At 68.7% G+C, this 55,593-nt stretch carries 50 protein-coding genes and 1 pseudogene (1 of these 51 only partly in view); 24 read left to right on the top strand and 27 right to left on the bottom strand.

Annotation, left to right across the window (positions count from 1 at the left end; all coding sequences use genetic code 11):
- The 3 genes in view from VV867_RS22900 to VV867_RS22890 are tightly spaced (at most 16 nt apart) and all read right to left on the bottom strand, a layout consistent with a single transcriptional unit that may run on beyond the window.
- Window positions 1–468: the 5' portion of a YggT family protein gene (locus tag VV867_RS22900; RefSeq protein WP_089390951.1), read on the bottom strand. 126 nt of this gene lie to the left of the window's left edge; the window shows 468 of its 594 coding nt (coding positions 1–468); the start codon lies at window positions 466–468; its stop codon lies beyond the left edge, outside the window.
- Between the two features lie 10 nt (window positions 469–478).
- Window positions 479–1,297, bottom strand: coding sequence for a pyrroline-5-carboxylate reductase (gene proC / locus VV867_RS22895; protein ID WP_328567637.1), 819 nt, complete (start codon window positions 1,295–1,297; stop codon window positions 479–481).
- A 16-nt stretch (window positions 1,298–1,313) separates the two neighbouring features.
- A complete protein-coding gene (locus VV867_RS22890; RefSeq protein ID WP_109933003.1) occupies window positions 1,314–2,003 on the bottom strand; it encodes a YggS family pyridoxal phosphate-dependent enzyme in 690 nt (229 codons plus the stop codon).
- 73 nt (window positions 2,004–2,076) lie between these two features.
- On the opposite strand from VV867_RS22890, the gene pilT reads away from it, so the two are divergent.
- The 5 genes from pilT to VV867_RS22865 all read left to right on the top strand — a co-directional run bounded on the left by pilT (window position 2,077) and on the right by VV867_RS22865 (window position 7,740).
- Window positions 2,077–3,111: a type IV pilus twitching motility protein PilT gene (pilT, locus tag VV867_RS22885; RefSeq protein WP_328567636.1), complete on the top strand. Its 1,035-nt coding sequence runs from the start codon at window positions 2,077–2,079 to the stop codon at window positions 3,109–3,111.
- A gap of 102 nt (window positions 3,112–3,213) precedes the next feature.
- On the top strand, window positions 3,214–4,359 hold the full coding sequence (pilU, locus tag VV867_RS22880; RefSeq protein WP_074977840.1) for a type IV pilus ATPase PilU: 1,146 nt from the start codon (window positions 3,214–3,216) through the stop codon (window positions 4,357–4,359).
- A gap of 140 nt (window positions 4,360–4,499) precedes the next feature.
- Window positions 4,500–4,904, top strand: coding sequence for an NINE protein (locus tag VV867_RS22875; protein WP_109937110.1), 405 nt, complete (start codon window positions 4,500–4,502; stop codon window positions 4,902–4,904).
- A 293-nt stretch (window positions 4,905–5,197) separates the two neighbouring features.
- A complete protein-coding gene (locus VV867_RS22870; RefSeq protein ID WP_109937109.1) occupies window positions 5,198–6,571 on the top strand; it encodes a pyridoxal-phosphate dependent enzyme in 1,374 nt (457 codons plus the stop codon).
- Window positions 6,568–7,740 (top strand): cystathionine gamma-synthase, encoded by a 1,173-nt coding sequence (locus VV867_RS22865; protein ID WP_328567635.1) that lies wholly within the window; start codon window positions 6,568–6,570, stop codon window positions 7,738–7,740. The genes VV867_RS22870 and VV867_RS22865 overlap by 4 nt, the downstream gene beginning before the upstream one ends.
- Window positions 7,741–8,091: 351 nt before the next feature.
- On the opposite strand, the gene VV867_RS22860 is transcribed toward VV867_RS22865, so the two are convergent.
- The 7 genes from VV867_RS22860 to gshB form a co-directional block, all read right to left on the bottom strand.
- Window positions 8,092–9,363 (bottom strand): dihydroorotase, encoded by a 1,272-nt coding sequence (locus VV867_RS22860; protein WP_109937107.1) that lies wholly within the window; start codon window positions 9,361–9,363, stop codon window positions 8,092–8,094.
- The gene (locus VV867_RS22855) at window positions 9,360–10,364 is read right to left on the bottom strand and encodes an aspartate carbamoyltransferase catalytic subunit (RefSeq protein WP_089390944.1); all 1,005 of its coding nucleotides are present in this window, start codon (window positions 10,362–10,364) and stop codon (window positions 9,360–9,362) included. Before VV867_RS22855 ends, VV867_RS22860 begins: the two co-directional genes overlap by 4 nt.
- Before the next feature lie 39 nt (window positions 10,365–10,403).
- On the bottom strand, window positions 10,404–10,913 hold the full coding sequence (pyrR, locus tag VV867_RS22850) for a bifunctional pyr operon transcriptional regulator/uracil phosphoribosyltransferase PyrR (RefSeq protein WP_089390943.1): 510 nt from the start codon (window positions 10,911–10,913) through the stop codon (window positions 10,404–10,406).
- Between the two features lie 118 nt (window positions 10,914–11,031).
- On the bottom strand, window positions 11,032–11,460 hold the full coding sequence (ruvX, locus tag VV867_RS22845; protein ID WP_074986425.1) for a Holliday junction resolvase RuvX: 429 nt from the start codon (window positions 11,458–11,460) through the stop codon (window positions 11,032–11,034).
- Window positions 11,460–12,026 (bottom strand): YqgE/AlgH family protein, encoded by a 567-nt coding sequence (locus VV867_RS22840; protein WP_275627905.1) that lies wholly within the window; start codon window positions 12,024–12,026, stop codon window positions 11,460–11,462. Before VV867_RS22840 ends, ruvX begins: the two co-directional genes overlap by 1 nt.
- A gap of 49 nt (window positions 12,027–12,075) precedes the next feature.
- Window positions 12,076–12,969: an energy transducer TonB gene (locus tag VV867_RS22835; protein WP_328567634.1), complete on the bottom strand. Its 894-nt coding sequence runs from the start codon at window positions 12,967–12,969 to the stop codon at window positions 12,076–12,078.
- An 84-nt stretch (window positions 12,970–13,053) separates the two neighbouring features.
- Window positions 13,054–14,025 carry a glutathione synthase gene (gene gshB, locus VV867_RS22830; protein ID WP_109937103.1) on the bottom strand — a complete coding sequence of 324 codons (972 nt, stop codon included), beginning with the start codon at window positions 14,023–14,025 and terminating at the stop codon, window positions 13,054–13,056.
- A 248-nt stretch (window positions 14,026–14,273) separates the two neighbouring features.
- Between gshB and pilG the strand changes: the two genes are divergently transcribed.
- The 10 genes from pilG (at window position 14,274) to VV867_RS22780 (ending at window position 29,713) form a co-directional block, all read left to right on the top strand.
- A complete protein-coding gene (pilG, locus tag VV867_RS22825; protein ID WP_009615249.1) occupies window positions 14,274–14,681 on the top strand; it encodes a twitching motility response regulator PilG in 408 nt (135 codons plus the stop codon).
- A 45-nt stretch (window positions 14,682–14,726) separates the two neighbouring features.
- Window positions 14,727–15,092, top strand: a complete 366-nt coding sequence (gene pilH / locus VV867_RS22820; protein WP_009615257.1) for a twitching motility response regulator PilH — start codon at window positions 14,727–14,729, stop codon at window positions 15,090–15,092.
- 45 nt (window positions 15,093–15,137) lie between these two features.
- Window positions 15,138–15,674, top strand: a complete 537-nt coding sequence (locus VV867_RS22815) for a chemotaxis protein CheW (RefSeq protein WP_089390939.1) — start codon at window positions 15,138–15,140, stop codon at window positions 15,672–15,674.
- Window positions 15,675–15,757: 83 nt separating this feature from the next.
- Complete coding sequence (locus VV867_RS22810; RefSeq protein ID WP_328567633.1) at window positions 15,758–17,806, top strand: methyl-accepting chemotaxis protein; 2,049 nt, start codon at window positions 15,758–15,760, stop codon at window positions 17,804–17,806.
- Window positions 17,807–17,865: 59 nt separating this feature from the next.
- On the top strand, window positions 17,866–18,723 hold the full coding sequence (locus VV867_RS22805; RefSeq protein ID WP_328567632.1) for a protein-glutamate O-methyltransferase: 858 nt from the start codon (window positions 17,866–17,868) through the stop codon (window positions 18,721–18,723).
- 24 nt (window positions 18,724–18,747) lie between these two features.
- On the top strand, window positions 18,748–26,682 hold the full coding sequence (locus tag VV867_RS22800) for a hybrid sensor histidine kinase/response regulator (RefSeq protein WP_328567631.1): 7,935 nt from the start codon (window positions 18,748–18,750) through the stop codon (window positions 26,680–26,682).
- The gene (locus VV867_RS22795; RefSeq protein WP_328567630.1) at window positions 26,675–27,712 is read left to right on the top strand and encodes a chemotaxis protein CheB; all 1,038 of its coding nucleotides are present in this window, start codon (window positions 26,675–26,677) and stop codon (window positions 27,710–27,712) included. The genes VV867_RS22800 and VV867_RS22795 overlap by 8 nt, the downstream gene beginning before the upstream one ends.
- On the top strand, window positions 27,709–28,221 hold the full coding sequence (locus VV867_RS22790) for a chemotaxis protein CheW (RefSeq protein ID WP_275627901.1): 513 nt from the start codon (window positions 27,709–27,711) through the stop codon (window positions 28,219–28,221). Before VV867_RS22795 ends, VV867_RS22790 begins: the two co-directional genes overlap by 4 nt.
- Window positions 28,222–28,230: 9 nt before the next feature.
- The gene (locus tag VV867_RS22785) at window positions 28,231–29,022 is read left to right on the top strand and encodes a helix-turn-helix transcriptional regulator (protein WP_328567629.1); all 792 of its coding nucleotides are present in this window, start codon (window positions 28,231–28,233) and stop codon (window positions 29,020–29,022) included.
- A 79-nt stretch (window positions 29,023–29,101) separates the two neighbouring features.
- Window positions 29,102–29,713 (top strand): LysE family translocator, encoded by a 612-nt coding sequence (locus VV867_RS22780; protein ID WP_328567628.1) that lies wholly within the window; start codon window positions 29,102–29,104, stop codon window positions 29,711–29,713.
- A gap of 262 nt (window positions 29,714–29,975) precedes the next feature.
- Here VV867_RS22780 and VV867_RS22775 read toward each other — a convergent pair whose 3' ends face one another.
- Together VV867_RS22775 and VV867_RS22770 are read right to left on the bottom strand one after the other, a co-directional pair.
- Window positions 29,976–30,695, bottom strand: a complete 720-nt coding sequence (locus VV867_RS22775) for a 16S rRNA (uracil(1498)-N(3))-methyltransferase (protein ID WP_328567627.1) — start codon at window positions 30,693–30,695, stop codon at window positions 29,976–29,978.
- A gap of 118 nt (window positions 30,696–30,813) precedes the next feature.
- A complete protein-coding gene (locus tag VV867_RS22770) occupies window positions 30,814–32,217 on the bottom strand; it encodes an adenosylmethionine--8-amino-7-oxononanoate transaminase (protein WP_109933630.1) in 1,404 nt (467 codons plus the stop codon).
- Between the two features lie 154 nt (window positions 32,218–32,371).
- On the opposite strand from VV867_RS22770, the gene VV867_RS22765 reads away from it, so the two are divergent.
- The 3 genes from VV867_RS22765 (at window position 32,372) to VV867_RS22755 (ending at window position 35,244) form a co-directional block, all read left to right on the top strand.
- Window positions 32,372–33,856: a flavin monoamine oxidase family protein gene (locus VV867_RS22765; RefSeq protein WP_328567626.1), complete on the top strand. Its 1,485-nt coding sequence runs from the start codon at window positions 32,372–32,374 to the stop codon at window positions 33,854–33,856.
- Window positions 33,857–34,085: 229 nt separating this feature from the next.
- Window positions 34,086–34,640 (top strand): cytochrome b, encoded by a 555-nt coding sequence (locus VV867_RS22760; protein WP_089390929.1) that lies wholly within the window; start codon window positions 34,086–34,088, stop codon window positions 34,638–34,640.
- A gap of 28 nt (window positions 34,641–34,668) precedes the next feature.
- Window positions 34,669–35,244 carry a YceI family protein gene (locus VV867_RS22755; protein ID WP_109933632.1) on the top strand — a complete coding sequence of 192 codons (576 nt, stop codon included), beginning with the start codon at window positions 34,669–34,671 and terminating at the stop codon, window positions 35,242–35,244.
- 42 nt (window positions 35,245–35,286) lie between these two features.
- Here VV867_RS22755 and VV867_RS22750 read toward each other — a convergent pair whose 3' ends face one another.
- Window positions 35,287–35,730: a MarR family transcriptional regulator gene (locus tag VV867_RS22750; protein ID WP_089390927.1), complete on the bottom strand. Its 444-nt coding sequence runs from the start codon at window positions 35,728–35,730 to the stop codon at window positions 35,287–35,289.
- Between the two features lie 268 nt (window positions 35,731–35,998).
- Between VV867_RS22750 and mexA the strand changes: the two genes are divergently transcribed.
- Genes mexA through VV867_RS22735 form a run of 3 tightly spaced genes read left to right on the top strand, consistent with a single transcriptional unit; the run spans window position 35,999 to window position 41,756 of the window.
- On the top strand, window positions 35,999–37,147 hold the full coding sequence (gene mexA / locus VV867_RS22745; protein ID WP_109933633.1) for a multidrug efflux RND transporter periplasmic adaptor subunit MexA: 1,149 nt from the start codon (window positions 35,999–36,001) through the stop codon (window positions 37,145–37,147).
- A 15-nt stretch (window positions 37,148–37,162) separates the two neighbouring features.
- The gene (locus VV867_RS22740; RefSeq protein WP_275627897.1) at window positions 37,163–40,306 is read left to right on the top strand and encodes an efflux RND transporter permease subunit; all 3,144 of its coding nucleotides are present in this window, start codon (window positions 37,163–37,165) and stop codon (window positions 40,304–40,306) included.
- 1 nt (window position 40,307) lies between these two features.
- A complete protein-coding gene (locus VV867_RS22735; protein ID WP_328567625.1) occupies window positions 40,308–41,756 on the top strand; it encodes an AdeC/AdeK/OprM family multidrug efflux complex outer membrane factor in 1,449 nt (482 codons plus the stop codon).
- Between the two features lie 492 nt (window positions 41,757–42,248).
- Here VV867_RS22735 and VV867_RS22730 read toward each other — a convergent pair whose 3' ends face one another.
- The 13 genes and pseudogenes from VV867_RS22730 to ubiE form a co-directional block, all read right to left on the bottom strand.
- Window positions 42,249–42,677: a UPF0158 family protein gene (locus VV867_RS22730; RefSeq protein ID WP_328567624.1), complete on the bottom strand. Its 429-nt coding sequence runs from the start codon at window positions 42,675–42,677 to the stop codon at window positions 42,249–42,251.
- A gap of 70 nt (window positions 42,678–42,747) precedes the next feature.
- Window positions 42,748–44,322 carry a methyl-accepting chemotaxis protein gene (locus VV867_RS22725; protein WP_328567623.1) on the bottom strand — a complete coding sequence of 525 codons (1,575 nt, stop codon included), beginning with the start codon at window positions 44,320–44,322 and terminating at the stop codon, window positions 42,748–42,750.
- 219 nt (window positions 44,323–44,541) lie between these two features.
- Entirely contained in the window at window positions 44,542–45,405 is an 864-nt protein-coding gene (locus tag VV867_RS31230; protein WP_425262398.1) for a methyl-accepting chemotaxis protein, read from the bottom strand.
- Window positions 45,397–46,455: pseudogene (locus VV867_RS31225) on the bottom strand (methyl-accepting chemotaxis protein); the annotation flags it as partial. The pseudogene VV867_RS31225 and the gene VV867_RS31230, both read right to left, overlap by 9 nt.
- Before the next feature lie 158 nt (window positions 46,456–46,613).
- Entirely contained in the window at window positions 46,614–47,321 is a 708-nt protein-coding gene (locus tag VV867_RS22715; protein WP_089392876.1) for a 16S rRNA (uracil(1498)-N(3))-methyltransferase, read from the bottom strand.
- A complete protein-coding gene (tatC, locus tag VV867_RS22710) occupies window positions 47,318–48,118 on the bottom strand; it encodes a twin-arginine translocase subunit TatC (protein ID WP_089392877.1) in 801 nt (266 codons plus the stop codon). The genes VV867_RS22715 and tatC overlap by 4 nt, the downstream gene beginning before the upstream one ends.
- Window positions 48,115–48,588: a Sec-independent protein translocase protein TatB gene (gene tatB, locus VV867_RS22705; protein WP_275627892.1), complete on the bottom strand. Its 474-nt coding sequence runs from the start codon at window positions 48,586–48,588 to the stop codon at window positions 48,115–48,117. The genes tatC and tatB overlap by 4 nt, the downstream gene beginning before the upstream one ends.
- 14 nt (window positions 48,589–48,602) lie before the next feature.
- Entirely contained in the window at window positions 48,603–48,845 is a 243-nt protein-coding gene (locus tag VV867_RS22700) for a twin-arginine translocase TatA/TatE family subunit (protein WP_089392879.1), read from the bottom strand.
- Between the two features lie 25 nt (window positions 48,846–48,870).
- Window positions 48,871–49,209: a phosphoribosyl-ATP diphosphatase gene (locus tag VV867_RS22695; RefSeq protein WP_009615404.1), complete on the bottom strand. Its 339-nt coding sequence runs from the start codon at window positions 49,207–49,209 to the stop codon at window positions 48,871–48,873.
- Window positions 49,202–49,606 carry a phosphoribosyl-AMP cyclohydrolase gene (hisI, locus tag VV867_RS22690; RefSeq protein WP_058487683.1) on the bottom strand — a complete coding sequence of 135 codons (405 nt, stop codon included), beginning with the start codon at window positions 49,604–49,606 and terminating at the stop codon, window positions 49,202–49,204. The genes VV867_RS22695 and hisI overlap by 8 nt, the downstream gene beginning before the upstream one ends.
- Window positions 49,607–49,688: 82 nt before the next feature.
- Entirely contained in the window at window positions 49,689–51,287 is a 1,599-nt protein-coding gene (gene ubiB, locus VV867_RS22685) for a ubiquinone biosynthesis regulatory protein kinase UbiB (protein ID WP_109933641.1), read from the bottom strand.
- A complete protein-coding gene (locus VV867_RS22680; RefSeq protein WP_109933642.1) occupies window positions 51,284–51,907 on the bottom strand; it encodes a ubiquinone biosynthesis accessory factor UbiJ in 624 nt (207 codons plus the stop codon). Before VV867_RS22680 ends, ubiB begins: the two co-directional genes overlap by 4 nt.
- A gap of 1 nt (window position 51,908) precedes the next feature.
- A complete protein-coding gene (gene ubiE / locus VV867_RS22675) occupies window positions 51,909–52,691 on the bottom strand; it encodes a bifunctional demethylmenaquinone methyltransferase/2-methoxy-6-polyprenyl-1,4-benzoquinol methylase UbiE (RefSeq protein ID WP_109933643.1) in 783 nt (260 codons plus the stop codon).
- Window positions 52,692–52,821: 130 nt separating this feature from the next.
- Between ubiE and VV867_RS22670 the strand changes: the two genes are divergently transcribed.
- The 3 genes from VV867_RS22670 (at window position 52,822) to VV867_RS22660 (ending at window position 54,717) form a co-directional block, all read left to right on the top strand.
- Entirely contained in the window at window positions 52,822–53,097 is a 276-nt protein-coding gene (locus VV867_RS22670; protein WP_089392884.1) for a polyhydroxyalkanoic acid system family protein, read from the top strand.
- Window positions 53,098–53,396: 299 nt separating this feature from the next.
- Window positions 53,397–53,819 carry a phasin family protein gene (locus VV867_RS22665; RefSeq protein WP_328567621.1) on the top strand — a complete coding sequence of 141 codons (423 nt, stop codon included), beginning with the start codon at window positions 53,397–53,399 and terminating at the stop codon, window positions 53,817–53,819.
- A gap of 10 nt (window positions 53,820–53,829) precedes the next feature.
- Window positions 53,830–54,717, top strand: a complete 888-nt coding sequence (locus tag VV867_RS22660) for a phasin family protein (RefSeq protein WP_328567640.1) — start codon at window positions 53,830–53,832, stop codon at window positions 54,715–54,717.
- A gap of 50 nt (window positions 54,718–54,767) precedes the next feature.
- Here the strand turns inward: VV867_RS22660 and VV867_RS22655 are convergent, their stop codons facing one another.
- Entirely contained in the window at window positions 54,768–55,382 is a 615-nt protein-coding gene (locus VV867_RS22655) for a TetR/AcrR family transcriptional regulator (RefSeq protein ID WP_109934982.1), read from the bottom strand.
- Window positions 55,383–55,593: the final 211 nt, after the last annotated feature.

Genomic DNA, 55,593 nt, shown 5'->3' with positions numbered 1-55,593 from the left:
CGGCAGCAGCTTGCGGAAGGGCGCCAGCAGCGGCTCGCAGATCTGGTTCACCAGCTGGGCGCCGGGGTTGTAGCTGCCCGGGGCGACCCAGGAGAGGATCACGCTGATGATCAGGGCGAAGAAGAACACCTTGAGGAACAGCGAGGTCACCGCGATCACCGACCACACCAGCAACTGCAGAACATAGCCGCCGACGCCGTAGCCCATCAGCGTCAGGGTGACGATCATCAGCACCAGTTGGACCAGGATGGCCAGCACCAGGGACGCCAGGTCGACGCCGCCGAAGCCCGGGACCACCCGGCGCAGCGGGTTCAGCAGCGGCTTGGTGGCGCGCACGATGAACTGGCTGAGCGGGTTGTAGAAGTCGGCGCGCACCAGCTGCAGGATGAAACGCAGCAGGACGATCAGCAGGTAGAGGCTGCCCAGTGTCTGGATGACGTAGATGGCAGCGGTGGAAAGTCCGGTCATTTAAGGCTCCTCATTGCCCCAGTTGTTCGGCCAGTTCGGCGGAACGGTGGTCGGCGGCGGCCAGGGCGCGCTCGACCAGTGCTTCGAATCCATTGCCCTGGAAGGCGTTGATGGCGGCCTCGGTGGTGCCCTTGGGCGAGGTCACGCGGCGGCGCAGCTCGGCCGGGCCGACGTCGCTGCCGGTGGCCATGCGCGCGGCGCCCAGGGCGGTCTGCAGGGTCAGGCGGGTGGCCACCTCGGGGCTCAGGCCGAGCTTCTCGCCGGCGGCGATCATGGCTTCCATCAGCAGGAAGAAGTAGGCCGGGCCGCTGCCGGAGACGGCGGTGACGGCGTCGATCTGCTTCTCTTCGTCCAGCCACAGGGCGATGCCCACCGCCCCCAGCAGCTGTTCGGCCTGCTGGCGCTGGGCCGCGCTGACCTGGGCGGTGGCGTACAGGCCGCTGGCGCCTTCGCCCAGCAGCGCCGGGGTGTTGGGCATGCAGCGTACCAGCAGCTCGCTGCCCAGCCAGCGCGACAGGCTGGCGCAAGGGATGCCGGCGGCGATGGAGACGACCAGTTGGCCGGGTTCGAGCAGCGCGGCCAGCGGCTCGCAGACCTGCTTCATGACCTGCGGCTTGACCGCCAGGACCACCACGTCGGCGCCGGCAATGGCGCTGGCATTGTCCTCGAACACTTCGATGCCATGCTCGGCGGCGATCTTCGCGCGCTGCTCGGCGCCCGGGTCGCTGGCGCGGATGTGGCTGGCGGGCACGCCCTGGGCGCGCAGGCCGCCGATCAGGCTGGCGGCCATGTTGCCGGCGCCGATGAAAGCGATGCGGGTGGTGCTCATGGGTTGCGTTCCTTGATCAAGAATGGGGACCGTAGTCGCGCGCGCCGAACAGCGCGGTGCCGATGCGCACGCAGGTGGCGCCTTCGGCGATGGCGGCTTCGAGGTCGTGGCTCATGCCCATGGACAGGGTGTCCAGGCCGAGGTTCAGGGCAGTCAGGAGTTCGCGCAGGCGGGCGAAGGCGGCGCGCTGGGCGGCGACGTCCTCGGTGGGTTCGGGGATGGCCATCAGCCCGCGCAGCTTCAGGTTCGGCAGGGCGGCCACGGCGGCGGCCAGGGCCGGCAGCTCCTCCGGGGCGCAGCCGGACTTGCTGGCCTCGCCGCTGACGTTCACCTGCAGGCAGACGTTGAGCGGCGGCAACTGCGCCGGGCGCTGCGCGGACAGGCGCTCGGCGACCTTCAGGCGGTCCACCGAGTGCACCCAGTGGAAGTGCTCGGCGATGGGCCGCGTCTTGTTCGACTGGATGGGGCCGATGAAGTGCCAGGTGAGCGCCAGGTCGGCCAGTTCAGCCTGCTTGCCCAGGGCTTCCTGCAGGTAGTTCTCGCCGAAGTCGACGAGGCCGGCGGCATGGGCCTCGCGGATGGCGGCGGCGGGTTTGGTCTTGCTCACCGCCAGCAGCGCAACGCCGCCGGAAGGCCGCCCGCAAGCTTGCTCCGCCTCACGGATACGCTCGCGAACCTTTGCAATATTCTCTGCTATCGTGGACATTACCTGCGCTCTGAGGCCCGGCTGCTGCAAGTTCAGCGGCATTCTACCTGCTTGCATTGGATTGGGGAGTCCCATGGATATTACCGAGTTGCTCGCCTTCAGCGCCAAGCAAGGCGCTTCGGACCTGCACCTCTCGGCCGGCCTGCCGCCGATGATCCGCGTCGACGGCGACGTGCGCCGCATCAACCTGCCGCCGCTGGAGCACAAGCAGGTGCACGCGCTGATCTACGACATCATGAACGACAAGCAGCGCAAGGATTACGAGGAATTCCTGGAAACCGACTTCTCCTTCGAAGTGCCGGGCGTGGCGCGTTTCCGCGTCAACGCCTTCAACCAGAACCGCGGCGCCGGCGCGGTGTTCCGGACCATTCCCTCCAAGGTACTGACCATGGAGGACCTGGGCATGGGCGAAGTGTTCAAGCGTGTTTCCGACGTGCCGCGCGGGCTGGTGCTGGTCACCGGGCCGACCGGCTCGGGCAAGTCCACCTCGCTGGCGGCGATGCTCGACTACCTGAACAACACCAAGTACAGCCACATCCTCACCGTCGAGGACCCGATCGAGTTCGTCCACGAATCGAAGAAGTGCCTGGTCAACCAGCGCGAGGTGCACCGCGACACCCTCGGCTTCAACGAGGCGCTGCGCTCGGCCCTGCGCGAGGACCCGGACATCATCCTGGTCGGCGAGATGCGCGACCTGGAGACCATCCGCCTGGCGCTGACCGCCGCGGAAACCGGCCACCTGGTGTTCGGCACCCTGCACACCACCTCCGCGGCCAAGACCATCGACCGTATCGTCGACGTGTTCCCCGCCGAGGAGAAGGCCATGGTCCGTTCCATGCTCTCCGAATCGCTGCAGGCGGTGATCTCCCAGACCCTGCTGAAGAAGATCGGCGGCGGCCGGGTGGCGGCCCACGAGATCATGATCGGCACCCCGGCGATCCGCAACCTGATCCGCGAGGACAAGGTGGCGCAGATGTACTCGGCCATCCAGACCGGCGGCGCGCTGGGCATGCAGACCCTCGACATGTGCCTGAAGTCCCTGGTGGCCAAGGGCCTGGTGACCCGCGACGCCGCCAAGGAAAAGGCCAAGATCCCGGAAAACTTCTGACCTCCCGGGCCTTGCGCCCGGCCAGGCGGCGCGGCACACGCACGGGCGGCCTGGGCGACAGTCTAATCGCACAGTGCGTGAACGAATCAGGTTGGATCGATCATGGAATTCGAGAAACTGCTGCGGCTGATGGTGGAGAAGGGCGCCTCTGACCTCTTCGTCACCGCCGGCGTGCCCCCGTCGATGAAGGTCAACGGCAAGGTGCTGCCGGTGACCAAGACCCCGCTGTCCCCCGAGCAGACCCGCGAGACGGTGCTGGCGGTGATGAACGAGCAGCAGCGCCGCGACTTCGCCGAGCACCACGAGTGCAACTTCGCCATCAGCGCCCGCGGCATCGGGCGCTTCCGCGTCAGCGCTTTCTACCAGCGCAACCTGGTGGGCATGGTGCTGCGCCGCATCGAGACCAACATCCCGACCATCGAGGACCTCAAGCTGCCGGAGATCCTCAAGAAGCTGGCCATGACCAAGCGCGGCCTGGTGATCTTCGTCGGCGCCACCGGCACCGGCAAGTCCACCTCGCTGGCGGCGATGATCGGCTACCGCAACAAGAACTCCACCGGGCACATCATCTCCATCGAGGACCCGATCGAGTACATCCACCAGCACCAGGGCTGCATCGTCACCCAGCGCGAGGTGGGGCTGGACACCGACACCTTCGAGGTGGCGTTGAAGAACACCCTGCGCCAGGCGCCGGACGTGATCATGATCGGCGAGGTGCGCTCGCGCGAGACCATGGAGCACGCCGTGGCCTTCGCCGAGACCGGCCACCTGTGCCTGGCCACCCTGCACGCCAACAACGCCAACCAGGCGCTGGAGCGGATCATCCACTTCTTCCCGGCCGACCGGCACCAGCAGATCTGGATGGACCTGTCGCTGAACCTCAAGGCCATCGTCGCCCAGCAACTGGTGCCGACGCCGGACGGCAAGGGCCGCCGCGCGGTGATCGAGGTGCTGCTGAACACCCCGCTGGCCGCCGACCTGATCCGCAAGGGCGAGGTGCACGAGCTCAAGCCGCTGATGAAGCGCTCCACCGAGCAGGGCATGCAGACCTTCGACCAGGCGCTGTACCAGCTCTACTCCCAGGGCGAGATCACCTACGAGGACGCCCTGGCCTACGCCGACTCGGCCAACGACCTGCGCCTGATGATCAAGCTCGGCTCGGAAACCGACGCCGACCACCTGTCCAGCATGACCCAGGGCCTGACCCTGGAGCTGAGCGACGACGACCCCAACCGCCGCTTCCGCTGAGCCGCTGCCCCGAAAAGCCCGCCCCAAGGCGGGCTTTTGCCATCCATGGGTTTGTATTCCCCGCGACTTTTCTTACAGTGATGGCAAACCCGCCGCGATTGCGCCGGTCGAATCCAGGAATCCCCGCCAAGGAGCGCTCCATGCCCAACACCCCCGACACCCACAGCAAGGTCATCGGCTACCTGCTGTGGATCTTCGGTTTCACCGGTTCCCACCGCTTCTACTATGGCAAGCCGGTGAGCGGGACCATCTGGTTCTTCACCCTGGGGCTGTTCTTCATCGGCTGGATCATCGACCTGTTCCTGATCCCCTCGATGGACGACGAGGCCGACCTGCGCTACCGCAGCGGCGCCCTGGACTACAACGTCGCCTGGATACTGCTGACCTTCCTCGGCGTGTTCGGCGTGCACCGCATGTACATGGGCAAATGGCTGACCGGCATCCTCTACCTGTTCACCGGCGGCCTGTTCTTCATCGGCGTGCTCTACGACTTCTGGACGCTCAACGCCCAGGTCTCCGAGCGCAACGGCCCGCAGCGGATCTGACCTTGCCCGCTCCTACAAGAAGCCATGCTCACCAGCACCGTAGGAGCGGACCTTGTCCGCGATAGCCGGACGTATCGGCGCGGTTCGCGGATGAGATCCGCTCCTACACCGCCCAGCCACGCCGTTCCCCTGTAGGGGGCGCCCTGCGCGCGATTGCGGGCCGGGCCCACGCCTGCGCACCGGTCTTTTCGTCGTGGCCGCCTGGCGGTCGGGCAGGCGCCGGCCTATGGTCAGGAGGACCATAAAGGCGCGCCGCCGGGCGATCCCCGTGGCGCCGACAAGGAGTGGATGCCATGAGCAACGAACTTCGTCCTGCCGTACTCGACCTGATCGGCAATACCCCGCTGGTGCAGGTCACCCGCTTCGATACCGGCCCCTGCACCCTGTTCCTCAAGCTGGAATCGCAGAACCCCGGCGGCTCGATCAAGGACCGCATCGGCGTGGCCATGATCGAGACCGCCGAGCGCGACGGCCGCCTGAAGCCCGGCGGGACCATCGTCGAGGCCACCGCCGGCAACACCGGCCTGGGCCTGGCCCTGGTGGGCCGCGCCAAGGGTTACCGGGTGGTGCTGGTGGTGCCGGACAAGATGTCCAGCGAGAAGGTGCTGCACCTCAAGGCCATGGGCGCCGAGGTGCACATCACCCGCTCCGACGTCGGCAAGGGCCACCCGGAGTACTACCAGGACGTGGCCGCGCGCTTGGCGCGGGACATCCCCGGGGCCTTCTTCGCCGACCAGTTCAACAACCCGGCCAACCCCCTGGCCCACGAAACCAGCACCGCCCCGGAAATCTGGCAGCAGACCGGCCATGACCTCGACGCCATCGTCGTCGGCGTCGGCTCGGCGGGCACCCTCACCGGGCTGACGCGCTTCTTCCGCCAGGTACAGCCGGACCTGGAGATGGTCCTGGCCGACCCGGTGGGCTCGGTGATGGCCGGCTACGTGCGCGACGGCACCCTGGGCGAGGTGGGTTCCTGGGCGGTGGAAGGCATCGGCGAGGACTTCATTCCCTCCATCGCCGACCTTTCCAGCGTGCGCCACGCCTATTCCATCAGCGACGAGGAAAGCTTCGCCCACGCCCGCGAGCTGCTGCGCGCCGAGGGCATCCCCGGCGGTTCCTCCACCGGCACCCTGCTGGCCGCCGCCTTGCGCTACTGCCGCGAGCAGACGCAGCCCAGGCGCGTGCTCAGCTTCGTCTGCGACACCGGCACACGCTACCTGTCCAAGGTCTACAACGACCAGTGGATGACCGACCAGGGCCTGCTGCAGCGCAAGCGCTACGGCGACCTGCGCGACATCATCGCGCGGCGCTTCGAGGAGGGCCGGGTGATCAGCGTGGGGCCGGACGACACCCTGCTGACGGCCTTCCAGCGCATGCGCCTGGCCGACGTCTCGCAGCTGCCGGTGCTGGCCGACGGCAAGCTGGCCGGGGTCATCGACGAATCCGACATCCTGCTGGGCGTGCACGCCGACGCCAGCCATTTCCGCCAGCCGGTGGCCAGCGCCATGACCACCCGCCTGGAAACCCTGGCCCCGGACGCCAGCCTGGCCGAACTGCAGGCCGAGCTGGACCGCGGCCTGGTCGCCATCATCGCCGACGCCTCGGGCTTCCACGGCCTGATCACCCGTTTCGACTTGCTCAACCACCTCCGGAGAACGCTCCCATGAGCCAGGATTCCCAAGCGCCCCGCGGTTTCGCCACGCGGGTCATCCACGCCGGCCAGGCGCCCGACCCCTCCACTGGCGCGCTGATGCCGCCGATCTACGCCAACTCCACCTACCTGCAGGACAGCCCCGGGGTGCACAAGGGCCTGGACTACGGGCGCTCGCACAACCCCACGCGCTGGGCCCTGGAGCGCTGCGTGGCGGACCTGGAGGGCGGCAGCAGGGCGTTCGCCTTCGCCTCCGGGCTCGCGGCCATCTCGGCGACCCTGGAGCTGCTCGACGCCGGTTCGCACATCGTTTCCGGCAACGACATCTACGGCGGCACCTTCCGCCTGTTCGAGCGCGTGCGGCGGCGCAGCGCCGGGCATGAGTTCAGCTTCGTCGACCTCACCGACACCGGCGCCATCGAGGCCGCGTTGCGCCCGGAAACCCGCATGGTGTGGATCGAGACGCCGAGCAACCCGCTGCTGCGCCTGGCCGACCTGGAGGCCATCGCCCGCCTGTGCCGCAGCCGCGGCATCCTCTGCGTGGCCGACAACACCTTCGCCAGCCCGCGCATCCAGCGCCCGCTGGAGCTGGGCTTCGACGTAGTCGTGCACTCGACGACCAAGTACCTGAACGGCCACTCCGACGTCATCGGCGGCATCGCCGTGGTCGGCGACAATCCCGAGCTGGCCGAGCGTCTGGGCTTCCTGCAGAACGCCGTGGGCGCCATCGCCGGCCCCTTCGATGCCTTCCTCACCCTGCGCGGGGTGAAGACCCTGGCCCTGCGCATGGAGCGGCACTGCGCCAACGCCCTGGAACTGGCCCAGTGGCTGGAACGCCAGCCGCAGGTGGCGCGGGTGCACTACCCGGGCCTGCCCTCGCACCCGCAGCACGAACTGGCCAGGCGGCAGATGAACGGCTTCGGCGGGATGATCTCCATGGACCTGGCCACCGACCTAGCCGGCTCGAAACGCTTCCTGGAGAACGTGCGCATCTTCGCCCTGGCCGAGAGCCTGGGCGGGGTGGAAAGCCTGATCGAGCACCCGGCGATCATGACCCACGCCACCATTCCGCCGGCTACCCGGGCGGAGCTGGGCATCGGGGATGCATTGGTACGGCTGTCGGTGGGGGTGGAGGATGTCGAGGACCTGCGTGCGGATTTGGCGCAGGCGTTGGCGACTATCTAACTAAGGGGGCTTTTCGTAGGAGCGAGCTTGCTCGCGAATGGTGCTTCCCGGCCATGCTGTGCATGAGGTGACCTCCGTTCCCTCTCCCCAGCCCTCTCCCTGAAGGGAGAGGGGGCTTGTCCGTGCCGAGAAAAGGTGTGGTTTCATCCTGACTTCCGTGGAGTAGCCGGCTAACGCCGAAGTATCAACGCACTCCGAACGGTCCCCTCTCCCTTCAGGGAGAGGGTTAGGGAGAGGGCGCTCTAAAGCTCAACACCAAAAGTCCCCTGCAAGCCCCGTTCGCGAGCAAGCTCGCTCCTACAGAAAACGAAAAAGCCCGCCAACTGGCGGGCTTCTTCATGCCTGACAAGCTCAGACCGCGTGAACGATATGCCCATCCACCAGCGTGCAGCGCACCGCGCCCGGCAGGCAGTGGCCGATGAACGGGCTGTTCTGGCCGCGGGAGTACCAGGTCTCGCCGGCCAGGGTCTGGCCCTCGGCCTCGAACAGCACCAGGTCGGCGGCCTCGCCCACGGCGATGCGGCCGGCCGGCAGGCGCAGCGCTGTGGCCGGGCCGCTGGTCAGGCGCGTCAGCAGGGTCGGCAGGTCGAGCAGGCCGTCCTGCACCAGGGTCATGGCCAGCGGCAGCAGCAGCTCGACGCTGCTGATGCCCGGCTCGGTGTCGGCGAAGGGGGCGTTCTTGGCGTCCGCCTCGTGGGGCTGGTGGTGGCTGGCGATGGCCTGCACCACGCCGCTCTTCACCGCCTCGCGCAGGGCGTCGCGGTCCTTGCGCGAGCGCAGCGGCGGCTGCACGTGGTAGAGGCTGGAGAAGTCGGCCAGGGCCTCGTCGGTGAGGATCAGCTGGTACAGCGCCACGTCGGCGGTCACCGGCAGGCCGCGGGCCTGGGCCTGGGCGATCATCTCCACGCCGCGGGCGCTGGTCAGTTGGCTGAAGTGCGCGCGCACGCCGCTCTGTTCCACCAGCAGCAGGTTGCGGGCCAGGGCCACGGTCTCGGCGCTCTCGGGGATGCCGGCCAGGCCGCGGAAGCTGGCGGTGGGGCCGTCGTGGGCCAGTCCGCCCTGGGCCAGTTCGGCATCCTGGGAGGTGAAGATCACCGTTAGGTCGAAGGTCGCCGCGTATTCCAGCGAGCGCAGCAGCACGCGGTTGCTGGCCAGGGGCGCCAGGCCGTTGCTGAAGGCCACGCAGCCAGCGTCGCGCAGGGCGGCCAGTTCGGACAGCTGCTCGCCGGCCAGGCCGCGGGTCAGCGCGCCAATGGGGAAGACCTTGGCATTGCCGGCCTCGCGGGCGCGGTCGAGGATCAGCTCGGCCACCGCCGGGGTGTCCAGCACCGGTTTGGTCTGCGGCGGGCAGCACAGGCTGGTGACGCCGCCGGCGCTGGCGGCGCGGGTTTCGCTTTCGATGTTGCCCTTGCGGCTGTAGCCCGGCTCGCGCAGGGCGACGTTCAGGTCCACCAGGCCGGGCGCGGCGATCAGGCCGGCGGCGTCCAGTTCCTGGGCGGCGTGGAAGTCGGCCGGGGCCTGGCCCAGGGCGATGATCCTGCCGGCTTCGATGTGGACGTCGCAGACCTGGTCCAGGCCGCTGGCTGGGTCGATGACGCGAGCGCCGTGAATGCTGACGGTCATTGCGCGTCCTCCTGTTCCAGCTGGCGTTGGGCGTTCTGCCCGCTCATGGCCATGGACAGCACGGCCATGCGGATGGCGATCCCGTAGGTCACCTGGTTGAGGATCACCGACTGCTCGCCGTCGGCCACCGCGGATTCGATCTCCACGCCGCGGTTGATCGGCCCCGGGTGCATGACGATGGCGCCCGGCCTGGCCAGCCTCAGGCGCTTCTCGGTCAGGCCGTAGAGCTTGAAGAACTCGCCTTCGCTGGGCAGCAGGCCGCCCTGCATGCGCTCGCGCTGCAGGCGCAGCATGATGACCACGTCGACGTCCCTGAGGCCTTCGTTGGCGTCGGTGAACACCTTCACCCCGTAGACTTCCTCCAGGCCGATGGGCAGCAGGGTGCGCGGGGCGATGACGCGGATGTCCGGGCAGCCGAGGGTCTTCAGCGCCAGCATGTTCGAGCGCGCCACCCGCGAGTGCAGGACGTCGCCGACGATGGCCACCGAGAGGTTCTCGAAGCCGCCCTTGTGGCGGCGGATGGTGAGCATGTCGAGCATGCCCTGGGTCGGGTGGCCGTGGCGGCCGTCGCCGCCGTTGATCACCGCCACCCTGGGGCTGACGTGCTCGGCGATGAAGTGCGCCGCGCCGGAGTCGCTGTGGCGCACGACGAACATGTCGGCGGCCATGGCCTCGAGGTTGCGCAGGGTGTCGGTGAGGGTCTCGCCCTTGCTGGTCGAGGAGGTCGACACGTTCAGCGTGATGACGTCGGCGGACAGGCGCTGGGCGGCCAGTTCGAAGGTGGTGCGGGTGCGCGTGGAGTTCTCGAAGAACACGTTGCACACGGTCTTGCCGCGCAGCAGCGGGACCTTCTTCACCGCGCGCGCGCCGACTTCGAGGAAGGAGTCGGCGGTGTCGAGGATTTCGGTCAGCAGCTCGCGGGGCAGGCCGTCGAGCGAGAGGAAGTGGCGCAGCTGGCCCTGGTCGTTGAGCTGCAGCGGGCGCTTGGCGTCTGTCGGCATGGGGCAGGCCCTGAATGGTGGAAAGGGTGGCGCGCGCGTTCAGAGCGCGCTGATGAGGGTGCGCTCGAGGACGAGTGGTGCGGGACCGCGCAATTTTACCCTTTCATTGGGGGCCAGCGACAGGGTCTGGCCGACCACGTCGGGGCGGATCGGCAGTTCGCGGGCGTTCAGGTCCAGCAGGCAGACCAGGGTCACGCTGGCCGGGCGGCCGTAGTCGAACAGCTCGTTGAGCGCGGCGCGGATGGTGCGGCCGCTCATCAGCACGTCGTCGACCAGGACCAGATGCTGGCCGTCGATCTCGAACGGCAGTTCCGACGGACGGACCTGCGGGTGCAGGCCGCTGCGGGTGAAGTCGTCGCGGTAGAAGGACACGTCGAGGATGCCGAGGATCTCCTCGCTGTGCAGTTCCTTGAGCAGGGCCTGGGCGACCCAGATGCCGCCGGTGTGGATGCCGACGAAGCGCGGCGCGTCTATGCCGCGCTCGGCGAGGTGGTTGCGCAGGTCGGTGGCCATGCGCGGCAGGAGTTCGGCGGGGCTGGGCAGGTTCATGACATCTCCTGGATGACTCGTGGCGGTCCAGGCTGGGCCGCCGTGGATTCCTCGGGCGCCCGTGCGGCGGGTACCCGCTCAAGATTAGCGCGTGTGCCGCGGCGGGCACTGCCGCAGGTCAAGCGCCGCCGTGCGCCTCCAGCCAGCCCTCGAGCAGCAGGGCCGCGGCCAGGGCGTCCACCGGGCGTTCGCGGTAGCCGTCGCGCTGGCCCTGGGCCAGGCGCTCGCCCTTGGCGGCGTAGGTGGTCAGGCGCTCGTCGTGGGTGTGCACCGGCAGGTTGTAGCGGCCGTGCAGGCGGCGGGCGAACTTCTCGGCGCGCTCGCTCATCTCGCTGGGCGTGCCGTCCATGTTCAGCGGCAGGCCGACGACGATGGCGTCGGGCTGCCATTCCTTTATCAGCGCCTCGACGCGGTTCCAGTCCGGCACGCCGTTCTGCGCCTTGAGCACGCAGAGTTCGCGGGCCTGGCCGGTGACCGCCTGGCCGACGGCGACGCCGATCTGCTTGGTGCCGTAGTCGAAGCCCAGCAACAGGCGCGGCGCGGCCATCAGGCGTGCCCGGCCTGGGCGGTGAGCAGGCTGAGGTTGATCCCCAGGCGCTGCGCGGCGGCGGCCAGGCGCTGCTCGGCGGGCACGTCGAAGAGCACTTGCAGGTCCGCCGGGCAGGTCAGCCAGGCGTTGTCGGCCAGCTCGGCCTCCAGCTGGCCGGCTTCCCAGCCGGCGTAGCCGAGGGCGATGACGCTCTGCGCGGGGCCGCTGCCGTCGGCGATGGCGAACAGCACGTCCTGGGAGGTGGACAGGTTCAGCTCGCCCAGCTCCAGGGTGGCCTGGAACAGCTGCCCGGCCGGGTGCAGGACGAAGCCGCGGTCGGTCTGCACCGGGCCGCCGCTGTAGACGGTGATGCCCTGGCAGCGCGCCGGCGGCAGGGGCTCGGGGCGCAGCTGCTCGAGCACGTCGCTGAGGTTCAGGCCGCTGGGGCGGTTGATCACCAGGCCCATGGCGCCCTGCTCGTTGTGCTCGACCAGGTAGGTGAGGGTCTGGGCGAAATGGGGATCGGCCATGTGCGGCATGGCGATCAGGAAGTGGTGCTTGAGGTAGGTGGGCGCTGTGTTCATGGCGCTAGTTTCAGGCTTGGGCGCGCGGCCTGCAAGCTGCCCGCAGAGCCTAGCGGCTGGACAGCCGGTCGCCGCGCTCGAAGCGCCAGGTGCGGATGATTTCCAGGCGGTCGATGTCCGCCAGGTCGCCGGTGAAGGGGGCGAAGGGCGCGGCCAGGCGCACGATGCGCTGGGCGGCCTGGTCCAGCAGCGGCTGGCCGGAGGACTCCAGCACCTGCACCTCGTACAGCGAGCCGTCGCGGTTGATCGACACCAGCATCCGCAGGCTGCCGTAGATGCGCTGGCGGCGGGCCTCGTCGGGGTAGTTGAGGTTGCCGATGCGCTCGATCTTCTTGCGCCACTCCTCCTTGTACCAGGCGCCCTTGTCGCGCATGGTCGAGGCGGCGGTCAGGCGGTGGATGCGCGGGCGCTTGGCGTAGGCCTGGCGTTCCTTGGCCAGGTCCGCCTCGAGGCTGGAGATTTCCGCCGACAGCTGGCTGGAGTCGAACTGCGGCGCCGGCTGGGCGACCTGCTCGGCCTTGGGCTTCTGCGGCTTGGCCTGGACCTTCTGCGGCTTCGGCGCCTTGGTGGCCACCGCGGTCTTCGGCGACTCCGCCTCCTTGGCCTGCTTCGGCGTTGGCGGCGGGGCGACCTTCTTCGCCTCGCTGTCCTGGAACGGCGCTTGCTCGGTGGTCTTGGGGACGGCCTTGTGCTCGAGGGTGCCGCTGCCTTCCTGGTTCATCTGCGCCAGATAGTCGGCCTTCTCCGGCTTCTTCTCGCTCTTGAAGGTGGCCAGGGTGATTTCCAGCGTCTTGCTCAACTGGCTCGGGTGCGGCATCGAGAAGCCCACGCCGAGGATCAGCGCCACATGCAGCACCGCCGCCACGAACAGGGTGAAGCCCAGGCGGTCCGCCGGGCGGACGCCGGAGGACGGGAAGGCTTGGGGGGAGGTTGCAGCGTTCATTGCATATCGAGCCGGCCGGGGTGGGCGAAGTCTGCTTTCCCCGGCCGCCGCCTGCAAGCGGCAAGCGTCAAGTTGTCGGTTGCGTCAAACTTGCGCCGCCGCCTGGCGGGCCTTGAGCTTGCCGGCGATGGCGTCCATCAGGCGCTCGCCGATGCGGGTGTCGTAGGCCTTGTCGATCTCGCGAATGCAGGTCGGGCTGGTGACGTTGATCTCGGTGAGGTAGTCGCCGATCACGTCCAGGCCGACGAACAGCAGGCCGCGCTCGCGCAGCTGCGGGCCGACCTGCCCGGCGATCCAGCGGTCGCGCTCGGACAGCGGCTGGGCCACGCCGCGGCCGCCGGCGGCGAGGTTGCCGCGCGTCTCGCCCTGCGCCGGGATGCGTGCCAGGCAGTATTCCACCGGCTCGCCGTCGATCATCAGGATGCGCTTGTCGCCGTCCTTGATCTCCGGGATGTAGCGCTGCGCCATGATCTGCTGCTGGCCGTGCAGGGTCAGGGTCTCGAGGATCACCGAGAGGTTCGGGTCGCCCTCGCGGTGGCGGAAGATCATGGTGCCGCCCATGCCTTCGAGGGGTTTGAGAATGATGTCACGATGTTCGGCGGCGAACTCGCGCAGAATGTCGGCGCGCCGTGTGACCAGTGTCGGCGGCGTGCACTGCGGGAACAGCGTGGCGAAGAACTTCTCGTTGCAGTCGCGCAGGCTCTGCGGCCGGTTCACCACCAGGGCACCGGCGCGCTCGGCCTGTTCCAGCAGGTAGGTGGAATAGATGTACTCGTTGTTGAAGGGCGGGTCCTTGCGCATCAGGATCACGTCCAGCTCGGCGAGCGGCAGGTCGGTCTCCTGGCCCAGCTCGTACCAGCGTTCGGCATCGTCGAAGACCTTCAGGGAGCGGACCTTCGCCCGCGCGGCGTTCGCTTTCTGGTAAAGATCCCGTTGTTCCATATAGAAGAGCGACCAGCCACGGGCCTGGGCCGCCAGCAGCATCGCCAGGGAGCTGTCCTTCTTGAAGTTGATGCTGGCGATGGGGTCCATCACGATGCCCAGGCGTACGCTCATGGGGAAGTCCTCCGAAAGGGGCAGGTGCGGCGACAAACCGCGCCGAAAAGGGCGGAAAAGAGTGCTCAGGGTGGCGCCGGATATGTGCCCGGTCAAGGAAAAAGCCAGCGCATCCGGGGTGTTATGGATGGATGCGGGAGAGTGTGCTAAAAGACTCCGACGATTGGGTCGCAGCCCGAACGGTGGCAGGGCGTCAGCGCACTGAATATAAGACAGTAACGATTCACCGAGATGGTAAAAGGGCGAACATGGAACAGCATTCCGATGGTTTGAAGGTCATGGTCATCGACGATTCCAAGACGATCCGTCGTACCGCCGAAACCTTGCTCAAGAAAGTCGGCTGCGATGTCATCACGGCCATCGATGGCTTCGACGCGCTGGCGAAGATCGCCGACACCCATCCGAACATCATCTTCGTCGACATCATGATGCCGCGTCTGGATGGCTATCAGACCTGCGCCCTGATCAAGAACAACAGCGCCTTCAAATCCACCCCGGTGATCATGCTGTCCTCCAAGGACGGCCTGTTCGACAAGGCCAAGGGTCGTATCGTCGGCTCCGATCAGTACCTCACCAAGCCTTTCAGCAAGGAAGAGCTGCTCGGCGCCATCAAGACCCACGTGCCAGACTTCACCCCGGTGGAGCAAGCTTCCTGATGTCCGGCCCTGCGTGCCGGTGATGCCTTTTCCTGGGGGACCCCAATGGCTCGAATCCTCATTGTTGATGACTCTCCGACCGAGATGTACAAGCTGACCGCGATGCTGGAGAAGCATTCGCACCAGGTGCTCAAGGCCGAGAACGGCGCCGACGGCGTCGCCCTGGCGCGCCAGGAGAAGCCGGACGTGGTCCTGATGGACATCGTCATGCCCGGGCTGAACGGCTTCCAGGCCACCCGCCAGCTGTCCAAGGATCCGGAGACCAGTGCCATCCCGGTCATCATCGTCACCACCAAGGACCAGGAGACCGACAAGGTCTGGGGCAAGCGCCAGGGCGCGCGTGACTACCTGACCAAGCCGGTCGACGAAGAAACGCTGCTCAAGACCATCAATGCGGTACTCGCCGGCTGATGCCCGGCGGGGCCCGAATAACTATTAGAAAAGGCCAGGGCCGGCATGTCTGAAGTCCAGAGTCCCTACCAGCTTCTCGTCGAGATCGACCAGCGCTGCCGTCGCCTGGCTGCCGGCCTGCCGGCGCAGCGCGAGGTCGTGCAGAGCTGGAACGGCATCGGCTTCCGCATGGCTGGGCGCCTGTTCGTGGCGCCCATGGGGGAGGTCGGCGAAGTGCTCCACGAGCCGCGCTACACCCTGCTGCCCGGCGTGCGCGAGTGGGTCCGGGGCGTGGCCAACGTCCGCGGTCGGCTGCTGCCGATCATGGACCTGTGCGGTTTTCTCGGCGCGGAGCTGTCGCCATTGCGCAAGCAGCGCCGCGTGCTGGTGGTGGAACACGGGGAGGTGTTCGCCGGGCTCATCGTCGATGAGGTCCTGGGCATGCAGCACTTCCCGGTGGACGCCTTCAGCGAACAGTTGCCGCCCCTGGAGGCGGCGCTGCAACCCTTTGTTCATGGCGTATTCCATCGAGAGCAGCCCTGGCTGGTATTCAGCCCGCATGCCCTGGCGCAGCACCCGGGCTTCCTCGACGTCGCCAGCTAGTTGAAACCGGTTGGGTCGGGGACTTCCGGCCCGTGTCGTGACATGGAAACCGAAATCGTGGTGGGTCCAGGCGGGGGCCGTATATGAAGAAAATCAAGACAGGCAATCTCTTTTCGGGGGCGCGCAGCAGTTCACTGATCGCGGGGCTGTTCATCGTCCTGATCGTCTCGATCGTGCTGCTGTTCGCCAACTTCGCCTACCTCAACACCCAGTCGAACCACGACAAGCAGTACATCGGCCACGCCGGCGAACTGCGCGTGCTGTCGCAGCGGATCGCCAAGAACGCCACGGAAGCGGCGGCGGGCAAGAGCGAGGCGTTCAAGTCGCTGAAGGACGCCCGCAACGACTTCGAGAAGCGCTGGAACGTGCTGCTCAAGGGTGACGAGAGCACCGGCCTGCCGCCGAGCCCGGCCGACGTCCAGGTGCCGATGGCCGACGTGCAGAAGGACTGGGACCTGCTGCGCAAGAACACCGACTCCATCCTCGCCAGCGAGCAGACCGTGCTCTCGCTGCACCAGGTGGCCGCGACCCTCGCCGAGACCATCCCGCAGCTGCAGGTGACCTACGAGGAAGTGGTGGACATCCTCCTGGAAAGCGGCGCGCCGGCCGACCAGGTCGCCGTGGCCCAGCGCCAGTCGCTGCTCGCCGAACGTATCCTCGGCTCGGTGAACAAGGTGCTCGCCGGCGACGAGAACTCGGTGCAGGCCGCCGACAGCTTCGGCCGCGACGCCAGCCTGTTCGGCCGGGTGCTCAAGGGCATGAAGGAAGGCAACGCGGCGATGAGCATCTCCAAGGTGACCAACGCCGAGGCCGTCGACCGCCTCAACGAGATTTCCGAGCTGTTCGAGTTCGTCTCGGGCTCGGTGGACGAGATCCTCGAGACCTCGCCGGAACTGTTCCAGGTCCGCGAGTCCGCCAACACCATCTTCAGCAGCTCGCAGACCCTGCTGGACAAGGCCTCCAAGCTGGCCGACGGCTTCGAGAACCTGGCCGGCAGCCGTCACCTCAACCAGGTGGCGAGCGTCGCCCTGGCGATCCTCGCCCTCGGCTCGATCATCCTCATCGGCCTGGTGATGGTGCGCGAGACCAACCGCCGGCTGGCCGAGACCGCCGAGAAGAACGAACGCAACCAGGCGGCGATCCTGCGGTTGCTCGACGAGATCGCCGACCTCGCCGACGGTGACCTGACCGTGGCCGCGACCGTGACCGAGGACTTCACCGGTGCCATCGCGGACTCCATCAACTACTCCATCGACCAGCTCCGCGAGCTGGTGGAAACCATCAACCTGACCGCCGTGCAGGTGGCCGCCGCCGCCCAGGAAACCCAGGCCACGGCGATGCACCTGGCCGAGGCTTCCGAGCACCAGGCCCAGGAAATCGCCGGCGCCTCCGCGGCGATCAACGAGATGGCGGTGTCCATCGACCAGGTATCGGCGAACGCCTCCGAGTCCTCGGCGGTAGCGGAACGTTCCGTAGCCATCGCCAACAAGGGCAACGAGGTGGTGCACAACACCATCACCGGCATGGACAACATCCGCGAGCAGATCCAGGACACTTCCAAGCGGATCAAGCGCCTGGGCGAATCGTCCCAGGAGATCGGCGACATCGTCAGCCTGATCAACGACATCGCCGACCAGACCAACATCCTCGCCCTGAACGCCGCGATCCAGGCGTCCATGGCCGGTGACGCGGGCCGCGGCTTCGCCGTGGTGGCGGACGAGGTACAGCGCCTGGCGGAACGTTCCTCCGCCGCGACCAAGCAGATCGAGGCGCTGGTGAAGACCATCCAGACCGACACCAACGAAGCGGTGATCTCCATGGAGCAGACCACCTCCGAAGTGGTCCGCGGTGCCCGCCTGGCGCAGGACGCCGGTGTGGCCCTGGAAGAGATCGAGAAGGTATCCAAGACCCTGGCGGCGCTGATCCAGAACATCTCCAACGCCGCCCGTCAGCAGGCGTCGTCCGCCGGCCACATTTCCAACACCATGAACGTGATCCAGGAGATCACCTCGCAGACCTCCGCCGGTACCACCGCCACTGCGCGCAGCATCGGCAACCTGGCGAAGATGGCGAGCGAGATGCGCAACTCGGTATCCGGCTTCAAGCTGCCGGACCTGGCAGAACGGGCCTGAGCGGAGGTGCGCGGGGCTGAAGGGCACCGCGCACGACAGTCTTGAGCGAGAGGCGCGACATGCAGGCAACTGGCGTCTGGTCGTTGCAGCCGTTGGCCGACATGTCGGCGGCGGAGTTCCGCGACTGGCAGGCTCTGCTGGAAGAACGCACCGGCGTGGTGGTCAACGAACAGCGCCGGACCTTCCTGCAGACCAGCCTGGGCGCGCGCATGCGCGAATTGGGTATCGGCGACTACGCCAGCTACTACCGCCAGGTCACCGATGGCCCGCGGGGCGCGGTGGAGTGGTCGAACCTGCTGGACCGCCTGACCGTCCAGGAAACCCGCTTCTTCCGCCACCTTCCGTCCTTCGAGCTGCTCGCCGGCTACGTCCGCGAGCGCCTGCCGGCGTTGGGGCGGCCGCTTGCGCTGTGGAGCGTGGGCTGTTCCAGCGGCGAGGAGCCGTACTCGCTGGCCATGGTGGTCGCCGAGGCGCTGCGCGAACTGGAGCTGCCGGCGCTGTACGGGGTGAGCGGCACCGACATCAGCCTCAGCGCCCTGGGCAAGGCCCGCGAGGGGCTGTACCCGGCGCGCAAGCTGGCGGATGTCGAGGACGAACTGAAGCAACGCTATTTCCGGGAAGAGGCCGACGGCCGCTACCGGGTACGACCCGAGCTGGCCGAGCGGGTGTGCTGTACGCGATTGAACGTGCTGGACCTGGGGCAGGCGCCCATGTCCGGCCTGGACGTGATCTTCTGTCAGAACCTGTTGATCTACTTCCGCCGCTGGCGGCGCCGGGACATCCTCAACCGCCTGGCCGAGCGCCTGGCGCCGGGTGGGCTGCTGGTGATAGGCGTCGGCGAGGTGGCCGAATGGCAGCACCCGGACCTGGTGCCGGTGGCCGACGAGCGGGTTCTGGCCTTTACCCGGAAGGGATGACACAGACACATGAGTGGAGTGGCTATGGGTGATCGGCACGATTATGTCGCCCTGGAATGGGTGAAAGGCGAGATCGCCGAAACCCTCAAGCAGGCGCGGCAAGCCCTGGAGGCGTTCGTCGAGAACCCGCAGGACCCCACGCGCATGGGTTTCTGCCTGGCCCACGTCCACCAGGTGCGGGGCACCCTGCAGATGGTGGAGTTCTATGGCGCCGCCCTGCTCGCCGAGGAAATGGAGCAGCTCACCCAGGCGCTGATCGACCAGCGCGTGCCCAGCCAGGGCGAGGCCCTGGAAGTGCTGATGCAGGCCATCCTGCAGCTGCCGGTGTACCTCGACCGCATCCAGAGCGCCCGCCGCGACCTGCCGATGGTGGTGCTGCCGCTGCTCAACGACCTGCGCGCCGCCCGCGGCGAGAAGCTGCTCTCGGAAACCAGCCTGTTCGCCCCCGACCTGTCCGGTGGCAAGCCGCTGCTGCCCCACGATGCCCTGGCGCGCCTGCGCACCTCCGAACTGCCGGTGCTGCTGCGCAAGCTGCGGCAGATGCTGCAGGTGGCGCTGGTCGGGGTGATCCGCAACCAGGACCTGCCGACCAACCTGGGCTACATGGCGCGGGTCTTCGCCCGCCTCGAATCGCTGTGCCGGGAGGCCCCGCTGGGCCGCCTGTGGACCATCGCCTCGGCCATGGTCGAGGGCCTGGCCAACGGCAGCATCGCCAACGGCACCACGGTGCGCAACCTGCTGCGCCAGGTCGACCGCGAGTTCAAGCGCCTGGTCGAGGAGGGCGCCGACGGCATGAACCAGGCGGCGCCCGACGAACTGATTAAGAACCTGCTGTTCTACGTGGCCAAGGCCTCCGACCAGTCGCCCAAGGTGCGCGAGGTCAAGGACGAGTACCGCCTGGACGAGGCGCTGCCCGGCGCCGCCGTGGTGGACGAGGAACGTGCCCGCCTGGCCGGCCCCGACCGCGACGCCATGCGCTCGGTGGTCGGCGCCCTGTGCGAGGAGCTGGTGCGGGTCAAGGACAGCCTCGACCTCTTCGTGCGCAGCGACCGCTCCGCGGTGGCGGACCTGCAGGCCCTGGTGACGCCGCTCAAGCAGATCGCCGACACCCTGGCGGTGCTCGGCTTCGGCCAGCCGCGCCGGGTGATCCTCGACCAGCTCGAAGTGGTCGGCGCCCTGGCCGACGGGCGCCGCGAGCCCAGCGACGCCACCCTGATGGACGTCGCCGGCGCGTTGCTCTACGTCGAGGCCACCCTGGCCGGCATGGCCGGGCCCAGCGAGGAACACGGCGACGAGGAGAGCCGCCTGCCGACCACCGACGTGGCGCAGATCCACCAGGTGGTGATCAAGGAGGCGCGCAACGGCCTGGAGCTGGCCAAGGACGCCATCATCGAGTTCATCGCCTCGCAGTGGAACCACGAGCACCTGGCGCGGGTGCCGGAATTGCTGACCCAGGTCCGCGGTGGCCTGGAAATGATCGACCAGGGCCGCGCGGCGCGGCTGCTGGAAGCCTGCAACCGCTACATCCAGGAACAGCTGCTGGCGCGTCAGGCGGTGCCGGACTGGCACAGCCTGGACACCCTGGCCGACGCCATCACCGGTGTGGAGTACTACCTCGAACGCCTCTCCGAGGACCAGGGCAGCTCCGGCGAGCTGATCCTCGACGTCGCCGAGGAGAGCCTGGATCAGCTGGGCTACCCGCTCAAGCCGCGGCCTTCCATCCTGGATGCGCCCACGCCCACGCCCACGCCCGCCGCCCCGGCGGACGAGGCGCTGGCGGAAATCGACCTGCTGGCGAGCAGCGCCGCCGCCGACGTGTTGGCGGAGCAGGGCGTCGTCGACGAACTACAGGCGCCGAACGACATAGTGCCCGAGGCCGCGCAGGCCTTCGCCGCCGAGCCCGGCTGGGAGCCAGCCAATGCCGGCGATCTCGCCCAAGCCGGCGACGAACTTTCCTGGGACCTGCCGGCCACCGAGGAAGCGGCGCCGATCCGCGAGGACGTCGAGTCGCCGTTGCTGGTCTCCGACGACAACTGGACCCTGGCCGGGCCCGAGACCCCGGCGCTCGACGATGCCGGCGTCGACTTCAGCCTGGACGCGCCGCTGGAATCGCCCGCCGAGCCGGTGGAGCCGAGCTGGTCGCTGGACGAGAGCCTGTCCCTGGACAGCCTGGAGCCGCTGACCGGCTCCGAAGTGGCGCCCGCAGCCCCGGGCCTGGCGGCCGCCGGCGATTCCTGGACCCTCGACGACCTGACGAGCCTGGATGCCGCTGCGAGCCCCGCTGCCGCGGAAGGCGAAATCCAGTGGACGCTGGACGAAGATACCCCCTCTACCTCCGACACCTCGTGGAGCCTGGAGGACCTGCCGGCCCTGGATGCCGGCGCCGAGCCGGAAACCATCCTGCCGGCGTCGGCCGGCGAACTCGAATGGGACCTCTCGTTCGACGCCCCGCAACCCGGCGACGCCGCACCGAGCCTGGGCGAGTGGAGCCTGGAGCCCCTCGCCGACGAGCCACCGGCGGCCGAGGAACTGCCCACGCTGGAGCTGGACGCCCCGCTCGATGCGCTTGAGCCGCTGGCGGAAGCGCTACCCGAGCTATCCTCCCCGGACCTCGACGAGGCCCCGGCCGTCGCCCAGCCCAGTGCCGCCGACCAGGCCTGGGAAGACCTGGACATGGCCGCGCTGGACCTGCCCGAGGTCGAACTGCCGACGCCGCCGGCCGAGCCCGCGGCCGAACCGGAGATGGCCAGGCCGCTGTCCCTGGCCGAGGTGATGGCCACCCCGGCCCAGGCGATCAACCCGCCGGCCCGCGAGGTGCCGCCCAGCCTGCTGCCGCCGCCGGCCGACGAGGAGCCGGTGGACGAGGAACTGCGCGAGGTCTTCATCGAGGAGGCCGGCGAGGTCCTGGAGACCATCAACGAATACCTGCCGCGCTGGCAGGCCGACACCGACGACCGCGAGGCGCTGACCGAGATCCGCCGCGCCTTCCATACCCTCAAGGGCAGCGGGCGCATGGTCCGGGCGCTGGTGGTCGGCGAACTGGCCTGGTCCATCGAGAACCTGCTCAACCGCGTGCTCGACCGCAGCATCGCGGCCAGCGCGCCGGTGCTGCAGGTGGTGGGCGACGTGGTGGCCCTGATGCCGGCGCTGGTGGACGAGTTCGCCGCCAGCGTGCAGCGCCAGCGCGATGACGTCGACCAGCTCGCCGCCACCGCCCACGCCCTGGCCAAGGGCGAGCCGGTGCCGCCGCCGGAAGGCGGGGAAACCCCGGCGGCCGAGGCGGCGCTGGAGCCCGCGCTCGAAGCCGCGGCCCTGGACGAAGGGCTCGACCCGCAACTGCTGGAAATCTTCCGCAACGAGGCCGAGACCCACCTGGAAACCCTCGGCGGCTTCCTCGCCGACTGCGACCGCGAGTTGCCCCAGCCAGTCACCGACGACCTGCAGCGTGCCCTGCACACCCTCAAGGGCAGCGCGCACATGGCCGGCATCCTGCCGATCGCGGAAATCGCCACGCCGCTGGAGCGGCTGGTGAAGGAGTTCAAGACCAACCTGCTGCAGGTCGACCTGCGCGAGGCCGAGCTGCTGCGCGAGGCCGGGCGCCTGCTCAGGGTCGGCCTGCAACAACTGGACGCCGGCCGCCCGCTGGCGCGCATCGACGGCGGCGACGAGCTGCTGCGGCGCATCGCCCAGGTCCAGCAGGAGCGCCTGGAGGCCGCGGAGGCCAAGCGCCGCGGCGAAAGCGGCGAGAGCGCTGGCGATCCGCAGATGCTCGGCCTGTTCCTCGCCGAGGGCATGAACATCCTGCTGGACGCCGAGGACCTGCTCGGCCGCTGGCGCGAACACCCCCACGAAGGCCAGGAACTGGGCGCCCTGCACGACGAGCTGGCGACTCTGGCCAACGGCGCGCAGCAGGCCGAGCTGCCGCAGATGGCCGAGCTGTGCGACGCGCTGTTGACCGTCTACGGCGCGGTGCAGCAGGGCCGGCTGGCGGTGGACGACGACTTCTTCGGTGCCGCCGAGGACGCCCACGAGGCACTGATCGGCATGATGGACCAGGTGGCCGCCGCGTTGCAGGTCAGCGCCTGCCCGCAGCAGGTCGAGGCCCTGCACCGCCTGCTCGAAGCGCCGGCCCAGGCCGACGAGGATCCTGCGCCGGCGCAGCCGGAGGCCGACGGTGAGAGCGATTTCATCGACCTCGACCAGCTCACCGCCGACGACTTCCCGCTGGAAGACGAGGAACTGCTGCTCGACCGTCCCACCGCCCCGGAAGACCTGCCCGAAGGCCTGCAATGGCCGGCGGCGCCGCTCGCCGGGGCGCCGGAGCCCGCGCCCGCCGAGCCGGAGGCCGTGCGCACGTCCGGCATAGCGCCGACGCTGGACGAGGAAATGGTGGCGATCTTCCTCGAAGAGGCCGTGGACATCCTCGACAGCGCCGGCCAGGCCCTGGCCCAGTGGGCCCAGGCCCCGGACGTTCCGGCCCCGCTGTCCACCCTGCAGCGCGACCTGCACACCCTCAAGGGTGGCGCGCGCATGGCCGAGATCCGCGAGATCGGCGATCTTTCCCATGAACTGGAGTCGCTCTACGAAGGCCTGCTCGATGGCCGCTTCCAGGCCAACCCCGGTCTTGCCGGGCTGCTCCAGGCCTGCCACGACTGCCTGGCGCAGCAGCTCGACCAGTTGCAGGCCGGGCAGCCGCTGACCGACCCCGACGACCTGATCCAGCGCATCCGCGCCTTCCGCCAGAACCCCGAAACGGCTTTGACCGCCACGCCGGCCGAGCAGCAGCCTGACGCCGAAGCCGAAGCCGAAGCCGAAGCCGAAGCCGAAGCCGAAGCCGAAGCCGAAGCCGAAGCCGAAGCCGAAGCCGAAGCCGAAGCCGAAGCCGAAGCCGAACCGCTGCTGGACGAGCCGCCGCTGCCGGTCGTGGACGGGATCGCAGCCGAGTCGGAGCCCAAACCCGAGCCGGAAAGCGAAAGCGCGGCGCCCGGGGCGGCCGATCCGGTGCTGGAGGAGATCGACCTCGCCACCTTCCTCCACGAGGCGGAAAGCGACCCGAGCGCCCAGGCCCTGGAACAGGCCGACGACACCGAACCCGTGGCTGAGCCGGCGTTCGAGCCGCTGGAAGTGCACGACCAGGAACTGGTGGACATCTTCCTCGAGGAAGGCTTCGACATCCTGGAAAGCGCGGCCGGCGCGCTGCAGCGCTGGATGGGCAACGTCGACAACGGCGTCGAGCTCGAGGCCCTGCAGCGTGACCTGCATACCCTCAAGGGCGGCGCGCGCATGGCCGAGATCCGCCCCGTCGGCGACCTCGCCCACGAACTGGAATACCTCTACGAAGGCCTCTGCGGCGGGCGCCTGCGCGCCAGCGACGGACTCTTCGCGCTGCTCCAGCGCTGCCACGACCGCCTGGCGGAAATGCTCGAGGCGGTGCAGGGCCGGCGGCCGGTGCCCGAGGGCGAGTCGCTGATCGCGGCGATCCGCGATTTCCGCGCCAACCCCGACGAACAGCTGAGCATGCCCAGCAGCGTCAGCCTGCAGCCGCTGGCCTCGACCCTGCTGGGCGGCGACGAGCCGGCGGCGGACATCATCGACATCTTCCTGGAAGAAGCCGACGACCTGCTCGAAGGCATGGAGCACGCCCTGGGCCGCTGGGACGCCGATGGCGACCACGGCGCCCTCGACGAGCTGCTGCGCATCCTCCACACCCTCAAGGGCGGCGCTAGGCTGGCCGGGCAGAACGCCCTCGGCGACCTCGCCCACGACCTCGAGGAGCACCTCACCGAAGCCCAGCGTCAGGGCGCGCCCTGGCCGGACAGCCTGCTGCTCGACGTGCAGTCGGGCTTCGACGGCCTGCAGAACGAAGTGGACCACCTGCGCCAGCAGGTCGGCGAGGCCGATGCCGCCGCGGAAAGCGCCGCAGCCGTCACGCCGCCGCCCGCCAGCGAGCCGGAGCCGGCCGAGCCGCCGCTGCCGGTCCTGGCCGCCGGCGCCATCATGGCCGTCGCCGAGCCGCCGCGCAGCGAGGCGCCCAAGGTGCTGCCCTTCGTCCAGCGCGCCCAGGAAGCCGCGCAGCAGGCCGCCGCGCGGCGCGCCCCGCAGGAGCTGGTGAAGGTCCCGGCGCCGCTGCTGGAGAACCTGGTCAACCTGGCCGGCGAAACCTCCATCTTCCGTGGCCGCGTCGAGCAACAGGTGAGCGACGTCGGCTCCACCCTCACGGAGATGGACGCCACCATCGAGCGGGTGCGCGACCAGCTGCGCCGCCTCGACACCGAGACCCAGGCGCAGATTCTCTCGCGCCACCAGGCCGACGCCGAGCGTGCCGGCTACGAGGACTTCGACCCGCTGGAAATGGACCGCTACTCGCAACTGCAGCAGCTGTCCCGCGCGCTGTTCGAGTCCGCGTCCGACCTGTTCGACCTCAAGGAAACCCTGGCCGCGAAGAACCGCGACGCCGAGACCCTGCTGCTGCAGCAGGCGCGGGTGAACACCGAGCTGCAGGAAGGCCTGATGCGCACCCGCATGGTGCCCTTCGACCGCCTGGTGCCGCGCCTGCGGCGGATCGTCCGGCAGGTCGCCGGCGAACTGGGCAAGCAGGTGGAGTTCATCGTCGGCAACGCCGAAGGGGAAATGGACCGCACCGTGCTGGAGCGCATAGTCGCGCCCCTGGAGCACATGCTGCGCAACGCCGTCGACCACGGCATCGAATCCGCCGACGCGCGCCGCGCCGCCGGCAAGCCGGAGGCCGGCAGCATCCGCCTGGAGCTGGGCCGCGAGGGTGGCGACATCCTCCTCAGCCTGGCCGACGACGGTGGCGGCATCCGCCTCGACGCGGTGCGCCGCAAGGCCGTCGAGCGCGGGCTGATGGCGGCCGATGCCGAGCTTTCCGACCATGAGGTGCTGCAGTTCATCCTCGAGGCCGGTTTCAGCACCGCCGAGAAGCTCACGCAGATTTCCGGGCGCGGCGTCGGCCTGGACGTGGTCAACGCCGAGGTCAAGCAGCTCGGCGGCTCCATGAGCATCCAGTCGGAGCCGGGCAGGGGCACCCGCTTCGCCATCCGCCTGCCCTTCACCGTGTCGGTGAACCGCGCGCTCATGGTGCTTTCCGGCGAGGACCTGTACGCCGTGCCGCTGAACACCATCGAGGGCATCGTCCGCGTCTCGCCCTACGAGCTGGAGGCCCTCTACGAGGAAGGCGGCAGGCAGGGCCATGCGCCGCACTTCGAATATGCCGGCCAGGACTACGAGCTGAAGTACCTGGGCGACCTGCTGAACAACGGCCAGCAGCCCAAGCTGGTGGGCCAGTCGCTGCCGCTGCCGGTGATCCTGGTGCGCTCCGCGGAACATGCCGTGGCGGTGCAGGTGGATGCCCTGGCCGGCTCCCGCGAGATCGTGGTGAAGAGCCTGGGCGCGCAGTTCGCCGGGGTCAGCGGCATTTCCGGCGCGACCATCCTCGGCGACGGCCGCGTGGTGGTGATCCTCGACCTGCTGGCGACCATCCGCGCCCGCCTGGCCAGCCTCGCCCTGCATGCCCAGCCGCGCCGCGCGCTGCCCAGCGCGCCGCAGGCGGACAGCGAGCAGCAGCGCCCGACCCTGGTCATGGTGGTGGACGACTCGGTCACCGTGCGCAAGGTCACCAGCCGCCTGCTGGAGCGCAACGGCATGAACGTGCTGACCGCCAAGGACGGTGTCGACGCCATCGCCCAGCTGCAGGAACACAAGCCCGACATCATGCTGCTGGACATCGAGATGCCGCGCATGGACGGCTTCGAGGTGGCCACCCTGGTGCGTCACGACGAACGCCTGAAGGACCTGCCGATCATCATGATCACCTCGCGTACCGGCGAGAAGCACCGCGAGCGGGCCCTGGCCATCGGCGTCAACCGCTACCTGGGCAAGCCCTACCAGGAATCCGAGCTGCTCGACAGCATCCAGGCACTGGTGAATGCCCATGCCTGAGCAGAGTGGCGCAAGGATCGCGATCATCGCCGACACCTCGCTGCAGCGCCACGTGCTGCAGCAGGCCCTGGCCGGGCATGGCTACCAGGTGGTGCTCAACGCCGACCCGGGGCGCCTGGACGAGGCCCAGCTGGCCGCCTGCGAGACCGACCTGTGGCTGGTCGACCTGGCCCAGCAGGAAGACACGCCGCTGCTGGACAACCTGCTGGAACAGGCGCAGGTGCCGGTGCTGTTCGGCGAGGGCCATGCCCCCGAGCGGCTTTCCGAGCACTACCCGCGCTGGGAACGGCGCCTGGTGGGCAAGCTGCGGCGCCTGGTGGGCGACCCCAGCGCCAACGTCGGCCAGAGCCTGGAGGCGCTGCTGAGCGAGGCCCAGCGGCCCAGCCGCATCGCCCTGCCCGACGGGCTGGCGGCTTCGCCGCTGCAGGTGGGCGAGCCGGCGCGCCAGGTCTGGCTGCTGGCCGCGTCCCTGGGCGGCCCGGCGGCGGTCAAGGCGTTCCTCGATGCGCTGCCGGGCGGCCTGCCGCTGGCCTTCCTCTATGCCCAGCACATCGCCCCCTCGTTCGAGCAGAGCCTGCCGCAGGCGGTGGGGCGGCATAGCCAGTGGCGCGTCAACCTCGCCCGCGACGCCGACTGGCTGCGCTGCGGCGAAGTGGTCGTGGTGCCGGTGCAGCACGAGCTGGGTTTCGCCGACGACGGCCGGATGCGCCTGGGCCAGCGGGCCTGGCCGGAGCCCTACAGCCCGTCCATCGACCAGATGATGCTCAACCTCGCCCAGCAGTTCGGCAGCCGCTGCGGGGTGATAGTCTTCAGCGGCATGTGCAGCGACGGCAGCGCCGCGGCGGCCTACGTGCGCCGCCAGGGCGCCGAGATCTGGACGCAGCGCGCGGACGGCTGCGCCTGCTCGAGCATGCCCGACAGCCTGCGCGAGGGCGGCTACAGTACCTTCTCGGCCGACCCGCGCGAGCTCGCCGCGGCGCTGGTCGAACACCTGGCCGCGCAGTGTGCGGCCACTGGAGTGGAGTCATGAGTGATCTTTCCCTGCCGCAGGAAGCCCCTGTGAACGGCACCCCGGCCAACCTCGGCGACGACGAGGCACCCGCCAGCCTGACCGGGCTGCTGGTGCCCCTGGCCGACCGCACCCTGCTGCTGCCCAACGTGGCCGTGGCCGAACTGATCGCCTACCGCGCGCCCCAGGCGCAGCCGGGCCTGCCGGCCTGGTACCTGGGCCAGGTGGCCTGGCGCGACCTGCGCCTGCCGCTGCTGTCCTTCGAGGCGGCGTCCGGCGGCTCGGCCCAGGCCGGCCCGGGGGCGCGGGTCATCGTCCTCAACGCCCTGGGCGGCCGCCCCCACGTGAAGTTCCTGGCGCTGCTGGCCCAGGGCATCCCGCGTTCGCTCAAGGTCGGCCCCGAGCTGCCTCGCGCAGAAGCCGAACTGGCACCGCTGGAGCTGGCGGCGGTGAGCGTCGGCGACGAGCTGGTGCGCATCCCCGACCTGGTGGCGCTGGAGCAGAAGCTCGCCGATGCCGGGCTGATCTGAGGCCCGGCCATGCCGCTGCGTCACGCCTGGCTGGGCGACGGCTTCGAAGTGGCCAGCGCGGCCCTGAGCGGGCACCGCTTCGACAAGCACAGCCACGACGAATTCGTCATCAGCGCCAACCTCTGCGGCAGCGAGGACATCTGGCTGGACGGCCGCAGCCTCCAGGCCAGTGCCGGCGACATCACCCTCTACAACCCGGGGCAGATCCAGGGCGGCGGCGGCGCCGACGGCCAGCCCTGGCGCTTCGTCAGCCTCTACCTGCCGGAAGCCGTGCTGGCCGCGAGCCTCGGCCTGCAACGCCTGGCCTTCGAGCGGCCGCTGCTGGCGCACCCGCAGCTGGCGGTGGAGCTGGCCCGTGCGGTGGAGCTGGCCCTGTCCGGCGACGCCTTCCTGCGCGAGCGCGGCGAGGAGTGCCTGACCCTGGTGCTGGCCGAGCTGGCGCGGCACGCGGGGACCCGGCCGCCGGAGACGGCGGCCCTTGGCCGGCGCCCGGTGGAGCGCCTGCAGGAACTGCTCGCCGCCAACCTCGCCGAACCCTTGAGCCTGGAAGCCATGGCGGAGCAGGTGCAGGTCTCCAGGTTCCACCTGCTGCGGGCCTTCAAGCAGCACACCGGGATGAGCCCGCGGCAGTGGGCCATGCAGCTGCGCACCCGGCGCGCCCTGGCGCTGCTGCGGGCGGGCGTCGCCGTGGGCGATACCGCCCATGCCCTGGGCTTCGCCGACCAGAGCCACCTGACCCGCCACTTCCGCAGCGCCTACGGCGTCAGCCCCGGCCGCTACCAGCGCACGCTGCGCGGCTGAAGCAGCGCAATCCGGTTCAAGTTTTTCCGCCATCGCCCGGGGAGAATGGGCGCATTCCCGCTTTCCGGAGTACCGCCCCATGCTCGCCATCTTTCTCGCCGCCCTGCTGTTCGGCTTCGCCTTCAATGTCTCGCCCGGGGCGGTGTTCAGCGAAACCCTGCGCCGCGGCCTGACCGGCGGCTTCCGCCCGGCGCTGCTGGTACAGCTCGGTTCGCTGATCGGCGACGCGGTCTGGGCATTGCTGGGGTTGACCGGCCTGGCCCTGCTGCTGGCCCACGAACAGGTGCGCGTGCCCCTGACGCTGGCCTGCTCGGCCTACCTGGCCTGGCTCGGCATCCAGGGCCTGCGCGACGCCTGGCGCCCGCCGCTGGATGACCTGGAGGCGGCCACCAGCGCCGGCAACGCCTTCGCCTCCGGGGCGGCCATCTCGCTGTCCAACCCGAAGAACGTGGTCTACTGGGGCGCGCTGGGCAGCGCCCTGGCCGGCATCGTCGAAGGCGCCCCGAGCCAGTCGCAGTCGCTGGTGTTCTTCGCCGGCTTCATGCTCTCGTCGCTGATCTGGTGCTTCCTCTGCGCCGGCCTGGTGGACTGGCTGCGGCGCAACACCTCGCTGTTCTGGCACCGCGTCAGCTACGCCGGCTGCGGCGTGCTGCTGCTCGGCCTGGCCGGCCTGGCGCTGAGGGGGCTCTGAGGCGTGCAGGCGCGCGCCCTGCGCGCGAATCGCGGACGGAGTCCGCTCCTACAGGTCGCCGTGAGGCATGGCATTCCCCCGTTTCCTCGATAGCCGGGCGTTCCGGCGCGATTCGCGGATGAGATCCGCTCCGCCGCTCCACCCGCGCCATTCCCCTGTAGGAGCGCGCCCTGCGCGCGAATCGCGGGCAGGGCCCGCTCCTACACGGTTCGCAACGGCGGATAAGGTTTCAGGAATGTACCGGTGGTTGCCCGGCGAGGCCTCAGAAATCGCCCCACAGCTGCTGCGCCACGCTCAGCGCCACCACCGGCGCGGTCTCGGTGCGCAGCACCCGTGGGCCCAGGCGCGCGGCGTGGAAGCCGGCGGTCTTGGCCTGTTCCACCTCGGCGTCGCTGAGGCCGCCTTCCGGGCCGATGAGGAAGGCCAGGCTGCCCGGGCGGGCGTGGCTGGCCAGGGGCTCGGCCACCGGGTGCAGCACCAGCTTGAGGTCGGCCTTGGCGGCTTGCAGCCACTCGGCGAGGCCGACGGGCGTGTCTATCTGCGGCAGCACCGAGCGGCCGCACTGTTCGCAGGCGCTGATGGCGATCTGGCGCCAGTGGGCGGTGCGCTTGTCGGCGCGCTCGTCCTTCAGGCGTACCTCGCAGCGTTCGCTGACGATCGGGGTGATGCGCGCGGCGCCCAGCTCGGTGGCCTTCTGGATCGCCCAGTCCATGCGCTCGCCGCGCGACAGGCCCTGGCCCAGGTGCAGCCGCAGCGGCGACTCGGCCAGGCCGGCGAAGCTTTCGCGCAGCTCCACGCGCACGTTCTTCTTGCCCACCTCCACCAGCTCGCCGAGGAACTCCTGGCCGGAGCCATCGAACAGTTGCACGGCGTCGCCGGCGGCATGCCGCAGTACACGGCCGATGTAGTGGGCCTGGGTCTCGGGCAGCTCATGCTGGCCGAGGGAGAGGGGGGCGTCGATGAAGAAGCGGGAAAGGCGCATAGGGGCAGCTGCAAGCGGCAAGTGGAAAGCTGCAAGCATAAAGCTTCCCGCTGCGGGGTCGAAGCTTTTGCCCTTGCTTGCAGCTTGTGGCTTGCTGCTCGCGGCTGGCGACCAGCCCTCAACCCGGATCGCGATGGTCCGGGAAACGCTGGCTGACCGCCACGCTCACCGAGCCCTTGCAGGCAATGTCGATGCCTTCGCTGGCCACTTCGGCGAGAAAGTCGATTTCCTCCGGGGTGATCACGTAGGGCGGCAGGAAGTACACCACGTTGCCCAGCGGGCGCAGCATGGCGCCGCGCTCCAGGGCGTGCTGGTAGACCTTCAGGCCGCGGCGTTCCTGCCAGGGGTAGGGCGCGCGGCTGGCCTTGTCCTGGACCATCTCGATGGCCAGGGCCATGCCGGTCTGGCGGACCTCGGCCACGTGGGGGTGGTCGGCCAGGTGCGCGGTGGCCGAGGCCATGCGCGCGGCCAGGGCCTTGTTGGCCTCGATGACGTTGTCCTGCTCGAAGATGTCCAGGGTCGCCAGGGCTGCGGTGCAGGCCAGCGGGTTGCCGGTGTAGGTGTGCGAGTGGAGGAAGGCGCGCAGGGTGGCGTAGTCGTCGTAGAAGGCCTGGTAGACCTTGTCGGTGGTGAGCACCGCGGCCATCGGCAGGTAGCCGCCGGTCAGGGCCTTGGACAGCACCAGGAAGTCCGGGGCGATGCCGGCCTGCTCGCAGGCGAACATCGTGCCGGTGCGGCCGAAGCCGACGGCGATCTCGTCGTGGATCAGGTGCACGCCGTAGCGGTCGCAAGCCTCGCGCAGCAGCTTCAGGTACACCGGGTGGTACATGCGCATGCCGCCGGCGCCCTGGATCAGCGGCTCGACGATGACCGCGGCGACTTCCGCATGGTGCTGTTCCAGGGTGCGTTCCATGTGTTCGAACATGGCCCGCGAATGAGCCTCCCAGCTTTCGCCCTCGGCGCGCAGGTAGCAGTCCGGGCTGGGCACCTTGAGGGTGTCCAGCAGCAGCGACTTGTAGGTCTCGGTGAACAGCGCCACGTCGCCCACCGACATCGCCGCCACGGTTTCCCCGTGGTAGCTGTTGGTCAGGGTGACGAAGCGCTGCTTCGCCGGCTGGCCGCAGTTCTGCCAGTAGTGGTAGCTCATCTTCAGCGCCACCTCTATGCCCGAGGAGCCGTTGTCGGCGTAGAACACCCGCGACAGGCCTTCGGGGGTGAGGCGCACCAGGCGCTCGGACAGCTCGACCACCGGTTGGTGGGTGAAGCCGGCGAGGATCACGTGCTCCAGCTGGTCCACCTGGTCCTTGATGCGCTGGTTGATGCGTGGGTTGGCGTGGCCGAAGACATTCACCCACCAGGAGCTGACCGCATCCAGGTAGCGCTTGCCCTCGAAGTCTTCCAGCCACACGCCCTGGCCGCGGCGGATCGGGATGACCGGCAGGCGCTCGTGGTCTTTCATCTGGGTGCAGGGGTGCCAGAGCACCTCCAGGTCGCGCTGCATCCACTCGGCGTTCAGGCCCATGGCAGGTCTCCTCTTGAAGTCGTCGGGCAAGCCTATGCAATGGGACATGGACGGACAAGGCGCGCGCCGCGACACACGGCAGGGGATGGCATCTGGCCGGCCACTGGGCGCTGGCGTATGCTGCGCGCCTTCGCACCATGTTGGGGGATGCACGATGAAGATTCGATGGCTGCGCGCGGCTTCGCTGCTGGCGCTGGCGGCGTTCAGCGCGTTCGCGTTGGGCAAGGACAGGCAACCGACCGCGATCGTGGTCGGCGGCGGGCTGGCGGGCCTCAGCACCGCCTATGAACTGCAGCAGTCGGGCTGGCAGGTCACCCTGCTGGAGGCCAAGCCGCAGATTGGCGGGCGCTCGGGCCTGGCCACCAGCGAATGGCTGGGCAACGCCAAGGCCCAGCCGACCCTCAACGGCTACCTGGACACCCTCAAGCTCAAGGCGGTGCCGGCGCCGGAGTTCGTGCGCACCCCCAGCTACCTGATCGACGGCGTCTACTATAGCTCCACCGACCTGAAGCAGAAGATGCCCGCCGTGGCCGCTGACCTCGAGCGCTTCGAGAAGTCGCTGAACGACCTCGCGGCGTCCATCGACGACCCGCTGGACCCGCTGGCCAACAAGACTCTGTTCGCCCTCGACCAGCTCAACGTCGCCCGCTGGCTGGACAAGCTGAACCTGTCGCCGACCGCGCGCCTGCTGGTCAACCAGCGCATCCGCTCGCACTATGACGAGCCCTCGCGCCTGTCGCTGCTGTACCTCGCCCAGCAGGGCCGGGTGTACCGCAACGTCGACGACCGCGACCTGCGCGCCGCGCGCCTGCCCGGCGGCAGCCAGGTGCTGGCCGAGGCCTTCGTCAAGCAGTTGAAGACCATCAAGACCAACGCCCGCGTCAGCGCCATCGTGCAGGACAAGGACGGCGTCACCGTCAAGGCCGGCGCCACCGGCTACAAGGCCGACTACGCGGTGCTCGCCGTGCCGCTGCGCGCCCTCGGCCAGATCCAGCTGACCCCGGGCCTGAGCGCCAAGCAGCAGGAGGCGCTGAAGAACACCAACTACGGCTGGCGCGACCAGATCCTGCTGAAGTTCAAGCGCCCGGTGTGGGACGACAAGTCGCGCCTGTCCGGCGAGATCTACAGCGACCAGGGCCTGGGCATGATCTGGGTGGAGCCCGCGCTCAAGGGCGGCGCCAACGTGCTGATCAACCTCTCCGGCGACAATGCCCGCGTGCTGCAGGCCTTCGGCGACCGGCAGATGGTCGACCAGGTGCTGATCCGCATGAACAAGTACTACCCGAAGATGCGCGGCGCCTATTCCGGCTATGAAATGCGCCGCTACAGCACCGACGTCAGCACCGGCGGCTCCTACCTGGCCTACGGCCCGGGGCAGATCAGCCGCTTCTGGCGCGCCTGGGAGCAGCCGCTGCCGCGCGTCGCCTTCGCCGGCGAGCACACCGACGCGCTCTACCCGGGCACCATCGAGGGCGCCCTGCGCAGCGGCAAGCGCGCCGCCGCGCAGCTGCGCGACCTGGCCGACGGCAAGACCATCAGCATCCCCGCGCCGGCCAAGGCCAGCGAAGTGCCGGCGGCACCGGCCGCGGGCGAGGGCAAGAAGAAGGGCGCCTTCTCCTGGTTCACCGACATGTTCTGAGCCGCGGCTCCGGCCGTGGAAAGGGGCGCCCGCGGGCGCCCCTTTTCTTTTGCATCGAATAATTCCCGTACCCTGGGTGTTATCCCGTAAAACGCCCCTGGAGGCTCTGGAATGGTCATTAGCCAGCGAATCTATCTTGTGAATCGATGTTTCAAAGCAGTAATTTCCACTTTTATCCGATCGTTTTGCCGCTAGTCTTGACGCTCCGGCTTTATCAGGAAACCTCTCGATGCAATGGCGTAATTCGCCCTCCCGTTACGGTCTGGTCAGTCTCTTCCTGCACTGGGGCAGCGCCCTGGTGGTCTTCGGCCTGTTCGGCCTGGGCCTGTGGATGCGCGAACTGGACTACTACGACACCTGGTACCACCGCGCCCCGGAAATCCACAAGAGCATCGGCATCCTGCTGGCCATCGCCCTGATCGTGCGCATCGCCTGGCGCTTCCTCAGCCCGCCGCCGCCGGCCCCGGCCAACCATGGCGCGCTGACGCGCAAGGCCAGCAAGCTCGGCCACCTGGCCCTGTACGGGCTGCTGGTCGCGGTGATAGTCGCCGGCTACCTGATTTCCACCGCCGAGGGCAAACCCATCAGCGTGTTCGGCTGGTTCGACGTGCCGGCGACCCTCAGCGGGCTGCCCGAGCAGGCCGACACCGCCGGCGCCATCCACCTGTACCTGGCCTGGGCCCTGGTGGTCCTCGCCGTGCTGCACGCCCTGGCGGCGCTCAAGCACCATTTCCTCGACCGCGATGCGACCCTTACCCGCATGCTCGGTCGTTCCACGGATTGACCCCACCTCTCACCATACGGAGATCACCATGCTGAAGAAGACTTTCGCCGCCCTGGCCCTGGGTACCGCCCTGTTCAGCGCCGGCCAGGCCATGGCCGCCGACTACAAGATCGACAAGGAAGGCCAGCACGCCTTCATCGAGTTCCGCATCCAGCACCTGGGCTACAGCTGGCTGTACGGCCGCTTCGACGACTTCGACGGCGCCTTCACCTTCGACGAGAAGAACCCGGCCGCCGACAAGGTCAAGGTGACCATCAACACCAACAGCGTGAACACCAACCACGCCGAGCGTGACAAGCACCTGCGCAGCGGCGACTTCCTGAACGTCTCGAAGAACCCCACCGCGACCTTCGAGTCCACCGGTGTGAAGGCCGACGGCAAGAACGCCGAGATCAGCGGCAACCTGACCCTCAACGGCGTGACCAAGCCGGTCACCATCAAGGCCGAACTGATCGGCCAGGGCGATGATCCGTGGGGCGGCTACCGCGCCGGCTTCCTCGGCACCACCACCCTGAAGCTGAAGGACTTCAACATCCAGCGCGACCTCGGCCCGGCTTCCCAGGAAGTCGAGCTGACGCTGTCGGTGGAGGGTGTGCGTCAATAAGACGCAGTTGCAGCGAAACGCCGGCGCAAGCCGGCGTTTTCGTTAGCGGGGCAGCTCCTGCTGGGCGTCCAGGCAGCGTTGCAGCAGCTGCGCCATGCAGCGTTGCTCGTCGGCGTCCAGTGGTGCAAAGAGGCTGTCATGGGTGCGTGCCAGAATGGCCTGGGCCTGTGCGTGAACGACCTTGCCGGCCTCGGTGAGGAACAGCTGGAAGCTGCGCTGGTCCCCCGGGTTGCGCTCGCGCCGCACCAGGCCGCGGCTCTCCATCTCGCGGACCTTGCGGGTGATCAGCGCCTTGTCGCGGCACATCTGCCGGCCGACGTCCTGCAGGTTGAGGCCCTCGGCCTCGCCGATCAGCTCCAGCAGGCGGATGTCCGGCGGCGCCAGGTCGATACCCTGGGCGTGCAGGCCCATCTGCAGCTGGGTGCGCAGATGCTCGAAGAGCGCCATCAGGTTCTGTGGCAGGTCGGGATTCACGGGGCGGGTCATGGCCTGGACGGGGTAAACGGAATGTAAAGCCGATTGATCGGCCGATTCATTTTCCTTATTTTAGTTGACGCTATCAACTTTATAACAAGCCGCTCACGCCTGACCGGAGACAGCAGGAAACTATCAGCCATCGGCTAAAACGTTTCAGTGCTTTTCTGACAGGGCTTTCGGACGTTTACAAACAAACCTGAATGTAAGTATTTTGCCAGCCTTTCCGGCCCGGCTGCCTGCCGTGGTGCCGGATGCTTTCGCTTACGAGGACAACGATATGCAACGAACGCCAGCCAAGCGCGCCCTGGTCTGCGCCCTGCTCGTCGCCATGGCGACCCTTGCCGCCTGCGGCAAGAACGAGGCCCCGCAGCAGGCGCAGATCCCGGAGGTCGGGGTGGTGACCCTGCAGGCCCAGACGGTGCCGCTGAGCACCGAGCTGCCCGGTCGCACCACGGCGTTCCGCGTGGCCGAGGTACGCCCGCAGGTCAACGGCATCATTCTCAAGCGCCTTTTCAAGGAAGGCAGCGACGTCAAGGAAGGCCAGCAGCTGTACCAGATCGACCCGGCCACCTACGAAGCCACCTACCAGAGCGCCAAGGCCAACCTGATGTCCACCCAGCAGCAGGCCGAGCGCTACAAGCTGCTGGTGGCCGACGAGGCGGTGAGCAAGCAGCAGTACGCCGATGCCCAGGCCGCCGCGCTGCAGGCCAAGGCCGCGGTGGACCAGGCGCAGATCAACCTGCGCTACACCAAGGTGCTGTCGCCCATCTCCGGGCGCATCGGCCGCTCGGCGGTGACCGAGGGCGCGCTGGTGACCAACGGCCAGGCCACCGCCATGGCCACCGTGCAGCAGCTCGATCCCATCTACGTCGACGTCACCCAGCCGTCCACCTCGCTGCTGCGCCTGCGCCGCGAGCTGGCCGCCGGCAACCTGCAGAAGGCCGGCGACAATGCCGCCAAGGTCAAGCTGTTCCTCGAGGACGGTTCGGCCTACCCGCAGGAAGGCAAGCTGGAGTTCTCCGAGGTCTCGGTGGACCAGGGCACCGGTTCGGTGACCGTCCGCGCCGTGTTCCCCAACCCCGGGCATGAGCTGCTGCCGGGCATGTTCGTGCATGCCGTGCTGCAGGAAGGGGTGAAGGACAAGGCCATCCTCGCGCCCCAGCAGGGCGTCACCCGCGACCTGCGCGGCCAGCCCACCGCCCTGGTGCTGGGCGCCGACGACAAGGTCGAGCTGCGCAACATCAAGACCGACCGCACCGTGGGCGCCTACTGGCTGGTCACCGAGGGCCTCAAGCCCGGCGACCGCCTGATCACCGAGGGCCTGCAGTACGTCCAGCCCGGCGCCCAGGCCAAGGCCGTGCCGGCGAAGAACGTCGCCCCCGCGCCTGAGGCCGGCACGCCCGCCGCCTCGGACAGCCAGGGTTAACCAAGGGGTTTCGCAATGTCGAAGTTTTTCATTGACCGGCCTATCTTCGCCTGGGTTATAGCCCTGGTGATCATGCTGGCGGGCGGGTTGTCGATCCTCTCGCTGCCGGTGAACCAGTACCCGGCCATCGCCCCGCCGGCGATCGCCATCCAGGTGAGCTACCCGGGTGCCTCCGCGGAAACCGTGCAGGACACGGTGGTCCAGGTGATCGAGCAGCAGATGAACGGTCTCGACCATCTGCGCTACATCTCCTCGGAGAGCAACTCCGACGGCAGCATGACCATCACCGTGACCTTCGATCAGGGCACCAGCCCGGACATCGCCCAGGTCCAGGTGCAGAACAAGCTGCAGCTGGCCACGCCGCTGCTGCCGCAGGAAGTGCAGCAGCAGGGCATCCGCGTGACCAAGGCGGTGAAGAACTTCCTGATGGTCGTCGGCATCGTCTCCGAAGACGGCAGCATGACCAAGGAAGACCTGTCGAACTACATCGTCTCCAACATCCAGGACCCGCTGTCGCGGACCGCGGGCGTGGGCGACTTCCAGGTGTTCGGTTCGCAGTACGCCATGCGCATCTGGCTGGACCCGGCCAAGCTCAACAGCTACCAGCTGACGCCCAACGACATCGTCACCGCGGTGCAGGCGCAGAACGTGCAGATCTCCTCCGGCCAGCTGGGCGGCCTGCCCGCCTTGCCGGGACAGCAGCTCAACGCGACCATCATCGGCAAGACCCGCCTGCAGACCGCCGAGCAGTTCGGCGACATCCTGCTCAAGGTCAACACCGACGGCTCCCAGGTGCGCCTGAAGGACGTCGCCCGGGTGGCTCTCGGCGGCCAGGACTACAGCATCAACGCGCAGTTCAACGGCAAGCCGGCCTCGGGCATCGCCATCAAGCTGGCCACCGGCGCCAACGCGCTGGACACCGCCAAGGCGATCCGCGCCACCATCGGCCGTTTGCAGGACTTCATGCCCGAGGGCATGAAGGTGGTCTACCCGTACGACACCACCCCGGTGGTCTCCGCTTCCATCCATGAAGTGGTCAAGACCCTGGGCGAGGCGATCCTCCTCGTGTTCCTGGTGATGTACCTGTTCCTGCAGAACTTCCGCGCCACCCTGATCCCGACCATCGCCGTGCCGGTGGTGCTGCTGGGTACCTTCGGCGTGCTGGCGGCGTTCGGCTTCTCGATCAACACCCTGACCATGTTCGGCATGGTATTGGCCATCGGCCTGCTGGTGGACGACGCCATCGTGGTGGTGGAGAACGTCGAACGGGTGATGGCCGAGGAAGGCCTGCCGCCCAAGGAGGCGGCGCGCAAGTCCATGGGGCAGATCCAGGGCGCGCTGGTGGGCATCGCCATGGTGCTCTCCGCGGTGTTCCTGCCGATGGCCTTCTTCGGCGGCTCCACCGGGGTGATCTACCGGCAGTTCTCCATCACCATCGTCTCGGCCATGGCCCTGTCGGTGCTGGTGGCGCTGATCCTCACCCCGGCGCTGTGCGCCACCATGCTCAAGCCCATCCAGAAGGGCGACCATGGCGAGCACAAGCGCGGCTTCTTCGGCTGGTTCAACCGCAAGTTCATCGACACCACCCACGGCTACGAGCGCGGCGTCACCTCGATCCTCAAGCACCGCTCGCCGTACCTGCTGCTGTACGTGGTGATCGTCATCGGCATGGCCTGGCTGTTCACCCGCATCCCCACCGCCTTCCTCCCCGACGAGGACCAGGGCGTGCTCTTCGCCCAGGTGCAGACGCCGCCGGGCTCCTCCGCCGAGCGTACGCAGAAGGTGGTCGACCACATGCGCGAGTACCTGCTGGACAAGGAAGGCCAGGCGGTCAACTCGGTGTTCACCGTCACCGGCTTCAACTTCGCCGGCCGCGGCCAGAGCTCGGGCATGGCCTTCATCATGATGAAGCCCTGGGAAGAGCGCCCGGGCTCGGAGAACAGCGTGTTCGCCGTGGCCGATCGCGCCCAGCACTACTTCTTCAGCATCAAGGACGCGATGGTCTTCGCCTTCGCCCCGCCGGCGGTGCTGGAGCTGGGCAACGCCGTGGGCTTCGACATCTACCTGCAGGACCAGGCCGGCGTCGGCCACGAGGCGCTGATGCAGGCGCGCAACAAGTTCCTCCAGCTCGCCTCGCAGAACCCCGTGCTGCAGCGCGTGCGCCCCAACGGCCTGAACGACGAGCCGCAGTACCAGCTGCTGATCGACGACGAGAAGGCCAGCGCGCTGGGCGTTTCGCTGGCGGACATCAACAGCACCATTTCCATCGCCTGGGGTTCGAAGTACATCAACGACTTCATCGACCGTGGCCGGGTGAAGAAGGTGTATGCCCAGGGTGAGCCCGGTGCGCGCATGAGCCCGGAAGACCTGGCCAAGTGGTACGTACGCAACGCCAGTGGCGAGATGGTGCCCTTCACCGCCTTCGCCACCGGCAAGTGGACCTACGGCTCGCCGAAGCTGGCGCGCTACAACGGCGTGCCGGCCATGGAAATCCTCGGTGAGCCGGCCCCCGGCCGCAGTACCGGCGAGGCCATGGCGGCGGTGGAAGAGATCGTCCAGCAACTGCCCAAGGGCATCGGCTACTCCTGGACCGGCCTGTCCTACGAGGAACGCCTGGCCGGCTCGCAGACCACCTCGCTGTTCGTGCTCTCGGCCATCGTGGTGTTCCTCTGCCTGGCGGCGCTGTACGAGAGCTGGTCGATCCCGTTCTCGGTGATGCTGGTGGTGCCCCTGGGGATCATCGGCGCGCTGCTGGCCACCTCGATGCGCGGGCTGTCCAACGACGTGTTCTTCAAGGTCGGCCTGCTCACCACCATCGGCCTGTCGGCGAAGAACGCCATCCTCATCGTGGAGTTCGCCAAGGAACTGCACGAGCGCGAGGGCAAGCACATCGTCGACGCGGCCATCGAGGCCTGCCGCATGCGTCTGCGCCCGATCGTCATGACCTCGCTGGCGTTCATCCTCGGCGTGGTGCCGCTGGCGATCTCCAGCGGCGCCGGCTCCGGCAGCCAGCACGCCATCGGTACCGGGGTGATCGGCGGCATGGTCACCGCGACCGTGCTGGCGATCTTCTGGGTGCCGTTGTTCTACGTGGTGGTCAGTACCCTGTTCAAGGACAAGGCGTCCAAGCAACAGGCGACCACCGAGAAGGGGCATTGATATGAGAAAGTCCTTACTCACCCTGGCCCTGGCGGCAGCCGCGCTGTCCGGCTGCTCGCTGATCCCGGACTACCAGCGCCCCGAGGCACCGGTAGCCCAGGCCTACCCCCAGGGCCCGGCCTATGCCGGCGCCCAGGGCGGCGGCGCGAGCGTTGCCGCCGACCTCGACTGGCAGAGCTTCTTCAGCGACCCGCAGCTGCGTCGCCTGGTCGAAGTGGCCCTGGACAACAACCGCGACCTGCGCGTCGCCGCGCTGAACGTCGAGGCCTACCAGGCGCAGTACCGCATCCAGCGCGCCGAGCTGTTCCCGGCGGTGAGCGCTGACGTGAGCGGCTCGCGCCAGCGCCTGCCGGAGCGGGTGTCGACCACCGGCAACGACATGATCAGCAGCCAGTACGGTGCCACCCTGGGCGTCACCGCCTGGGAAGTCGACCTCTTCGGCCGCCTGCGCAGCCTGCGCGACCAGGCCCTGGAGCAGTACCTGGCCACCGAGGAAGCGCGCCGCAGCACCCAGACCGCGCTGGTGGCCAACGTCGCCAACGCCTACCTGACGCTGCGCGCCGACCAGGCCCAGCTGCAGCTGACCCGCGACACCCTGGCCACCTACCAGAAGACCTACGACCTGACCAAGCGCAGCAACGAGGTCGGCGTGGCCTCGGCCCTGGACCTGCGCCAGGCGCAGACCTCGGTGGAAAGCGCGCGGGCGACCCTGGCGCAGTACACCCGCCTGGTGGCCCAGGACCAGAACGCCCTGACCCTGCTGCTGGGCAGCGGCGTGCCGGCCGACCTGCCGCAGGGCATGGACCTGGAGCAGCAGGTGCTGGCCCAGGTGCCGGCCGGGCTGCCCTCGGACCTGCTGCAGCGGCGCCCGGACGTGCTCGAGGCCGAGCACCAGCTCAAGGCGGCCAACGCCAACATAGGCGCGGCGCGCGCCGCGTTCTTCCCGAGCATCAGCCTGACCGCCAACGCCGGCAGCCTGAGCCCGGACCTGTCCGGCCTGTTCGACGCGGGTTCCGGCACCTGGCTGTTCAAGCCGTCCATCAGCCTGCCGATCTTCAACGCCGGCAGCCTGAAGGCCAGCCTGGACCTGGCCAAGGTGCAGAAGAACATCTACGTCGCGCAGTACGAGAAGGCCATCCAGACCGCCTTCTCGGAAGTCGCCGACGGCCTGGCCGCACGGGGTACCTACGGTGACCAGCTGACGGCCCAGCGCGCCTTGGTCAAGGCCAGCGAGGATTACTACAGCCTGGCCGAGAAGCGCTACCGCACCGGCGTGGACAACTACCTGACCCTGCTCGACGCCCAGCGTTCACTGTTCAGCGCCCAGCAGCAGCTGATCACCGACCGCCTGAACCAGCTCACCAGCGAGGTGAACCTGTACAAGGCGCTCGGCGGCGGCTGGCAGGAAAGCACCGCGCAGCAACAGTCGAAGCCGCAGCCCAAGGGCTGAGGCCACGGCCAAACGAAAACGCCGCCCCTCGGGGCGGCGTTTTCGTTTTTGTAGGCGCGGGCAGGGGAATGGCGTAGGGCGAATAACCGTTCGCGGTTATCCGCCGATACACCGGCGCCACAGCCAATGCCAAGGTCAACCCCGGAGCCGCCGGGGATCACGGCCAAGCGGCGGATAACGCCGTAGGCGTTATGCGCCCTACGCCGGACCCATCCGCAACGTAGGGCGAATAACCGTTCGCGGTTATCCGCCGATACACCGGCGCCACAGCCAATGCCAAGGTCAACCCCGGAGCCGCCGGGGATCACGGCCAAGCGGCGGATAACGCCGTAGGCGTTATGCGCCCTACGCCGGACCCATCCGCAACGTAGGGCGAATAACCGTTCGCGGTTATCCGCCGATACACCGGCGCCACAGCCAATGCCAAGGTCAACCCCGGAGCCGCCGGGGATCACGGCCAAACGGCGGATAACGCCGTAGGCGTTATGCGCCCTACAGCGTTGCGCCTTGGCCCGCCGGGCGGATGTCGTGGTCGGCGAGCCAGTCCAGGGCGCATTCGCGCAGGCGCTCGGCCTGGTAGTCGTACCAGGCCTGGAGCAGGTCCGGGTAGCCCATGAGCACGTGGCGGAAGGCCTTGAACGGCTTGCGCCCTTCCAGGGCCGAGGCCATGGCGGCGTAGGCGTGGGGTTCGCCGACCTCGCGGAGGAAGTCGCGCATCAGTTCCAGGGATTCGCGGCTGCTCAGCGGCTCGATCGGCAGCAGGCGCTCCGGGTCCTGCTCCAGCAGGAGCAGCAGGTCCGGGTCGGGAGCGTCGGTCAGCAGCGGCACCACCTGGCCGCTGCCCAGGTCCAGGTAGTGCTCGATGTCGCTGGTGTCGAGGGCGACGGCGAGTTCGTCGAGGTCGATGGTCAGCGGGCGCATGGTCGCTCTCCGGTTGGGCGAGAGCCCCCAGCCTATCCCATGCGCCGCCTGCTTGTCCGCTGCAATCCTGTTACAGGCGGAAGCGCCCGACCTGGCCCTGCAGGTCGCCGCCCAGGCGCGCCAGCTCGTTGCTGGAGGTGGCGGTCTGCTGGCTGGCGGCGGCCGACTGCTCGGCGATGTCGCGGACCTGGCCGACGCTGCGGCTGATCTCGGCGGCGACGCTGCTCTGCTGTTCGGCGGCGGAGGCGATCTGCAGGTTCATGTCCTGGATCTGCGCCACGCTGCGGGCGATGGCCGACAGCGCGTCGCCGGCGCGGCGCGTCAGCTCGACGGAGTCGCCGGTGAGCTGGCGGCTGTCGTCCATGCACTGCGCGGCGTCCTCGGCGCCGCGCTGCAGGGCGGCGATCAGCGCCTCGATCTCGGCGGTGGACTGCTGGGTGCGCTGGGCCAGGGCGCGCACCTCGTCGGCGACCACGGCGAAGCCACGCCCGGCCTCGCCGGCGCGGGCCGCCTCGATGGCGGCGTTGAGGGCCAGCAGGTTGGTCTGCTCGGCCACCGACTTGATCACGTCGAGCACGCTGCCGATCTTCCCGCTGTCGCCGCGCAGGCGCGCCATGGCCTGGGTGGAGCGCTCCACCTCGGCGGCCAGCTGGTCGATGCGGGCGATGGCCTGGCCGACCACCTGCTCGCCGTCGCGGGCCTGGGCATCGGCCTGGCGGGCGGCGCCGGAGGCCTGCTCGGCGTTGCGCGCGACCTCCTGCACGGTGGCGGCCATTTCCTCGATGGCGCTGGCCACCTGCTCGGTTTCCAGGCGCTGGCTGTCGACGCCGGCGCGGGTCTGTTCGGTGACTGCCGACAGCTGGTCGGCGGCGCTGGCCAGTTGGCCGACGCTGCCGCCGATATGGCCGATCAGCTCGCCCAGGCTGTCGCGCATGCGCAGCATGGTGCGCTGCAGCTGGCCCAGCTCGTCGCGGCGCTGCAGGTGCAGGTCGCCGACCAGGTCGCGGGACAGGTCGCCCTGGGCGATGTGCTCGGCCAGTTCGAGGGATTCGTGCAGCGGGCGGACGATCTGGCGGTTGATCGCCCACACCGAGAGGGCGCCGAAGAACAGCGCGAACAGGGCGGTCAGCGCCTGGCGCCATTGCGCCTGTCCGGCCGCGGCGTCGCGTTGGCGCAGGCCCTCGTCGAACAGGGCGCCGCTGGCGCGGAACAGGGCTTCGGCACGGCTGTCGAGGGCGGAGTTGGCCTGCCCGCGCTGCTGCGGCTCGGCGCGCAGCAGGTCGTCGGCGGCCTGGGCATAGGCGGCGAGGGCCTGGCGCAGGTCGTCGAGGCGGGGCCCGGCGAAGCCGTCGCGGGCCAGGCGCTCGCTGCCGGCCTGCAGCTCGCCCAGTACCGTGCGCAGGCGCTGGGCCTGTTCCGCGCTGCCGTCCAGTTGGTAGCGCAGGCGCGCCAGTTCCGCCTGGCGGGCGCCGCCGTCGAGCTGGCCGATGTGGGTCAGGCGTTCGCTGTGGGCGCCCTGTTCGTTCAGGCCCTCGATGCCACCGAGCAGCACCAGCAGGGTCAGCAGCAGGCAGATGCCGAAGCCCACGGTGAGCTTGAGGCTGACGTTCATGCGGCCGAGCTGAAGGACCAGCCAATCGTACATGTCGAATACTCCAGGCAGACGAGGCCGCGGGACGGGCCCGAAGCCGGAAATGCAGGCTGTTTTGCCGTTCTTCTTGTCGTGCAGGCGAGGGACTTTTTCGGGACGCATCTGTGTGCGTCACAGCTTATCGGCGACGTTGCCTGAAACTTCAGTGCCTGATGTGTAATTTTTCGTACGCGGGCAAGGGCCCGCCAGGACGGCGGGCCGGAGGGGGAGGGCTCAGAGACGGAAGCGGCCGACCAGGCCCTGCAGCTCGTTGCCCAGGCGCGCCAGCTCGACGCTGGAGGCGGCGGTCTCCTCGCTGGCGGCGGCGGTCTGCTCGGAGATGTCGCGCACGCTGAGCACGCTGCGGTTGATCTCCTCGGCCACCGCGCTCTGTTGCTCGGCGGCGGCGGCGATCTGCTGGTTCATCGACTGGATGCCGGAGACGGTGCGGGTGATCGCCTCCAGCCGCTCGCCGGCGCGGCGCGCCAGGTCCAGGGTGTTGTCGGTGAGCGCGCGGCTGCTTTCCATGCGCTGCACGGCCTGCTGGGTGCCGCTGTGCAGGCCGGCGATCAGTTCCTCGATCTCCTCGGTGGACTGCTGGGTGCGCCGGGCCAGGGCGCGCACCTCGTCGGCCACCACGGCGAAGCCGCGCCCGGCGTCGCCGGCGCGGGCCGCCTCGATGGCGGCGTTGAGCGCCAGCAGGTTGGTCTGCTCGGCCACCGCCTTGATCACGTCGAGCACGCTGCCGATCTTCTCGCTCTCGCGCTTGAGCTGCTGCACCGCCTCGTTGGAACGGCCGACCTCGCCGGCCAGGCGGTCCATCTGCCCGACCGCCTCGCTGACCGCCTGGGCGCCGGCGCCGGCCTCGCGGTCCGCGGCGCTGGCGGCCTCCGAGGCTTCCTCGGCATTGCGCGCCACTTCCAGCACGGTGGTGGCCATCTCGGTCATCGCCGTGGCCACCTGGTCGGTCTCGCTCTTCTGGTTGTTCACCCCGGCGCTGGTCTGCTCGGTGACCGCCGAGAGCTGTTCGGCGGCGCTGGCGATCTGGGTGACGCCGTCGTGGATGCGGCCGATCAGCTCGCGCAGCGACTGGCTCATGCGCTGCATGCTGGCCTGCAGCTGGCCCAGCTCGTCGCGGCGCTCGACGCGCAGCTCCTGGCTGAGGTCGCCGTCGGCGATGCGCGCGGCAGCGGCCAGCGACTGGCGCAGCGGCAGGACGATCTGCCGGGTGATCAGCCAGGCCGCCAGCACGCCCAGCACCAGGACGATGAGCGAGGCCAGGGCCAGTAACTGCTTGGCGTGGCTGGCGTCCTCATCGCGTTTGGCGGTCTGGTCGTCGCTCAGCTCGACGCTGAGTTTCTCGATCAGCAGGCCGCTGTCGCGCATCTGGTTGCGCGCCTGCTGGCTGCCGTTGACTTCGTTGCGGTAGCGGTCCAGCGCCTTGCGGTAGTCGTGCAGGGCGTTCACCACGGCCTGGTAGTTGGCCTGCTGCTCGGGCACGGCGGCCTGGGCGCGCTGTTCCACGGTGGCGGTGACCTGCTCCAGGGCGCTGATCGCACCCTGTTCGAGGCTGGGGTCCTCGTTGGCGGTGTAGCTCAGCACCTGGAAGCGGGCGTCCATCACCTGGCGGCCCAGCTCGGAGACGTCGGCGAGGGCCTTGAGGGACTCGACGCTGCCGGTCTCCACCAGGTGCTGCTCCACCAGCTCCAGCCCCTGGGTGACCACCGAGGCCTTGCGGATCAGCGTCTTGCGCGCGCTGTCGCGGCTGTCGAAGGACTTCTGCAGGCTCTTGAACAGGGTGCGGTACTGCTTGGTGAGCTGGCGTTGCTGTTCGACCTTCTCCAGGTCGACGGCGTCGTCGAGCAACTGGCCGACGCGCTGCTGCTGGCGGTCCAGTTGGTCGATGCTCTGTTCCACCAGCTTGGCATCATCCGCCGCGCGGCTGGCCTGGTACTTCAGGCGCGCGGTGCGCAGGTCCTTGGTCAGGCCCAGCAGGTTGGAGATCTCGCCCAGCTTGTCGCCGCGGGAGATCAGGCTGTTCAGGTTGAGCGCCCCGGTCAGGGCGATGAGCAGGGTGAGCAGCAGCACCAGGCCGAAGCCGATGGTGAGTTTCCAGTTGACCGTGAGATTGCTGAACCAGCGGGACATGAACGCGGCGCTCCAGGGGACTGTGGGGCAGCGGCCGCCGCGTGGTGCGGCTGCCGATCGACCAATGCCTGACATATCGGCGGGGCGACACGAATCTGAAATTTCTTTAGTAAATTTCTGACCGACGATCCCCGTTGGGGCTGTCGCGGGCCTTCAGGTCAGAACAGCCGGGCCAGCAGGGCGGTGACCGCGGTTTCCACGCGCAGGATGCGCTCGCCGAGCTGCACCGGGGCCAGGCCGGCCTCGCGCAGTTTCTCGACCTCGTAGGGAATCCAGCCGCCCTCGGGGCCGATGGCCAGGGTCACGGCCTGCTCGACCGCGCGCGGGCAGGCCGGCCAGGGCCCGGGATGGCCGACCAGGCCCAGGCTGCCGGCGGCCAGGGCCGGCAGGCGGTCCTCGACGAAGGGTTTGAAGCGCTTCTCGATGATCACCTCGGGCAGCACGGTGTCGCGGGCCTGCTCCAGGCCGAGGACGAGCTGCTCGCGGATGGCCGCCGGCTCCAGGAAGGGCGTCTGCCAGAAGCTCTTCTCCACCCGGTAGCTGTTCAGCAGCACCAGGCGCGGCACGCCCATGGCGGCCACGGTCTGCAGCACGCGGCGCAGCATCTTCGGCCGCGGCAGGGCCAGCAGCAGGGTCAGCGGCAGCTTGGCCGGCGGCGCCTGGGTGAAGCTCACCTGCAGCTCGGCCTCGTCGCGCGAAAGGTTCAGCAGGCGGCCTTCGCCCATCAGCCCGCCCAGGCGGCCGACGCGCAGGCTGTCGCCGCTCTCGGCGCGGTGCACTTCATGCAGGTGGGTGAGGCGGCGGTCGCGCAGCAACACGCGGTCCGCCGCGACGAAGTCGGCGTCGTCCAGCAGCAGCAGGTTCACGGGCGCGTTGCCGGCGGCTGGTCGCCTTTCTCTTCGGGCTGCGCATCCTCGTCGCGGTTGCGCTTGCGGATCAGCCGGCTGAACAGCACCCCGGCCTCGAACAGCATCCACATGGGCACGGCGAGCAGGGTCTGCGACATCGGGTCCGGCGGGGTGAGGATCATGCCGACCACGAAGCAGCCGATGATGACGTAGGGGCGGATCTTCTTCAGGTAGGCCACGTCGACCACCCCGATCCACACCAGCAGCACCGTGGCCACGGGGATCTCGAAGGCCACGCCGAAGGCGAACAGCAGGGTGAGGAAGTCCAGGTAGCTGTTGATGTCGGTCATCGGCGTCACCCCTTCCGGGGCCTGGCCGAGGAAGAAGTGGAACATCAACGGGAACACCAGGAAGTAGGCGAAGGCCATGCCGGTGTAGAACAGCACCACGCTGGAGGCCAGCAGCGGCAGGGCCACGCGCTTCTCGTGCTTGTACAGGCCGGGGGCGATGAAGCCCCAGATCTGCGCCAGGATCACCGGCATGGCCAGCAGCACGGCGACGATCATGGTCAGCTTCAGCGGCGCGAGGAACGCCGAGGCCGGGTCGATGGCGATCATGGTCGCGCCTTCCGGGAGGAAGCGGCGCAGCGGCGCGGAGGCCAGGGCGTAGATCTTCTGCGAGAAGTACAGCAGGCCGATGAAGATCACGAAGATCGCCACCACGCAGCGCAGCAGGCGCGTGCGCAGCTCGGTCAGGTGCGAGACCAGGGGCATTTCCTGGTCGTTTTCGGGTTGTTCGGGTTTTTCGTCGCTCATGGGGTACGCGGCGTCTCGGACGGAGGAGGCGTCTGGGCGGCGGCAGGCGCGGCCGGGGCCTCGGGAGCGGCTGGCGCGGCGTCGGCGGCGGGCGCCTCGGGCGCGGCCGGGATGCCGACGCCGGGCATGTTGGCCAGGCGGCTGTTCGGCGCGATGGTGGGCGGCGCCGGCGCTGCCGTGGGCTCGGCCTGCGCAGCGGTTTCGGCCGGCGGCTGCTGGCCGGTGAGCGGCGCCATCAGCTTCTGCGCTTCACGCTCCATCTGCAGGATGTGCTCGTTGTGCAGCTGCCGGCGGATTTCGTCGGCACCCAGTTCACGCTCCACTTCCTGCTTGATCGCGTTGAAGCTGCGTTTCAGCCGGCCTATCCACAGGCCCGCGGTGCGCGCGGCACCGGGCAGGCGCTCGGGGCCGAGCACCAGCAGGGCGACCAGGCCCACCAGCAGCAGTTCGCTGAAGCTGATTCCGAACATGGCGTTCTATCCCATCAGTCCTTGCGCTGCGGCTCTTCGACCTTCTGCGCCTGGGCGTCGATGGTGTGGGGCTGGTTCAGCGGCGGGTTGGCCGGCGGCTGCTGGGGCTTGTCTTCCTCTTCGGTGTTCATCGCCTTGCGGAAGCCCTTGACCGCCTCGCCGACGTCCGAGCCCAGGGTCTTCAGGCGCTTGGTGCCGAATACCAGCACCACCACGATCAGGATGACGACCCAGTGTTTCCAGTCAAAGATGCCCATCTTGTTCTCCTCGAAGTAATCGGGTTCAGGCCGACGGCTGGCGCGCAGCTTTCTCGTCGTGGCCGGAGAGGCCGAAACGGCGCTCCAGCTCGTCCAGCACCGCCTGGGGATGCTGGCCGAGGGCGGCGAGCATGACCAGGGAATGGAACCAGAGGTCGGCGGTTTCGTAGATCAGGTCCGTGCAGTCGCCGCTCTGCGCGGCGTCCTTGGCGGCGAGGATGGTTTCCACCGATTCTTCGCCGACCTTTTCCAGGATCTTGTTCAGTCCCTTGTGGTACAGGCTGGCCACGTAGGAGCTTTCGGGGGCTGCATTCTTGCGCCCCTCCAGCACCTCGGCCAGGCGCGCGAGGGTGTTGTCACTCATGGCTGTGCCCCGGCTTGTCGTAGATGGCGTGCGGGTCCTTGAGCACCGGGTCGACGACCTTCCAGCCGCCGTCCTGGTAGACCCGGTAGAAGCAGCTTTCGCGGCCGGTGTGGCAGGCGATGCCGCCGACCTGCTCGACCATCAGGATGACGACGTCGGCGTCGCAGTCCAGGCGCAGCTCGTGCAGCTTCTGCACGTGGCCGGATTCCTCGCCCTTGCGCCAGAGCTTGCCGCGCGAGCGCGACCAGTAGATGGCGCGGCCCTCGGCGGCGGTCAGGGCCAGGGATTCGCGGTTCATCCAGGCCATCATCAGCACGCGGCCCGTCTTGTGGTCCTGGGCGATCGCCGGCACCAGGCCGTCGGCGTTCCAGTGAATTTCGTCCAGCCAGTCTTTCATCTTCGCTTCCGTACAGCGGGCGTTCTCGCGCCCCGCGGCAGTTTCGGTGATTCCCAAGTGTGCCAGCAGTGGCGACGACTGGCTATCGGCGCAGGATCAGATACAGACCACCGGCCAGCATGGCCCAGGCCGGCCAGGCCTCGATACTGTGGGTGGCCAGGCCGATCTGGGTGGCGCCGGCCACCAGCACTGCGCCGATAAGCCGCGGCACCCAGGCGCCGGCCAGGGGCTGCGCGCCGGCCGGTTGCGGCTCCTGCGGCTGCGCCAGGCGCTCCAGGGTGTCGCGGGTCATCTGCGCCAGGTGCGGCAACTGTTCGATGTGCTGCTGGGCGTTGCGCAGCAGCTGGGCGGGGCTGACGCGCTCGCGCATCCAGCGCTCGAGGAAGGGCTGGGCGGTGGTCCACAGGTCCAGCTCGGGGTAGAGCTGGCGGCCCAGGCCCTCGATGTTCAGCAGGGTCTTCTGCAGCAGCACCAGCTGCGGCTGCACTTCCATGTTGAAGCGCCGCGCGGTCTGGAACAGGCGCAGCAGCACCTGGCCGAAGGAGATGTCCTTGAGCGGCTTCTCGAAGATCGGCTCGCACACCGTGCGGATGGCCGCCTCGAAGTCGTTGACGCGGGTTTCCGCCGGCACCCAGCCGGAGTCGATGTGCAACTGGGCGACCTTGCGGTAGTCGCGCTTGAAGAAGGCGATCAGGTTGCGCGCCAGGTAGTCCTGGTCCTCGTCGGTGAGGCTGCCGACGATGCCGCAGTCCACCGCGATGTACTGCGGGCTCCAGGGCGTGCGGGTGCTGACGAAGATGTTGCCCGGGTGCATGTCGGCGTGGAAGAAGCTGTCGCGGAACACCTGGGTGAAGAAGATCTCCACGCCGCGCTCGGCCAGGGCCTTGAAGTCGGTGCGCTGGTCGCGCAGGGTGTCCAGGTCGGTGACCGGGATGCCGTAGATGCGCTCCATCACCAGCACCTTGGGCCGGCACCAGTCCCAGTACACCTGGGGCACGTAGAGCAGCGGCGAGCCGTCGAAGTTGCGCCGCAGCTGGCTGGAGTTGGAGGCCTCGCGCAGCAGGTCGAGTTCGTCGTAGATGGTCTTCTCGTAGTCGCTGACCACCTCCACCGGGTGCAGGCGGCGGGCGTCGCTGGACATGCGCTCGGCCAGGCGGGCGAGGATGAACAGCCAGGCGATGTCGGCGCGGATCACCGGCTTCAGGCCCGGGCGGATCACCTTGACCACCACTTCCTCGCCGCTCTTGAGCTGCGCGGCGTGCACCTGGGCCACCGAGGCCGAGGCCAGCGGTTCGCGCTCGAAGCGGGCGAAGACCTGCTCGACCCTGGCCCCCAACTGTTCCTCGATCAGCGCCACCGAGGCTTCCGGCGGGAACGGCGGAACCTTGTCCTGCAGGCGCGCCAGCTCGTTGGCGATGTCGTCGGGCAGCAGGTCGCGGCGGGTCGAGAGGATCTGCCCGAACTTGATGAAGATCGGCCCCAGGCCCTCCAGGGCCAGGCGGATGCGCTCGCCGCGGGACAGCTCCAGCTTGCGCCGCGGCAGCCAGCGCCAGGGCAGCAGGCCGCCGAGCAGGCGCAGGTACCAGGGCAGCATCGGCAGTTCGAGGATGAGGTCGTCGAGGCGGTAGCGGATCACCACGCTCTGGATGCGCAGCAGGCGGCGGAAGGCGAGCAGCTTCATGCGTCGGGTTTCGGCTTCTTGGACAGGCGCGCCAGGCGCGCGTCGAGGCGGTCGAGGGCGATCTTCAGCTGGTCGAGTTCGGCGAAGCGGGCTTCGGCCTCGTTGCGCCCGACCAGGGTGCGGCTTTCCTCGGCGAGGTAGTCGGCCAGGCTCAGGCGCAGGCTTTCCAGGCTGTCGCCGGCCCAGCGCGCGCCGCCGCGCAGGCGGCTGCCGAGCAGTTGCGCGGGCAGCGGGCCGAGCCAGCGCTGCACTTCGTATTCCCAGTCCAGCTCCAGGCTTTGCAGGATGTCGGCCAGCTCCAGCAGCAGGGCGCTGTCGCCGCCCATCTCCACTTCCGGGCTGTGCAGCACGCTGGTCTTGTCGGCGGCCAGGGCCAGCTGCAGCAGGCGCCCGGCCGGGGCGCGCAGGGTGCAATCCACCGCGGCCTCGTGGTGCGCGGCCAGGTGCAGGCCGTCGGCGTCGGGCAGGATGAACAGGCGCAGCACGGGGGCCTGGCAGTCGACTTCCAGGACCCGCCCGGCCAGCCGGGCGAGGCGCTGCAGGGCCACGCCGTCCAGGCGCAGCACGCGGTTCACGCCGGCTTCGGCGCTGGCCAGCAGCGCCTGGGTCAGGAGCGCCATCTCAGGGCTTGATGCCGCGGTGCAGGGCGACCACGCCGCCGGTCATGTTGTGGTAGGTGACGCGGTCGAAGCCGGCCTCGACCATCATCGACTTCAGGGTTTCCTGGTCCGGGTGCATGCGGATCGACTCGGCCAGGTAGCGGTAGCTGTCGGCGTCGTTGGTGACCAGCTTGCCCATCAGCGGCAGCAGGGTGAAGGAGTAGGCGTCGTAGGCCTTGGACAGCAGGCTGCTGGTGGGCTTGGAGAACTCCAGCACCAGCAGGCGCCCGCCCGGCTTGAGCACCCGCAGCATGGAGCGGATGGCGGCGTCCTTGTGGGTGACGTTGCGCAGGCCGAAGGCGATGCTCACGCAGTCGAAGTGGTTGTCCGGGAAGGGCAGCTTCTCGGCGTCGGCCTGGACGAACCTGACGTTGCCGGCCACGCCGCTGTCCAGCAGCTTGTCGCGGCCGACCTTGAGCATGGAGGCGTTGATGTCCGCCAGCACCACCTCGCCGGTGGGGCCGACCAGGCGCGAGAACTGGCGGGTCAGGTCGCCCGTGCCGCCGGCGATGTCGAGCACGCGGTTGCCGCTGCGCACGCCGGACAGCTCGATGGTGAAGCGCTTCCACAGCCGGTGGACGCCGCCGGACATCAGGTCGTTCATCAGGTCGTACTTGGCGGCGACCGAGTGGAACACCTCGGCGACCTTCTCGGCCTTCTCGCTCTCGCGCACGGTCTTGTAGCCGAAGTGCGTGGTGGGGTCGGCGGGGCCCTGGTCCCCGGCGGGTTTGCGCGGCTCGCTCATGGCGTTTCTACCCTGGAAGTCAGTGGCGGCCATTCTAACAGGATGTGGGGAAAACGCCGCCCCGTGGCGCGGGGTGCGGCGAAACGTCGTGCGGCGTATCATCCACCGGTCTGTCATACCGGAGCCACCCATGTCCCGCATCCACGTCGAACGCCCCCATTCCCTCGGCCGCGAAGCCGCCCGCGAGAAGGCCCAGAAGCTGGCCGAGAAGCTGGCCCGCGAGCACGGCGTGAGCTACGAGTGGCAGGGCGACACGCTGACCTTCAGGCGCAGCGGCGTGGACGGACGCATCGAGGTGGGCGACGACCGCGTGGCGGTGGAGGTCAAGCTGGGCCTGCTGCTGTCGGCCATGGGCGGGATGCTCAAGGGCGAGATCGAACGCGCGCTGGACAAGGCGTTGGCCTGACCGGGCCGCACCCGCACTTTGTAGGAGCGAGCTTGCTCGCGAACCCTCGCCCGCGCCGAAAATCGCAGACGTCACTCCCGCGAACGCGGGAGCCCAGAGCCTCTGGTTCCCCGCGTTCGCGGGGATGACGGGTTTGAAATGGGCACCTAAGGGTTCGCGAGCAAGCTCGCTCCTACGAAAAGCGGTTCGGCAGGTCTGCCGGCTGGTATGTGTTTTCTAATTTTCCCCGATACCTTGCACTCAAGCTCGCAACGCTGCGGGCCTCTACGGACCCCCGAGAACAGTGTGAGGAAACCATCATGGCCAAGGTCGCCAGCAAGAAGAAAGTCGAGAAAGCCGTCAGCGAGTCGTCCCTGATCACCGACGTCAAGCACTACGCCCGCCAGATCTGGCTGGCCGGCCTGGGCGCCTATGCGCGCGTCGGCGCCGAAGGCACCGGGTACTTCAAGTCGCTGGTGAAGGAAGGCGAAGGCCTGGAAACCAAGGGCCGCCAGATGGTGACCGAGCAGGTCGAGTCGGCCAACGACAGCGTCAAGAGCAGCGTGTCGCTGGTGAAGGACAAGTTCGAGGTGCAGCTGGACAAGGTCGAGAAGGCTTTCGACAGCCGCGTGGCCTCCGCGCTGAACCGCATGGGCATTCCGTCGCGGCAGGATGTCGAGGCGCTCTCTGCTAAGCTTGACGAGCTGAGCGCGGTGCTCGAGCGTGTCGCGAAAACTCATTGAGGAGAGCGGGATGGCTGGCAAGAAAACTACCGATAAAAAAGAGTCCGGGTGGGTCGGCGAGATCGAGAAGTACTCGCGGCAAATCTGGTTGGCTGGTCTGGGGGCCTACTCGAAGGTCAGCAAGGACGGCAGCAAGCTGTTCGAGACCCTGGTCAAGGATGGCGAAAAGGCCGAGAAGCAGGCCCGGACCGAGGTCGACAAGTCCGTCGGCGCGGTGAAGTCCACCGCCCGTTCGGCGCGTTCCAAGGTCGACGAGGTGAAGGACCGCGCCCTGGGCAAGTGGGGTGAGCTGGAAGAGGCGTTCGACAAGCGCCTGAACAGCGCCATCTCGCGCCTGGGCGTGCCGAGCCGCAACGAGGTGAAGGACCTGCATGCGAAGGTCGAGACCCTGACCAGGCAGATCGAGAAACTCACCGGCGTCAGCGTCAAGTCGGTGGCCAAGCCCGCCGCCAAGGCCGCTGCGAAACCTGCGGCCAAGGCTGCAGCGAAGCCCGCAGCCAAGCCGGCCGCCAAGACCGCGGCGGCCAAGCCTGCTGCCAAGGCTGCTGCGAAACCGGCTGCGAAGCCGGCGGCCAAACCGGCCGCGGCCAAGGCAGCGGCGAAGCCTGCAGCCAAGCCGGCCGCCAAGCCTGCTGCTGCGAAGGCCGCGGCGAAACCGGCTGCCGCCAAGCCTGCGGCGAAACCGGCTGCTGCGAAACCCGCTGCCAAGCCGGCCGCTGCCAAGCCTGCTGCGGTGAAGAAGCCGGCGGCGAAGAAGCCCGCCGCGCCGAAGGTGGCCAAGCCGGCAGCACCGGCCACGCCGGCCGCGGCTTCGGCTCCGGCGGCCACTCCGGCGCCGGCTGCGGCAGCTCCGGCTGCTCCGGTAGCGGCTCCGGCCACGCCGCCGACCCAGGCCTGACGCGTTACCCGTGGTACCCGACGCCCGGCCTCGTGCCGGGCGTCTTCATTTCAGGCGTTCAGGTAGCGCTGCGCCAGGCGCTCGGCGGCGAGCCGCGAATCGCCGCGCAGGTGCGGCGCCACCAGCATCATCACCTGGTAGACCACCAGGCGTATCTCGCCTTCGCGGCCGAGGATGCGCTGGTAGTCCAGGGAGAACAGCAGGGTCAGGGTGATCTGCTCCACCAGTTGGCCGAGGGCGTCGGTGTCGCTGGTCAGCTCGCCGCCGGCCTTGAGCCGGGCCAGCAGGGCGGCCAGGGTGCGCTTGAGCGCGTTGAGCCAGCTGCGCATGCCGCGGGCCAGCTTGGGCAGGCGCCCGGCCAGGTTGGACAGGTCCTGGAAGAGGAAGCGGTAGTGCGCCAGGCGCTCGACGATCAGGTGCAGGAACAGCCAGTAGTCCTCGGCCCCCAGGCGTGCGTCGGCGGGTGGGTCGAGCAGCGGCTGCAGTTCCTCCTCGAAGCGGGCGAACAGGGCCAGCACCAGCGGCTCCTTGCCGTGGAAGTGGTAGTACAGGTTGCCGGGGCTGATGCCCAGCTCGGTGGCGATCTCCAGGGTGGAGACGTTGGGTTCGCCCTGTTCGTTGAACAACAGCAGGGCGCATTCGAGGATGCGGTCGCGGGTTTTCATCCGTGTGCTGCTTCCGGCTTCGGGAGGTTCGACGATAACCGTGGCGGGAGCCGCCGGCCAGTCCCTCGAAAGCGTGAGGGCGCGCGTTCCTGGCAGGGGTTCATCGGGGAATCCGGTTATCGCGGACAAAGTCCGCTCCTACGAACGTGCTTCCTGGAACCGTAGGAGCAACTGTCTCGCGGCCTGCGCCTAGTTGCTCTTCGTAGGAGCG

It is taken from the genome of Pseudomonas sp. JH-2 (genome assembly GCF_036231725.1).
Lineage (GTDB): Bacteria > Pseudomonadota > Gammaproteobacteria > Pseudomonadales > Pseudomonadaceae > Pseudomonas > Pseudomonas delhiensis.
The sequence above is the reverse complement of the archived record's forward strand: the minus strand, read 5'-3'. Positions and strand labels throughout refer to the sequence as shown.

What these genes read in the sequence shown, in the direction of transcription:
- proC (WP_328567637.1), bottom strand. Translation starts at nt 1,297, where the DNA reads ATGAGCACCACCCGCATCGCTTTCATCGGCGCCGGCAACATGGCCGCC.
- VV867_RS22890 (WP_109933003.1), bottom strand. Translation starts at nt 2,003, where the DNA reads ATGTCCACGATAGCAGAGAATATTGCAAAGGTTCGCGAGCGTATCCGT.
- pilT (WP_328567636.1), top strand. Translation starts at nt 2,077, where the DNA reads ATGGATATTACCGAGTTGCTCGCCTTCAGCGCCAAGCAAGGCGCTTCG.
- pilU (WP_074977840.1), top strand. Translation starts at nt 3,214, where the DNA reads ATGGAATTCGAGAAACTGCTGCGGCTGATGGTGGAGAAGGGCGCCTCT.
- VV867_RS22875 (WP_109937110.1), top strand. Translation starts at nt 4,500, where the DNA reads ATGCCCAACACCCCCGACACCCACAGCAAGGTCATCGGCTACCTGCTG.
- VV867_RS22870 (WP_109937109.1), top strand. Translation starts at nt 5,198, where the DNA reads ATGAGCAACGAACTTCGTCCTGCCGTACTCGACCTGATCGGCAATACC.
- VV867_RS22865 (WP_328567635.1), top strand. Translation starts at nt 6,568, where the DNA reads ATGAGCCAGGATTCCCAAGCGCCCCGCGGTTTCGCCACGCGGGTCATC.
- VV867_RS22860 (WP_109937107.1), bottom strand. Translation starts at nt 9,363, where the DNA reads ATGACCGTCAGCATTCACGGCGCTCGCGTCATCGACCCAGCCAGCGGC.
- VV867_RS22855 (WP_089390944.1), bottom strand. Translation starts at nt 10,364, where the DNA reads ATGCCGACAGACGCCAAGCGCCCGCTGCAGCTCAACGACCAGGGCCAG.
- pyrR (WP_089390943.1), bottom strand. Translation starts at nt 10,913, where the DNA reads ATGAACCTGCCCAGCCCCGCCGAACTCCTGCCGCGCATGGCCACCGAC.
- ruvX (WP_074986425.1), bottom strand. Translation starts at nt 11,460, where the DNA reads ATGGCCGCGCCGCGCCTGTTGCTGGGCTTCGACTACGGCACCAAGCAG.
- VV867_RS22840 (WP_275627905.1), bottom strand. Translation starts at nt 12,026, where the DNA reads ATGAACACAGCGCCCACCTACCTCAAGCACCACTTCCTGATCGCCATG.
- VV867_RS22835 (WP_328567634.1), bottom strand. Translation starts at nt 12,969, where the DNA reads ATGAACGCTGCAACCTCCCCCCAAGCCTTCCCGTCCTCCGGCGTCCGC.
- gshB (WP_109937103.1), bottom strand. Translation starts at nt 14,025, where the DNA reads ATGAGCGTACGCCTGGGCATCGTGATGGACCCCATCGCCAGCATCAAC.
- pilG (WP_009615249.1), top strand. Translation starts at nt 14,274, where the DNA reads ATGGAACAGCATTCCGATGGTTTGAAGGTCATGGTCATCGACGATTCC.
- pilH (WP_009615257.1), top strand. Translation starts at nt 14,727, where the DNA reads ATGGCTCGAATCCTCATTGTTGATGACTCTCCGACCGAGATGTACAAG.
- VV867_RS22815 (WP_089390939.1), top strand. Translation starts at nt 15,138, where the DNA reads ATGTCTGAAGTCCAGAGTCCCTACCAGCTTCTCGTCGAGATCGACCAG.
- VV867_RS22810 (WP_328567633.1), top strand. Translation starts at nt 15,758, where the DNA reads ATGAAGAAAATCAAGACAGGCAATCTCTTTTCGGGGGCGCGCAGCAGT.
- VV867_RS22805 (WP_328567632.1), top strand. Translation starts at nt 17,866, where the DNA reads ATGCAGGCAACTGGCGTCTGGTCGTTGCAGCCGTTGGCCGACATGTCG.
- VV867_RS22800 (WP_328567631.1), top strand. Translation starts at nt 18,748, where the DNA reads ATGGGTGATCGGCACGATTATGTCGCCCTGGAATGGGTGAAAGGCGAG.
- VV867_RS22795 (WP_328567630.1), top strand. Translation starts at nt 26,675, where the DNA reads ATGCCTGAGCAGAGTGGCGCAAGGATCGCGATCATCGCCGACACCTCG.
- VV867_RS22790 (WP_275627901.1), top strand. Translation starts at nt 27,709, where the DNA reads ATGAGTGATCTTTCCCTGCCGCAGGAAGCCCCTGTGAACGGCACCCCG.
- VV867_RS22785 (WP_328567629.1), top strand. Translation starts at nt 28,231, where the DNA reads ATGCCGCTGCGTCACGCCTGGCTGGGCGACGGCTTCGAAGTGGCCAGC.
- VV867_RS22780 (WP_328567628.1), top strand. Translation starts at nt 29,102, where the DNA reads ATGCTCGCCATCTTTCTCGCCGCCCTGCTGTTCGGCTTCGCCTTCAAT.
- VV867_RS22775 (WP_328567627.1), bottom strand. Translation starts at nt 30,695, where the DNA reads ATGCGCCTTTCCCGCTTCTTCATCGACGCCCCCCTCTCCCTCGGCCAG.
- VV867_RS22770 (WP_109933630.1), bottom strand. Translation starts at nt 32,217, where the DNA reads ATGGGCCTGAACGCCGAGTGGATGCAGCGCGACCTGGAGGTGCTCTGG.
- VV867_RS22765 (WP_328567626.1), top strand. Translation starts at nt 32,372, where the DNA reads ATGAAGATTCGATGGCTGCGCGCGGCTTCGCTGCTGGCGCTGGCGGCG.
- VV867_RS22760 (WP_089390929.1), top strand. Translation starts at nt 34,086, where the DNA reads ATGCAATGGCGTAATTCGCCCTCCCGTTACGGTCTGGTCAGTCTCTTC.
- VV867_RS22755 (WP_109933632.1), top strand. Translation starts at nt 34,669, where the DNA reads ATGCTGAAGAAGACTTTCGCCGCCCTGGCCCTGGGTACCGCCCTGTTC.
- VV867_RS22750 (WP_089390927.1), bottom strand. Translation starts at nt 35,730, where the DNA reads ATGACCCGCCCCGTGAATCCCGACCTGCCACAGAACCTGATGGCGCTC.
- mexA (WP_109933633.1), top strand. Translation starts at nt 35,999, where the DNA reads ATGCAACGAACGCCAGCCAAGCGCGCCCTGGTCTGCGCCCTGCTCGTC.
- VV867_RS22740 (WP_275627897.1), top strand. Translation starts at nt 37,163, where the DNA reads ATGTCGAAGTTTTTCATTGACCGGCCTATCTTCGCCTGGGTTATAGCC.
- VV867_RS22735 (WP_328567625.1), top strand. Translation starts at nt 40,308, where the DNA reads ATGAGAAAGTCCTTACTCACCCTGGCCCTGGCGGCAGCCGCGCTGTCC.
- VV867_RS22730 (WP_328567624.1), bottom strand. Translation starts at nt 42,677, where the DNA reads ATGCGCCCGCTGACCATCGACCTCGACGAACTCGCCGTCGCCCTCGAC.
- VV867_RS22725 (WP_328567623.1), bottom strand. Translation starts at nt 44,322, where the DNA reads ATGTACGATTGGCTGGTCCTTCAGCTCGGCCGCATGAACGTCAGCCTC.
- VV867_RS31230 (WP_425262398.1), bottom strand. Translation starts at nt 45,405, where the DNA reads ATGAGCCAGTCGCTGCGCGAGCTGATCGGCCGCATCCACGACGGCGTC.
- tatC (WP_089392877.1), bottom strand. Translation starts at nt 48,118, where the DNA reads ATGAGCGACGAAAAACCCGAACAACCCGAAAACGACCAGGAAATGCCC.
- tatB (WP_275627892.1), bottom strand. Translation starts at nt 48,588, where the DNA reads ATGTTCGGAATCAGCTTCAGCGAACTGCTGCTGGTGGGCCTGGTCGCC.
- VV867_RS22700 (WP_089392879.1), bottom strand. Translation starts at nt 48,845, where the DNA reads ATGGGCATCTTTGACTGGAAACACTGGGTCGTCATCCTGATCGTGGTG.
- VV867_RS22695 (WP_009615404.1), bottom strand. Translation starts at nt 49,209, where the DNA reads ATGAGTGACAACACCCTCGCGCGCCTGGCCGAGGTGCTGGAGGGGCGC.
- hisI (WP_058487683.1), bottom strand. Translation starts at nt 49,606, where the DNA reads ATGAAAGACTGGCTGGACGAAATTCACTGGAACGCCGACGGCCTGGTG.
- ubiB (WP_109933641.1), bottom strand. Translation starts at nt 51,287, where the DNA reads ATGAAGCTGCTCGCCTTCCGCCGCCTGCTGCGCATCCAGAGCGTGGTG.
- VV867_RS22680 (WP_109933642.1), bottom strand. Translation starts at nt 51,907, where the DNA reads ATGGCGCTCCTGACCCAGGCGCTGCTGGCCAGCGCCGAAGCCGGCGTG.
- ubiE (WP_109933643.1), bottom strand. Translation starts at nt 52,691, where the DNA reads ATGAGCGAGCCGCGCAAACCCGCCGGGGACCAGGGCCCCGCCGACCCC.
- VV867_RS22670 (WP_089392884.1), top strand. Translation starts at nt 52,822, where the DNA reads ATGTCCCGCATCCACGTCGAACGCCCCCATTCCCTCGGCCGCGAAGCC.
- VV867_RS22665 (WP_328567621.1), top strand. Translation starts at nt 53,397, where the DNA reads ATGGCCAAGGTCGCCAGCAAGAAGAAAGTCGAGAAAGCCGTCAGCGAG.
- VV867_RS22660 (WP_328567640.1), top strand. Translation starts at nt 53,830, where the DNA reads ATGGCTGGCAAGAAAACTACCGATAAAAAAGAGTCCGGGTGGGTCGGC.
- VV867_RS22655 (WP_109934982.1), bottom strand. Translation starts at nt 55,382, where the DNA reads ATGAAAACCCGCGACCGCATCCTCGAATGCGCCCTGCTGTTGTTCAAC.